Below are 57671 nucleotides of genomic sequence, written 5' to 3' on the forward strand. Positions count from 1 at the left end.
GGTAGGAGACGTTCGGCGCGGACCGGAAGGTGAGGACGGCCGGGCCGGACGACGCGGCCGCGGGGGTGACGACCTGTGCCGCGGCCGGGCTCGGGTACGGAGTGCGGGGACGCGCGGCACCCCCACGGTCCCGGTGCCGCCCGGCGCCGTCGTGTGTGCGGGGCCGCTCGGCTCAGGCGGCCGTGTCCGGTTCCGGGGCCGGTGTCCCGCGCACCCGGATCCGGCGCAGGGTGGCCGCCGCCCCGGCCGCGGCCAGGGCCAGTACGACCGCTCCGGCGATCGCCGCGCCGTGCATGCCCGTGGTGAACGCCTCCCGGGCCGCGGCGAGCAGCTCCCCGGCGCTCCGGCCGGGCAGGCGGGCGGCGGCCGCCAGCGCGGCACCGAGGGTCTCCCGGGCCGCGGCCGGTGCCGTCGGCGGCATCGCGTGGCGGTAGAGGGCCGTGCCGATGGAGCCCAGCAGCGCCATGCCCAGCGCGCCGCCGAACTCGGTGGCCGTCTCCAGCAGGGCCGACGCGGTGCCCGCCCGCTCCGCAGGCGCCGAGCCCATCGCCAGGTCGGTCAGCTGGGACATCACCATGACGGCACCGCTCGCCAGCACGCCCGCCGCGGCGAGCACCAGCCACAGGGAGTGGGTGCCGGTGAGGGCGAGGAGCACGAAGCCGGCCGCGGCGAGGGCGAAGCCGCAGGCGACGACGTACCCGCGGTCGGCCCCCCGGGCGACGAGCTGCCCGGTGACCGGGCCGGCGACGCCGATGAGGACGGAGGGCAGCAGGCTCCACAGCGCGGCGTCCAGCGGGCTCCTGCCGAGGACGGACTGGAGGTACTGCGTGGTGAAGACGGCCGAACCCATGATGGCGAAGGCCGAGACGAGGGTCAGGACCAGCGCAGGGGTGAAGCCGCGGCCCCGGAGCAGGCCGGGCGGGACCAGCGGGGAGTCCGCGGTGCGCTGGCGGCGGACGAAGAGCGCGGCGAGGACCAGGCCGGCGGCCACGGACACGACGTACTGCGGGTGCCAGCCCTCGGAGGGGATCTCCTTCAGCCCGTAGACCACCGGGAGCACGGCGGCCATCGACAGCGGAACGCTCGGCCAGTCGAAGCGGCCGGGGGCAGGGTTCCGCGACTCGGGGAGCAGGACCGGGCCGAGGACCAGCAGCAGGGCCATCGCGGGCAGGTTGACCAGGAAGACCGAGCCCCACCAGAAGTGCTCCACGAGGACGCCGCTCATCACCGAGCCCAGGGCGATGCCGCCGGTCATCACCCCCGACCACAGGCCGATGGCCCGGGTCCGCTGTGCGGGGTCGGCGAACATCGTGCGCAGCAGCCCCATCGTCGAGGGCATCAGGGTCGCGCCGCCGATGCCGAGGACCGCACGGGCGGCGATGAGGGTCCCGGCGCTGCCGGCGTAGGCGGCCAGCAGCGAGGCGGCGCCGAAGGCGGCCGCGCCCACCAGGAGCAGCCGGCGGCGGCCGACGCGGTCGCCCAGGGCGCCCATCGTCATCAGCAGGCCGGCCAGCACGAAGCCGTACACGTCGAAGATCCACAGCTGCTGGGTGCCGCTCGGCCGCAGGTCGGCGCCGATCGCGGGGGCGGCGAAGTACAGGACCGAGACGTCCATGGAGACCAGCAGCAGCGGGAGCATCAGCACGCCGAGGGCGGTCCACTCGCGGCGCCCGGCACGGACGGGGGCGCGCTCGGCGCCGGGCGGGGCGGTCGTGCTCGTCGGGTTCGTCATGCCGGTGACTGTACGGGCGTGTTAAACGGTTGTCTAGAACGCTCGTGTAAGTCATGTGTCTGGGACGTTCGTATGGAACGGCGGTAGGCTTCCGCGCATGGGACACCGCGAGGATCTGCTCGAAGGCGCGAAGCGCTGCCTGCTGGAGAAGGGGTTCGCGCGGACCACCGCGCGCGACGTCGTCAGGGAGTCGGGCACCAACCTGGCGTCGATCGGCTACCACTACGGCTCGAAGGACGCGCTGCTGGCGCAGGCGTACGTGGCGCTGGTGGAAGGGGCGGCCGACGACTGGGGTGCGGCCGTGGGGGCCGGGACGGCGCCGGGCTCGCTCGAGCGGTTCCGGGAGGTGTGGTCGAAGGTCGTCGCCAGTCTGCGGGAACCGGGTTCGTTCTGGCGTCTCAGCGCGGAGATCGTGGTCATGGGCGATCAGCTGCCCGAGGCGCGCGACCACCTCGCGCGGGCCCAGCGGGAGGCGTCGCGCGGCCTCGTCGCCCTCCTGATGGGCGGGCCCGAGGAGGACGTCCCGGAGGCGGTCGTCGACACGCTCGGCGCGTTCTACACGGTCCTCATGACCGGTCTCATCGCCCAGTGGACCTTCGACCCCGCCACCGCGCCCGACGCGGACGCCCTCACCGAGGGCCTGCGCCGCGTGCTGGACGGGGTGCGCGGGGCCGAGTGACCCGGCGGCGCGGGCCGCGGGCTACAGCCGCGCGCGCTTCAGCGCCATGTGCAGCAGCAGCCGGTCCTCGCCGTCGTCCAGGTCCAGGCCCGTCAGGCGCTCCACCCGGGACAGCCGGTAGTAGAGGGTCTGGCGGTGGATGCCGAGCTCGGCCGCGGTGCGTCCGGCCTGCCCGGCGCAGTCGAGGAACACCTCGGCGGTGCGGGCGAGTTCGGCCTGCGCGGGGGAGAGCAGCGCCCGGACCGCGGGATCCTCCGCCGTCCGCGGGGGCAGCGCCGTGAGCAGCCGGAACGGGCCGATCGACGCCCAGTGCGCGACCGGCCCCAGCCGCGGCTCGGCCAGCGCGGCCCGGGCCGCCCCCGTCGCCTCCGCCCAGGCGGCGGCCAGCTCCACCAGCCCCCGCCGCGCCGCGGCGATCCCGGCCGCGGCACCCGTGCCCGGCCCCGGGTCCGTGCGGCCCGGCCGACCGCCCGCCGCCGCGGGCCGCGTCCCGGCCGCCCGGACGGAACCGGCCCGGTCCAGCAGCCGGCCGGCCGCCGCCACCGCGGGTCCCAGGACGTCCGTGGACCGCAGCCGCACCAGCAGCGCCAGGCACTGGCCGGTCGTCCCCCACGGCACCGTGCACAGGGCCGTCGCCCCCGCAACGGTGCGCACCGAGGGGGCGTCGTCGGGGTCCGCCGAGGGCCAGGGGGCCACGCACACCACCGTGTGCGGGCCGTCCGCCCGCACCCCGAGCGCCGTCCTCAGCTCCGCCACCGCCATGTCCCGTGGCCAGCCCGCCTCCGCGGTGAGCACCGCCCGCAGCTCCCGGGTCAGGTCCGCGCCGGCCTGCGCCTCGTCCGCGAGCAGCGCGCCGATCCGGGCGGTCACCGCCATGGCCGCGGCGAGCTGTTCCTCGCCGGGCCCCGGATCGTCGTCGAGGAGCCACACGTACCCGAGGACGACACCCCGATGGCGGACCGGCAGGCAGATCCGGCCGCGGTAGACCCCCGCCTCCGGGGTCGGCGGGATCCGCACCGGGCCCGAGGCGCGCGTGATGCCGAACCCCTCGAACCAGGAGCGCACCGCCGCCGTGGACCGGCGGGTCAGGATCGAGCGGGTGCGCACCGGGTCGAGGGCCGACGGATCGAGGTCGCCCTCGCTGTCGTAGGTGCCGAAGGCGATCAGCTCGAAGTCGCGGTTCTCCAGCGTCGCCGGCGCACCGAGCAGCTCCGAGATCTCGTCGACCAGCTCCTGGTAGTCACCTCTGTGTTCGGGCGTCACCCGGGCATTCTCCCGCATTCTCCCGGCGCTCTCATACATCTGTCTGAGATCACGTACACGGATGCGTGACAGCTGTCGATGGCCGACGATCGGAGGGATCCTTAACTTTCACGGTGGTTCTCCGTGCCGTTCCCGAATGGCCGGGTTTCGGCTTTCTGTTGCTTGTGGAGGTGCCCCGTGCTGGGTCCCGTGATTCTCGCCGCGTCGCGCAGCGACCGGATGCGACGCCTGATCTCGGCGGCTCCGGTGACCAAGCAGGTCGTCGACCGCTTCATCCCGGGCGAGACCGTGGACGACGTCGTCCCGATCATCGAGGACCTGACCGGCAGCGGTCTGGAACTCACGATGGACGTGGTCGGCGAGGACATCACCACGCCCGAGCAGGCCGCCGCCGCCCGGGACGCGTACCTGCGGCTGGTCGACCGGATCAAGGACCTGGAGCTCGGCACCCGGGTCGAGATGTCCGTCAAGCTGTCGATGTTCGGCCAGGCGCTGGAGGGCGGCCACGAGCTGGCCCTCGCCAACGTCCGCCCGGTCGTCGAGGCCGCCGCCGCGATCGGCACCACGGTCACGCTGGACGCGGAGGACCACACCACCCTGGACTCGATGTTCGCGATCCACGACGAGCTGCGGAAGGACTTCCCGCAGACCGGCTGCGTCATCCAGGCCTACCTGTACCGCACCGAGGCCGACGCCCGCCGCCTCGCGGCGAACGGCAGCCGGGTGCGCCTGGTGAAGGGCGCCTACAAGGAGCCCGCCGAGGTCGCCTACCAGAACAAGCAGGAGATCGACAAGGCGTACGTGCGGATCCTGCGCACGCTGATGGAGGGCGAGGGCTACCCGATGATCGGGTCCCACGACCCGCGGCTCATCTCCATCGGGCAGGAGCTCGCGCGGCGCGCCGGGCGCAAGCTGGACGAGTACGAGTTCCAGATGCTCTACGGCATCCGGAGCGAGGAGCACCTGCGGCTGGCCGCCGAGGGCCACCGCATGCGCGTCTACACCGCCTACGGCACCGACTGGTACGGCTACTTCATGCGCCGTCTGGCGGAGAAGCCGGCCAATCTGCGCTTCTTCGTCCGTTCGATGATCAGCAAGGGCTGAGCCCGACCCACACCGCTCAGTAAGGAGTTACGGAACCCATGGACGCTGTGACCCAGGTCCCCACCCCCGTCAACGAGCCGGTGCACGGCTACGCCCCCGGCTCGCCCGAGCGCGCCCGTCTGGAGGCCAAGCTCCAGGAGCTGGCCGACAACCCGGTCGACCTGCCGATGACCATCGGCGGCGAGAAGCGGATGGGCGGCGGCGAGGCCATCCAGGTGGTCCAGCCGCACAACCACAAGGCCGTCATCGGCACCCTGCGCAACGCCACCCGCGAGGACGCCCAGGACGCCGTCGACGCGGCCCTGGCCGCCGCGCCCGCGTGGCGCGCGATGTCCTTCGACGACCGCGCGGCGATCATCCTGCGCGCCGCCGAGCTGCTCGCCGGCCCGTGGCGCGAGACCATCGCCGCCTCCACCATGCTCGGCCAGTCGAAGACCGCCCAGCAGGCCGAGATCGACAGCCCCTGCGAGCTGGTCGACTTCTGGCGGTTCAACGTCCACTACGCCCGCCAGATCCTCGCCGAGCAGCCCCCGGCGAACTCCCCGGGCGTGTGGAACCGCATGGACCACCGCCCGCTGGAGGGCTTCGTCTACGCGATCACGCCGTTCAACTTCTCGGCGATCGCGGCCAACCTGCCCACCGCGCCCGCGCTGATGGGCAACGTCGTGGTCTGGAAGCCGTCCCCGACGCAGACCCACGCGGCCGTGCTGCTCATGCAGCTCCTGGAGGAGGCCGGGCTGCCCAAGGGCGTCATCAACCTCGTCACCGGCGACGGCATCGCCGTGTCCGAGGTGACGCTGGAGCACCGCGACCTCGCCGGCATCCACTTCACCGGCTCGACCAGGACCTTCCAGCACCTGTGGAAGACGGTCGGCAACAACATCGAGAAGTACCGCTCCTACCCGCGTCTGGTCGGCGAGACCGGCGGCAAGGACTTCCTGGTCGCCCACCCGAGCGCCGACCGCGCCATCCTGAAGACCGCGCTGACCCGCGGCGCCTTCGAGTACCAGGGCCAGAAGTGCAGCGCGACCTCCCGCGCCTACGTCCCGGCCTCCATCTGGAACTCGGGCTTCAAGGAGGAGTTCGCCGCCGAGGTCGACCAGCTGACCATGGGCGACGTCACCGACCTGTCGAACTTCGTCGGCGCCGTCATCGACGACCGGTCCTTCGCCAAGAACAAGGCCGCGATCGACCGCGCCGCGGCGGACGCGTCCTGCACGATCGTCGCCGGCGGCACCTACGACGACTCGGTCGGCTACTTCGTCCGCCCGACCGTCATCGAGTGCACCGACCCGGAGAACGAGGTCTTCACGACCGAGTACTTCGGCCCGATCCTGGCCGTCCACGTCTACGAGGACGACCAGTACGACGCGATGCTGACCCAGATGGAGTCGGTGTCCGACTACGCCCTCACCGGCTCGGTCGTCTCGGGCGACCGCGCGGCGGCCGCGTACACGATGGAGAAGCTCCGCTACGCCGCGGGCAACTTCTACATCAACGACAAGTCGACCGGTGCCGTCGTCGGCCAGCAGCCCTTCGGCGGCGGCCGCGCCTCCGGCACCAACGACAAGGCCGGCGCCCCGCAGAACCTGATGCGGTGGACCCTGACCCGCGCCATCAAGGAGACGCTGGTCCCGCCGACCGACTACACCTACCCGCACATGGGCTGACCGCCCCCGCACCGGCCGGGCCACGGCGCGCTCTCCGACCGGTGCGACGGGGAGCCGCTCTGACGGACGCTCAGACGGCCGTGCCCGCCGGACGGGGGACCCGGGCCGTCGCCGGGCAGGACGGGGAAAGGGGAGGTCAGCGCGGTGAGGGCGGTGGCGCCGTCTCAGATAGTAGGAAGTCCGAGTAATCGTGGAGACAGCAGCGCCGTCCTCCCTTAGCTTGGTAGGAGCCGAACGTCGCACTCGATCGAGTGCCTGACGGTCGTGAGCCGGGCCCTGAGCAGGCAACCCCTGCGGCGCCGCCTTCCCCCTTCTCCAGGGGTGTCTTCCACGCCGATTCGGGCGTGGGGGAGTCTCGCAACCCCTTTCCGCACCTTCCGTTCGCCGAAGGAGTCGATGTCCCATGGCCGAGACCACTGTCCGTCGCCGCGTCCGCCACTCCGTCCGTCCGAGCGACTCGGAGCGCAAGAACGCCGCCGCCGCACTCCAGCGCGCCCTCGACCGCCGCGACAACGGCGGCCAGACCGGGCACTGAGCGCCCCGCGGCCCGGGTCTCCGGGCGCCACCTGCCGGGAGCCGCACCCGCAGGGGGTGCGGCGCGGTCCACCGCCGTGCCGCACCCCGCCCCGCCTCACGACCGCCGTCAACACCCGTGCCCGACACGGCCGGACGGCGGTCGCGGCGTGCCGGCGTCCCCCGTTCGGACGTCGGTCACGTCCGCATCATGGACAAGCCGTGTCATCTCCTGGGACGCGGAGTAGGGTGCCCACATGTCTCGCAGCATCGATCTCGCAGTGATCCCCGGTGACGGCATCGGCCAGGAAGTGGTGGCCGAGGGCCTGAAGGTCCTGTCCGCGGCCCTCCCGCAGGACGTGAAGCTGGAGACCAGGGAGTACGACTTCGGGGCCCGGCGCTACCACGCCACCGGTGAGACCCTCACCGACGGCGACCTGGACCAGCTCCGGCAGCACGACGCCATCCTGCTCGGCGCCATCGGCGACCCCTCCGTGCCCTCCGGCGTCCTGGAGCGCGGCTTCCTGCTCAAGCTCCGCTTCGCCTTCGACCACCACGTCAACCTGCGCCCGTCGAAGCTGCTGCCCGGCGTCGCCACCCCGCTCGCGGGCGACCCCCGGATCGACTTCGTCGTCGTCCGCGAGGGCACCGAGGGCCCCTACACGGGCAACGGCGGCACCATCCGCAAGGGCACCGAGCACGAGGTCGCCACCGAGGTCTCCGTCAACACCGCCTTCGGTGTCGAGCGCGTGGTCCGCGACGCCTTCGCCCGCGCCCAGGCCCGCCCGCGCAAGAAGCTCACGCTGGTCCACAAGAACAACGTGCTGACCTTCGCCGGCCACCTGTGGACGGACGTCTTCACCAGGGTGGCCGAGGAGTACCCCGAGGTCACCACTGAGTACATCCACGTCGATGCGGCGACGATCTACCTCGTCACCCAGCCCGAGCGCTTCGACGTGATCGTCACCGACAACCTCTTCGGCGACATCATCACCGACCTCGCCGCGGCCGTCTCCGGCGGCATCGGCGTCGCCGCCTCCGGCAACATCAACCCGAGCGGCGCGTTCCCGTCCATGTTCGAGCCGGTGCACGGCTCGGCCCCGGACATCGCGGGCCAGGGCAAGGCCGACCCCACCGCCACGGTCCTCTCCGTCGCCCTGCTGCTGCGCCACCTCGGCCACGAGGCCGAGGCGGACCGCATCGACGCCGCCGTCTCCGCCGACCTCGCGGAGCGCGGCGCGCTGCCCGCCCGCACCACCGCCGAGATCGGCGACGCACTCGCGGTACGGGTAGCCGGCTGACCCGTCCCCCAGCATTCGGCTTCGCCCGGCCGGGGGAGACCCCGCCGCCGATCGAGGCCGGCCGGACCCGCACGGGTCCGCACATCCTCGGGAAGCCGCCGGGTCGCATCCGCACCCGGCGGCTTTCCGTATGCCGCGCCGGGTGCCACCATCAACCCCTGGGCCGCATTCACCCCGTTTCTTCCGCCCCCGGCGCCGCGCGATAATCGAACGCGGAGCCGCGGTATGAGGGAAAGCTCGGACGTCCCAGCACCGGCCACTGGCCGTGCGGGTGAGAACGCGGCCCGTCACGACAACCGGTGAAGGACAAACCACTGATGACGACGCCCACGATCGAGCTCAAGCCCTCGGCCCACCCGCTCTCCGACGCGGAGCGCGAGGCGGTCCTGGTCAACCCCGGTTTCGGCCGCCACTTCACCGACCACATGGTGACGATCAGGTGGACGGAGGGCCGGGGCTGGCACGACGGCCAGCTCGTGCCGTACGCGCCGATCCCGCTCGACCCGGCCACCCACGTCCTGCACTACGCCCAGGAGATCTTCGAGGGCCTGAAGGCCTACCGCCAGCCCGACGGCACGGTCGCCACCTTCCGCCCGGACAAGAACGCCCAGCGCTTCCAGGCGTCCGCCCGCCGCCTGGCCATGCCCGAACTGCCCGTCGAGACCTTCATCGAGGCCTGTGACGCACTGGCCCAGCAGGACCGGGCGTGGGTCCCGGCGCACGGCGGCGAGGAGTCCCTGTACCTGCGCCCGTTCATGATCGCCACGGAGGTCGGCCTGGGCGTCAAGCCCGCCAACGAGTACCTCTTCCTGGTGATCGCCTCCCCGGCGGGCGCCTACTTCCCGGGCGGCGTGAAGCCGGTCTCCATCTGGGTCTCGGAGGACCACGTCCGCGCCGTCCCCGGCGGCATGGGCGATGCCAAGACCGGCGGCAACTACGCGGCCTCCCTGCTCGCCCAGGCCGAGGCCGCCGAGAGGGGCTGCGCCCAGGTCTGCTACCTCGACGCCGTGGAGCACGCGTGGGTCGAGGAACTCGGCGGCATGAACCTGTACTTCGTGTACGGCAACAGGATCGTCACCCCGTCCCTGACCGGCTCGATCCTGGAGGGCGTCACCCGCGACTCGCTGCTGACCGTCGCCCGTGACCTCGGCTACGAGGCCGAGGAGGGCCGCGTCTCCATCGACCAGTGGCAGCGCGACGCGGAGAACGGCACCCTCACCGAGGTCTTCGCCTGCGGGACCGCCGCCGTCATCACCCCGGTCGGCACCGTCAAGCGGGCGTCGGCCGAGTGGAAGCAGTCGGGCGGTGAGCCGGGCGAGGTCACGATGAGGCTGCGCCGGGCCCTCCTGGACCTCCAGCGCGGCACCACCGAGGACAAGCACGGCTGGATGCACCGCCTCGGCTGAGCCTGCCCTGCCTCCGAAGGCCGGTCCGCCGCCGCTCCCGCCGAGCGGCGGCGGACCGGCCTTCCGCTGTGTCCGCCCGGCCCCCGGCCGGCGTCGTCCCCCGGGCGCACCTTCGAGTGCTGTTCCATGAGCACGGCCGCGGCGTCACCCGGAATCAGGATCTCCCCTTCCCTGTGCGCACCTCACCCTTTAGAGTGACGTTCTAATGCTGCAAGGCAAGGAGGTGCCGTCGCGTGCGACTGACTCCCACGGAACGCGACCGGCTGCTGCTGTTCTCGGCCGCCGAGCTGGCCCGGTCCCGCCGGGCGCGCGGCCTCAGACTCAACGTGCCGGAGGCCACCGCCCTGATCGCCGACACGGTCTGCGAGGCGGCGCGCGACGGCGCCCGGCTCGCCGAGGCGATCGAGCGCGCCCGCACGGTGCTCGGCCCGGACGACGTGCTGCCCGGCGTCGCCGACGTCGTCACCGAGGTCCACGTCGAGGCCGTCTTCGACGACGGCTCGCGCCTCGCGGTGGTCCCCGACCCGGTCGGCGGCGGCCTCGGGGAGGAGGCGCCCGGTGCGCTGCTCCCGGGCCCGGAGCACGCCGAGCCGGAGGCGGCGGTGCGCCTGACCGTCGTCAACACCGCGGCCGTCCCGGTCTCCGTCACCTCGCACTTCCACTTCTTCGAGGCCAACCCGCGGCTCGACTTCGACCGTGCCGCCGCCTACGGGATGCGGCTCGCCGTGCCCGCGGGCTCCTCGGTCCGCTTCGGCCCCGGGGAGCGGGCCGAGGCCGGGCTCGTGCCGATCGGCGGCGACCGGATCGCGATCGGGTTCGCCGGACTGGTCGACGGGCCGCTGGACGCGCCCGGCGCGAGGGAGGAGGCCCTGCGCAGGGCCGCCGCCTGCGGATACCTGGGGGTGCGGCCGTGAACCCGTACGAGTACGCCGCCGCCCACGGACCCCGCGCCGGGGACCGGGTCCGGCTCGGGGACTCGGGCCTCACCGTCCGGGTCGAGTCCGACGCGCAGCGCCCCGGCGACGAGTTCCTCGCCGGCTTCGGCAAGACGGCCCGCGACGGGCTGCACCTGAAGGCGGCCGCCGTCCGCGACACCTGCGACGTGGTGGTCAGCAACGTCGTCGTGATCGACGCCGTGCAGGGGATCCGCAAGGTCTCCATCGGGATCCGGGACGGCCGGATCTGCGCCGTCGGGCGGGCCGGCAACCCCGACACCCTCGACGGCGTCGACGTCGTCGTCGGGACCGGTACCTCCATCGTGTCCGGCGAGGGGCTGATCGCCACCGCCGGCGCCGTCGACACCCATGTGCACCTGCTGTCGCCGCGCGTCATGGAGGCGTCGCTCGCCTCCGGCGTGACCACGATCATCGGCCAGGAGTTCGGGCCGGTGTGGGGCGTCGGCGTCAACGCGCCCTGGGCGCTGCGGCACGCCTTCGGCGCCTTCGACGCGTGGCCGGTCAACATCGGCTTCCTGGGCCGGGGTTCCTCCTCGCACCCGGCGCCGCTGGTCGAGGCGCTGGCCGAGGGCGGCGCGTCCGGCTTCAAGGTGCACGAGGACATGGGCGCCCACACCCGCGCCCTGGACACCGCCCTGCGGGTCGCCGAGGAGCACGATGTCCAGGTCGCCCTGCACAGCGACGGCCTGAACGAGTGCCTGTCCGTCGAGGACACCCTGCGGGTCCTGGAGGGGCGCACCATCCACGCCTTCCACATCGAGGGCTGCGGCGGCGGCCATGTGCCGAACGTGCTGAAGATGGCCGGGGTCCCCCACGTCATCGGCTCCTCCACCAACCCCACCCTGCCCTTCGGCCGGGACGCCGTCGCCGAGCACTACGGCATGATCGTCTCCGTCCACGACCTCAAGACCGACCTGCCCGGCGACGCGGCGATGGCCCGCGACCGCATCCGCGCCGGGACCATGGGGGCCGAGGACGTGCTGCACGACCTGGGCGCCATCGGCATCACCTCCTCGGACGCGCAGGGCATGGGCCGGGCGGGCGAGACCGTGCGCCGGACCTTCGCCATGGCGGGGAAGATGAAGGCCGACTTCGGCCCGCTGGAGGGCGACGGCCCCGGCGACGACAACGCCCGCGTCCTGCGCTACATCGCCAAGCTGACGATCAACCCCGCCCTCGCGCACGGACTCGCCCACGAGGTCGGCTCGATCGAGCCCGGCAAGCTCGCCGACCTCGTGCTGTGGCGCCCGGAGTTCTTCGGCGCCAAGCCGCAGCTCGTGCTCAAGTCGGGCTTCCCGGCGTACGGCGTGACCGGCGACCCGAACGCGGCCACCGACACCTGCGAACCCCTCGTACTGGGGCCGCAGTTCGGCGCGCACGGCGCCACGCCCGCCGAGATCTCCGTCGCGTTCGTCGCCCGGGCGGCCCTGGACCAGGGACACGACCGCCTGCCCACCCGGCGGCGCCGCGTCGCCGTCCGCGGCACCCGCGGCATCGGCCCCGCCGACCTGCGTCTGAACTCCCGTACCGGGTCCGTCGAGGTCGACGACCGCACCGGCCTGGTCACCCTCGACGGCGAACCCGTCCGCTCCGAGCCCGCCGACTCGGTGTCCCTCAACCGCCTGTACTTCCTCTGAGTCCAAGGAGCCACGGACCCATGAGCACCCCCGCAGCCGACGGCTTCCGCATGCCACCCGAGTGGGCGCCGCACGAGCGCACCTGGATGGCCTGGCCGGGCCCCAACCCGACCTTCGCCGACCCCGACGACCTCGCCCTGTCGCGTATCGCCTGGGCCTCGGTGGCCCGTGCCGTCCTCCGCTTCGAGCCGGTCACGGTCGTCTGCGGCCCCGGCCAGGCGGCGCAGGCGGAGGCACTGCTCGGCCCCGGCGTCGACACCGTCGAGCGCGAGCTGGACGACGCGTGGATGCGCGACACCGGCCCCACCTTCCTCACCCATCCGAGCGGTGAACTGGCCGCGGTCGACTGGACGTTCAACGGCTGGGGCGCCCAGAGCTGGGCCCGCTGGGAGCACGACGCGAAGATCGCCGGGCATGTCTCGGACCTCGCGGGTGCCCGGACGTACGCCTCCCGGCTGGTCAACGAGGGCGGTGCGATCCACGTGGACGGCGAGGGCACCGTCCTGCTGACCGAGACCGTGCAGCTCGGCCCCGAGCGCAACCCGGGCTGGACCCGGGAGCAGGTGGAGGCGGAGATCCACGCCCACCTCGGCACCCGGAAGGCGATCTGGCTGCCGCGCGGCCTCACCGGCGACTACCCGGCCGCGCCGTCCGGCCGGCCCGGGGGGAGCCCCGGCGGCTTCGGCACCCTCGGGCACGTCGACATCGTCGCCGCGTTCGCCCGCCCCGGCGTCGTCGTCGCCCACCACCAGCCCGACCCGGCCCACCCCGACCACGAGGTCACCCGCGAGACCGTCGGGATCCTGCGGTCCGCGACGGACGCCCGCGGCCGCCCCCTGGAGGTGGTGGAGGTGGCCGCCCCCACCGTGCTGGAGGCCGACGGCCACTGGGCCGACTACTCCTACATCAACCACTACCTGTGCAACGGTGGGGTCGTGCTCTGCGCCTTCGGCGACCCCCGCGACGAGCTCGCGGCCGGCGTCTTCCGCCGCCTGTTCCCCGAGCGGACGGTCGTCCCGGTGGACGCCCGGGCGATCTTCGCGGGCGGTGGCGGCATCCACTGCATCACCCAGCAGCAGCCGAGGACCCGGTGACCCCCGCCCGGACCCCCGCGCCGCCGCGCGAGGAGGTCCTCGCCGCGGCCATGGAGATGATCGCCGAGCGCGGGCTGGAGAAGCTGACCATGGCCGCGCTCGGGCGCGAGGTCGGCATGAGCAGCGGTCACCTGCTGTACTACTTCCGCTCCAAGGACGAACTGCTGCTGCAGACCCTGGAGTGGAGCGAGCGCGGCCTGGGCGCCGAGCGCGGCCGCCTGCTCACCCGCACCGCCCCCGCCCGCGAGCGCCTGGACGCCTACGTCGGGCTGTACGTCCCCGACGGGCACCGCGACCCGCACTGGACGCTCTGGCTGGAGGTCTGGAACCGCTCGAAGAACGCCGCCGACGACGCCCGCGACCGGCAGGTCGCCATCGAGGGCGCCTGGCACCGCGACCTGGCCGCCCTGGTCGCCGAGGGCGTCTCCCGCGGCGAGTTCCGCGCCGTGGACGCCGACCGCTTCGCCACCCGGCTGCGGGCGCTCCTGGACGGCTTCTCCATCCACGTGGCGATCGGGCTGCGCGGCACCGGCCGGGCGCAGGTCCTCGCCCATGTACGGGAGTTCCTCGACGAGTCGCTGGCCGCCGGCGGCGGCCCGCCGGACTGAATCGGCGCCAAGTACCCGCGGGGCAGGGCCGGTCGGGGTGCGTCGCGGGCGTCCTCGCGGGGCAGACAGGGCTCATGGGACGACAGCACTGGAAGCGGATCTGGATCGGCTCGGCCGGCAACATGGTGGAGTGGTACGACTGGTTCGTCTACGCCAGCTTCGCCACCTACTTCGCCGGGGCCTTCTTCCCGGACGGCAACCCGACCGCCCAACTCATGAACACCGCGGGCATCTTCGCGGTCGGCTTCTTCATGCGCCCGGTCGGCGGCTGGCTCCTCGGCCGGGTCGGCGACCGCCGGGGACGCAAGGCCGCGCTCACCCTGACGGTCTCGCTGATGTCCGCCTCCGCCGTCCTCATCGCCATCGCCCCGACCTACGCCGTCGCCGGATACGGCGGGGCCCTGGTGCTGCTGCTCGCCCGGCTGCTCCAGGGGCTGTCGGTGGGCGGCGAGTACGCGGCCAGCGCCACCTACCTCACCGAGGCCTCCGACCCGCGCCGCCGCGGCTTCGCCTCCAGCTTCCAGTACGTGTCGATGACCGCGGGCCAGATCGTCGGCCTCGGCCTGCAGATCCTGCTCCAGCGCACGCTGTCCGACGCCGCGCTGCACTCCTACGGCTGGCGCATCCCCTTCGTCATCGGCGCGCTCGGCGCCGCCGTCGTCTTCTACCTGCGGCGCAGCATGCTGGAGACCGAGGTGTACGAGGCCGACGCCACCGGGGGCGAGGAGCGCGGCACGCTGCGCGCGCTGTGGCGGCACAAGCGGGAGGCGTTCCTGGTGGTCGCCCTGACCATGGGCGGCACCGTCGCGTACTACACGTACACCACCTACCTGACGAAGTACCTGTCGAACTCCGCGGGCCTGCCCAAGCAGACCGCGACCCTGGTGTCCTTCACCGCCCTGATCGTCTTCGCCTGCCTCCAGCCCCTCGCGGGCCGGCTCTCCGACCGGATCGGGCGCCGTCCGCTGCTGATCACCTTCGCCGTCGGCTCGACCCTGCTCACCGTGCCGGTGATGACCCTGCTGGGACGGGCGGACGGTTTCTGGCCCGCCCTCGGCCTGTCCCTGCTCGCGCTGGTCGTCGTCACCGGCTACACCTCCATCAACGCCTGCGTGAAGGCGGAGCTGTTCCCCACGGGCGTGCGCGCCCTCGGCGTGGCCCTGCCCTACGCGCTGGCCAACGCGCTCTTCGGCGGCACCGCCGAGTACGTGGCCCTGTGGTTCAAGAACGCGGGCGCCGAGTCCGGCTTCTTCTGGTACGTGGCCGCCTGCGCGGCGGTGTCGCTGGTCGTGTACGTCTCCATGCGCGAGACGCGGGACCTGGACCTGACCCGGGTGGAGGAGGCCGAGTCGTCCAGGCTGACGCCCGCATCCTGAGACGGCGGTGAGCGGGGGGCGGGACTGTGCCAAACTGCCCCCATGCTCTCGTTGGCCATGATTATGGACAGCAGGCGCGCCGGTCCGCAGTGACCGCCACGTACGACCCGGTACGGGCGGCCATCGTCGTCCTCGACCCGCGCGCAGACCTCTCGCACCCGCGAGGGGTCTTTCGTTTTCCTGGCCCACCTTCAGCCGGGGGCGCAGCGCGAGGGAGGATGGGGGGACGGTGGAGCCGGTCATTCCGGTAAGACCGAGATCCACAACAGGAGCCCAGGACCATGACCGCAACCAGTCGTCCGGACGATTCGTTCCACGTCTTCGACACCACTCTGCGCGACGGTGCCCAGCGCGAGGGAATCAACCTCACCGTCGCCGACAAGCTGGCCATCGCACGGCACCTGGACGACTTCGGCGTGGGATTCATCGAGGGCGGCTGGCCCGGTGCCAACCCGCGGGACACCGAGTTCTTCGCCCGCGCCCGGGCGGAGATCGAGTTCCGTCACGCGCAGCTCGTCGCCTTCGGCGCCACCCGCCGCCCCGGTGCCAGGGCCGAGGACGACCCGCAGGTCAGGGCGCTGCTGGAGTCCGGCGCCCCGGTGATCACCCTGGTGGCGAAGTCCCACGACCGGCATGTGGAGCTCGCGCTGCGCACCACGCTGGAGGAGAACCTGGAGATGGTCCGCGACACCGTCGCCCACCTCCGCTCCCGGGGCCGCCGGGTCTTCGTCGACTGCGAGCACTTCTTCGACGGCTACCGGGCCAACCCCGAGTACGCCAAGGCCGTCGTCACGGCGGCCGCGCAGGCCGGCGCCGACGTGGTCGTGCTCTGCGACACCAATGGCGGCATGCTCCCCGCCCAGATCCAGGCCGTGGTCTCCACCGTCCTCGCGGACACCGGCGCCCGCCTCGGCATCCACGCCCAGGACGACACCGGCTGCGCGGTCGCCAACACCCTCGCCGCGGTGGACGCCGGCGCCACCCACGTGCAGTGCACCGCCAACGGCTACGGCGAGCGGGTCGGCAACGCCAACCTGTTCCCGGTCGTCGCGGCCCTGGAACTGAAGTACGGCCGGCCGGTCCTGCCCGAGGGACGCCTGAGCGAGATGACCCGCATCTCCCACGCCATCGCCGAGGTCGTCAACCTGACGCCCTCCACCCACCAGCCCTACGTGGGCGTCTCCGCCTTCGCGCACAAGGCCGGACTGCACGCCTCCGCCATCAAGGTCGACCCGGACCTGTACCAGCACATCGCCCCCGAGCAGGTCGGCAACACCATGCGCATGCTCGTCTCCGACATGGCGGGCCGCGCGTCGATCGAGTTGAAGGGCAAGGAGCTCGGCATCGACCTCGGCGGCGACCGCGCGCTGGTCGGCCGGGTCGTGGAGCGCGTCAAGGAGCGCGAGCTGCAGGGCTACACCTACGAGGCCGCGGACGCCAGCTTCGAGCTGCTGCTGCGCGCCGAGGCCGAGGGCCGGCCGCTGAAGTACTTCGAGGTGGAGTCCTGGCGGGCGATCGTCGAGGACCGCCCCGACGGCACCCACGCCAACGAGGCGACGGTCAAGCTGTGGGCCAAGAGCGAGCGCATCGTCGCCACCGCCGAGGGCAACGGACCGGTCAACGCCCTGGACCGGTCCCTGCGGGTGGCCCTGGAGAAGATCTATCCGCAGCTCGCCGCCCTCGAACTGGTCGACTACAAGGTCCGCATCCTGGAGGGCAAGCACGGCACCCAGTCCACGACCCGGGTCCTCATCTCCACCTCGGACGGCAAGGGCGAGTGGTCCACCGTGGGCGTGGCCGAGAACGTCATCGCCGCCTCCTGGCAGGCACTGGAGGACGCCTACACCTACGGCCTGCTGCGGGCGGGCGTCCAGCCGGCGGAGTGACGCGGGCGAGCCGCGCGGGCGGTCCCCGGGGCACAGCGGGCCCACGGACACACGGCACGGTACCGGCCCCGCGCCCGCCCGCGTGGCGACCCGGATGCCCGCACCGGATCCGGACCGGGCCCGGCGCTTCCACGCCGAGAAGCTCGGCCCGCACCCGGCCGACGAGCGGCCCGGCGGGCTGCCGCACCGCTGCGCGGGCGTCGACCTCGTCGTCCTCCGGTCCACGGGGCCTCGCACGGCACGTTCACCCGGACGGCGTTCCGGGCCGACGGCGTCGCGGCGGTCGCCGGCGAGCTGCGGCGGTGCGGGGTCGCCTTCGAGACGGTCGACGCCCCCGGCCTCCGCACCCGGGAGGGCATCGCCGAGATCGAGGGCGACCACCCGGGCACGGGCGCCCGCGGGGAGCGCGGCGCCCGGTTCCGCGACAGTGAGGGCGACCTCCTCGGCGTCGGAGGGCCGACCGCGTAGGGCCCGCCCGCCGCGGGCCGCCGCCCGCGCCCGACGCGCAGTCCCGGGTCCGGGGGAGCGGGGCTCGCGCGCGGTTCCCCCGGGGGACCGGGGGCCTCGCGCGCGGCGGTCGCGGGTGTGCGGCTTCGGGTAGCGTCGAACCATGAAGGCCGTCGCCCTCACCCAGGACCTTCGCCGGCTGCCGGCCGTGCTCGTGGCCGCGCTGTTCGCCGCGCTCGCCGTCCTCGCCGGACCGGCCGCCGCCGCGCCGCGGACCCCCGTGGCCCCCGGTCCCACGGCAGCCGCGGCGGCCTCGTTCACGAGCGTGTCCACGGTCGCCGACGCGCTGCGCAGGAACCCCGTCTACGTCGACCCGGCCGCGTCCGGACAGCTGTCCGCGGCCGACGCCGACGCCCTCACCCGGCAGATCAGGGACGCCGGCAAGCCCCTGTTCGTCGCGGTCCTCCCGGCCGGCTACCCGACCCGGAACCTCTTCGTCGACCTGCGCACCGCCACCGGCGTCACCGGCCTGTACGCCGTCCGCCTCGGCGACCGCTTCGACGCCCGCGCGGACTCCGCGGTGATGCCGCGCACCGCCGTGCAGAACCTCGTCACCAGCGTGCAGGGCGAGGGCGCCAAGGCCCAGCTCACCGACTTCACCCGGCGCGCCCTGCCCACCCTGCGCGGGTCCGCGCCGGCGTCCTGGGGCGGCGCCTCCGGCCAGGGCAGCGGCATGTCGACCACCGCCCTGGTCGTCACCGGGGCCGTCCTGGTCGCGGGCGGCGCCGGCGTCTACGCGCTCGTGCGGCGCAACCGCTCCCGCCGCGAGGCCGGGCAGCGCGCCGCGCTGGAACGGCTGCGGGTGGTCGTCGACGAGGACATCACGGCCTTCGGCGAGGAACTGGACCGCCTGGACTTCCATCCCGCGGAGGCGGGCGCCGACGACGCGATGCGCGCCGACTACGAACGTGCCCTGGACGCCTACGAGCAGGCCAAGCAGTACATGGCCGACGCCCGCCGGCCCGAGGACGTGCGCGCCGTCACCCAGGCCCTGGAGGACGGCCGCTTCTCCCTCGCCCTGCTCGCCGCCCGGCGCGAGGGCAGGCCCCTGCCGGAACGCCGGCCGCCCTGCTTCTTCGACCCCCGGCACGGCCCCTCGGTCGCCGACGCCACCTGGACGCCGCCGGGCGGCGCGCCCCGCGAGGTCCCGGTGTGCGCGGCCGACCGGACCCGGCTGGCCGAGGGCCTGGAACCGGCGGTCCGCGAGGTCGACACGCGGGAGGGCCGCCGCCCCTACTGGGACGCGGGCCCTGCCTACGGCCCCTGGGCGGGCGGCTACTTCGGCGGCGGCATCCTCCCCGGACTGCTGGTCGGCACCTTCCTCGGCAGCGCCATGGCGACCCCGTCCTACGGCGCCGACTTCGGCACCGGCTACGGCGACTTCGGCGGCCACGAGGGCGGCGACGTCTCGGGCGCCGACTTCGACCCGGCCGACTTCGGCGGCGGCTTCGGGGACGGAGGATTCGGCGACGGAGGCGGGGGCGGCGGGGACTTCGGCGGCGGCTTCTGAGCGTTGCGGCCCGCGCCGCCCGCGCCCGCCGTCCCACCACGGCCGGCCGCGTGCCCGGCGCCTGCCGCCCGCCCCGTGGCCGGCGCCCGCCCTGCCGCTCCGGTCTCCCCGTGCCGCGGGCGCCGGGTGTCAGGCGTTCCTGATCGCCGAGACGTCGAAGTTCAGCTTGATCTTGTCGGAGACCAGGACGCCACCCGTCTCCAGGGCCGCGTTCCAGGTCAGGCCCCAGTCGGAGCGGAGGATCTCGGCCTTGCCCTCGAAGCCGACGCGCTCGTTGCCGAAGGGGTCCTTCGCGGCGCCGTTGAACTCGAGGTCGATGGTGAGGGGCCTGGTGACGCCGAGGATGGTCAGGTCTCCGGTGACGCGATAGTCGTCGCCGCCGAGGGACTCCGCCGCGGTGGAGCGGAAGGTCATGGCGGGGAACTCCTCCGTGCGGAAGAAGTCCGCGCTCTTCAGGTGCCCGTCGCGGTCCGCGGAGCCGGTGTCGATGCTGTCCATGGCGATGTCGAGGACCGCGGTGGACCGGGCGGGGTCGGAGCCGTCCAGGTGCAGGCTGCCGGTGAACTCCTGGAACGAGCCCTTCACGTTGGTCACCATCGCGTGCCGTGCCACGAAGCCGAGCGTGGAGTGCGCCGGGTCGATGGTGTAGTCGCCGGTCAGGGCGGCGAGGTCCGGGGTGACGGGGGCGGGGGTGGCGGTGGTCGCGGCGGTGTCGTTCTTGCGGCCGAAGATGCCCATGACGTGCTCCTTGGAATCGGGATCGACGCACGGCCGGAGGCGCGACGCCGAGTAAGTTGAATGTTCAACGAGTTCAACAGGGGCGACGGTAGTCCTATTCCGTTCGACTTTCAACTTCATTCGCCGTGCAGTCCGATCGTGACACGCAGTGATCGTGTCCGCCCCCTTCCGGACGCGCGTAGACCTCGTGCACCATCTCCCTGCACCACCTGCACAGCCGCCCCGCAGCAGCCCCGGCCCACCGCAGGAAAGGCTCCCCATGCAGCAGACCGCCCGGATCACCAAGGCCCGCGCCGCGCTGACCGCTCTCGCCCTCCTCGTCGCTCCCGGAGTCGCCGTCCTCGGCACCGCGACCGACGCATTCGCCGTCACCAAGATCACCCAAGCCACCGCGAGCTCGATGTTCAGCCAGGTCGGCATCACCTGGTCCTCCTCCGGCAACTGCTCCGACCGGAACAACTCCACCTGCACGTCCTTCGACCAGCTCAACCTCGCCACCGCCCAGGGGGCCCAGACGCTCAAGCGCGCCACCGGCTGCGCGCTGAACATCACCGGCGGCACCGAGACGGGGCACGCCAGCGGGACGTACTCGCACTGGAACGGCTACAAGCTCGACTACAGCAAGAACTCCTGCGTCACCGGCTACATCCAGAACACCTTCACCTACATCGGCCTGCGCGGCGACGGCGCTCCGCAGTACCAGTCCGGCTCCGGCAACATCTACGCCGACGAGGGCACCCACTGGGACGTCCTCTACTACAACTGCGGCGGCTGCTGACCCCGGGCCGCACCGCCCGCCGGTCCACCCGCCCGTACCCGCCCGCCGTCCCCGGGCGGGTACGGTGGGGCGCGTCCGCCGGTACGCGCCGGCGATCACCCCCGGGGACTCCCGGCAGGCCGCCGTCCGAGTCCGCCCGTCACTCCGGCGATGGCATCCGCCGCCCTCGAATGTGACGCGACCGACGGCCCCCAGCTTTGTGCGGTCCCTACAGCGGCGAGGCCCTCTGAGCAGTCGGAAAGGCTGCAGGCGCCCATGGTTCTGTTCACTCGTACCAGGAAAACGGTCCGGAGACTGTACGGAGTCGACGGCTCGCTTTCCTTGGAGTCCTTCGTATGGTCGCTACATGACCGTTTTGGAAGAGACGACGGGTGAGCCGACGGACGCGCGTGGGCGGGTCGCCGAGCTGCACGACATCCGTGCGCAGGCCGTGGCGGGCCCCAGCGAGAAGGCGACCGCGGCGCAGCACGCCAAGGGCAAGCTGACCGCGCGGGAGCGGATCGAGCTGCTCCTGGACCCCGGCACCTTCCAGGAGGTCGAGCAGCTGCGCCGGCACCGGGCCTCCGGGTTCGGCCTGGAGGCCAAGAAGCCGTACACCGACGGTGTGGTCACCGGCTGGGGCACGGTCGAGGGCCGCACGGTCTTCGTCTACGCGCACGACTTCCGGATCTTCGGCGGCGCGCTGGGCGAGGCCCACGCCACGAAGATCCACAAGATCATGGACATGGCCATCGCGGCCGGCGCGCCGCTGGTGTCGCTGAACGACGGCGCCGGCGCCCGGATCCAGGAGGGCGTGTCGGCGCTCGCCGGGTACGGCGGCATCTTCCAGCGCAACACCAAGGCCTCGGGCGTCATCCCGCAGATCAGTGTGATGCTCGGTCCGTGCGCGGGCGGTGCGGCCTACAGCCCCGCCCTGACGGACTTCGTGTTCATGGTCCGTGAGACCTCGCAGATGTTCATCACGGGCCCGGACGTGGTCAAGGCGGTCACGGGCGAGGAGATCACGCAGAACGGGCTGGGCGGCGCCGACGTGCACGCCGAGACCTCCGGCGTGTGCCACTTCGCCTACGACGACGAGGAGACGTGCATCGCCGAGGTGCGCTACCTGTTGTCGCTGCTGCCGCAGAACAACCGGGAGAACCCGCCGCGCACGGAGTGCTCCGACCCGGCCGACCGCCGCTCGGACGCCCTGCTCGACCTGGTCCCGGCGGACGGCAACCGGCCGTACGACATGACCAAGGTCATCGAGGAGATCGTCGACGACGGGGAGTACCTCGAGGTCCACGAGCGCTGGGCGCGGAACATCATCTGCGCGCTGGCCCGCCTGGACGGCGAGGCGGTGGGCATCATCGCCAACCAGCCGCAGGTGCTGGCCGGCGTGCTGGACATCGAGGCCAGCGAGAAGGCCGCGCGCTTCGTGCAGATGTGCGACGCCTTCAACATCCCGATCGTGACCCTGCTGGACGTCCCGGGCTTCCTGCCCGGTGTCGACCAGGAGCACGGCGGGATCATCCGGCACGGTGCCAAGCTGCTGTACGCGTACTGCAACGCGACCGTGCCGCGGATCTCCCTCATCCTGCGCAAGGCGTACGGCGGTGCCTACATCGTGATGGACAGCCAGTCCATCGGTGCCGACCTCACCTACGCGTGGCCCACGAACGAGATCGCGGTGATGGGCGCCGAGGGCGCGGCCAACGTCATCTTCCGCCGCCAGATCGCCGAGGCCGGGGACCCCGAGGCCATGCGGCAGAAGATGGTCAAGGAGTACAAGGCCGAGCTGATGCACCCGTACTACGCGGCGGAGCGCGGCCTGGTCGACGACGTGATTGACCCGGCCGAGACCCGTGAGGTCCTGGTGAAGTCCCTGGCGATGCTGCACAGCAAGCACGCCGACCTGCCCTCCCGCAAGCACGGCAACCCGCCGCAGTAACCGGGCGGACGTACCGCGGCAACCCCGCGGACCCCTCATCCACGGAGACTTGAGACTCATGGACAACGTCGACATCCGCGTCGAGAAGGGCCACGCCGGGCCCGAGGAAGTGGCCGCCATCACGGCCGTCCTCCTGGCCCGCGCGGCGGCCCGCCCCGCCGACACCACCCCGGCCCACCGTGGCCGCCCCAAGGCAGGCTGGCGCCGCCTGGAGCGCGAGAACGGCTTCCGCGCCCCGCACAGCTGGCACGGCTGAGCCGGCCGGCCCGGCGGCCGCAGACACGGGTGAAGGGCCCCTCCGACGGAGGGGCCCTTCACCCTTTCGTGCGTCCCGCTGGGTGTCCCTCTGCGCTTCCCCCGTGCGGCCTCCGTATCGACCGGGTCCGGGCCCCCGGCTCCCCGGGCACGGGCCCGCGCACGACGGGCGGCCCCTCCCGATGGGGAGGGGCCGCCCGTGGGTGCAGCGGTCGCGGTGGCCGCCCGGTGCCGGCTAGCGCAGCCGTGCCATCAGGGCGTGCTCGACCAGCGTGATCAGTGCGGACTTGGCGTCCGCGCGGTGCCGCGCGTCGGTCGTGATGATCGGGGTGTCGGGGCCGATCTGCAGCGCCTCGCGGACCTCGTCCGGGTTGTACGGCTGGTTGCCGTCGAAGCCGTTCAGGGCGATGACGAAGGGCAGGCCGCTGTTCTCGAAGTAGTCGACGGCGGGGAAGCAGTCGGCGAGGCGTCTGGTGTCGACCAGGACGATCGCGCCGATGGCGCCGCGTACGAGGTCGTCCCACATGAACCAGAAGCGGTCCTGGCCCGGGGTACCGAAGAGGTACAGGATCAGGTCCTGGTCGAGCGTGATGCGGCCGAAGTCCATGGCGACCGTGGTGGTCGTCTTGTCCCCGGTGTGGGTGAGGTCGTCGATGCCTGCCGAAGCAGACGTCATGACGGCCTCCGTGCGCAGCGGGTTGATCTCCGAGACGGCGCCGACGAACGTGGTCTTGCCCACGCCGAAGCCGCCCGCCACCACGATCTTCGCGGAGGTGGTGGAGCGGGAAGGACCGCCGCTAGAGCTTGCGAAGTCCACTGAGCACCCTTTCGAGCAGTGTCACGTCTGGCTGGCCACCGGCGTTCTCGTCGCCGCCGGGCTGATGGATGGCGACCAGGCCCGCCTCCGCCAAGTCGGCGACGAGGATCCTGGCCACGCCGAGAGGGATCGTCAGCAGGGCCGATACCTCGGCCACCGACTTGATCTCGCGGCAGAGAGTGCAGATCCGCTGATGCTCGGGCAGCTGGCCCTGCATCTGGTGCGGCTGCGCGGTGGTGTGCACCAGCGCCTCGATGGCGAGCTGGTAGCGGGGCCGGGTCCGGCCGCCCGTCATGGCGTACGGGCGCACCAGGGGGTTGTTCGACGCCCCGGCGGGCGCCGGCTCGGGGGCACGTCGTTGCGGCTGCACCGGCTGGATGCGCGGCGCCGGCGGCTGGTCGTACGGCGACGGGCCGGGGCCCTGCGGCGCGTACGGCTGCCGGTGGCTCGGGGCGGAGGGGAAGTTGTACCGGTTCGCCGAACCGTCGCCCTGGCCCTGGGCAGGGCCGTAGGACCAGTTGCCCGAAGACGAACTGCCTGGGGGTGTTGCCACTTTTTCTCCTCCTCCGAATGCGCCGGGCACCCAACCCTGTGGAAGCCGCGTCCCGAAACCTTACGGCCCCGGGACGCCAAAACGCACCGTCCGTCTGTTAGTTGAGAAGGCTGCCCTGGAGCTCCGCACGGAGATCCGGGGTGAGGACCGTGCCGGCACGATCCACCAGAAGGGCCATCTCGTACCCAATGAGGCCGATGTCCGCCTCGGGGTGTGCCAGAACCGCGAGCGACGAACCGTCGGAGATGGACATGAGGAAGAGGAATCCCCGCTCCATCTCCACAACTGTCTGGTTCACACTGCCGCCCTCGAAGATGCGCGAGGCACCGGCGGTCAGTGAGGTCAGACCGGAGGCGACGGCCGCGAGCTGGTCGGCACGGTCGCGGGGAAAGCCTTCGGACATCGCCAGAAGGAGTCCGTCGGCGGAGACCACCACGGTGTGGGACACCCCGGGGGTGTTGTCCACGAAGTTGGTGATCAACCAGTTCAGGTTCTGCGCCGCCTGGCTCATCGGGCTCACACTAACGCTCCTGGTTGTAGGTGCTGTCAGGACCGAAGCCCTGGCCGTTCTTGTCACTTCCTGCACTGCGTCCCCGCTGGACACCGCGGCGCAGGTTGCTCAGCCTGCCCCGGACGTCCTCGGGGGCGCGGGAGACCTGGGGGCCGCCCTGCGGGGTCGTTTCCGCGGCACCCTCGACCAGATTGGCCTTGGGCACCCGCCTCGGCAGGCCGGAGGAGGTCACTCCGCCCGCCTTCGGCTTGCGGAGCTGCGAGGCCTGCTGCCAGCGGTCGTCGTTCGCCGAACGCCAGCCGTCGCCGTTGGACTCCGCCGGCTCGGCCGGGGCCTCCTGGCTCGCGGGCCGGGCACCGTCGGTGCCGCTCGCCGCCGATCCGCGACGGGGCAGCCCGGCGTCGGTCAGGCCGTGGGCGGCGGAGGGAGCCTTACCCGGACGGTCGAAGCCTACGCGCTCCGGCTCGGTCACGTCAGCGGCCTGCGCGGATTCCGCTTCCGGAGCGTACTGGTCCGGGTAGCCGTTGCGGTAGGCGTCCTGCTGCGGCCAGTCGTCCTGGTAGGCCTGCTCCTGGAAGCCGCCGTACGTCTCGGCCGGGGCGGGACGGCCCGCCGCGTGCTCGTCCTGCGCGGGCTCCGCATAGGAGGGTTCGGGGTAGCCGCCGCCCTGCGGGTAGCCGTTCGCCCGGGACGCGCCGCCGCCGGATGCGAAGAACTGGTCGTCGTACGACGTCCGGCCCGGCTCCGCGTAGCCCCGCTGCTCCTGCTCGCCGTACGTCTGCTGCTGCGCGCCGTACGACGTCTGCGGGTCGTACCCGGCGCCCTGCTCGGGGTAGGCCGTCTGCCCGGTGTCGTAGGACGCGCGGCCGGCCGGCTCGTCGGCGTACGCGGGGATCTCGGAGGTCTCCGGGCCCGCCTGCGGGTCGTGGGACTGGGCCTCCAGCGCGGCCCGCCGCCCCTCGCGCATCAGCGACCGGCCGACGGGGTCCAGGTCACGGAGGTCGTCGGGGACCTCGGTGTAGCGGCTGTCGTCGAAGCCGAGCTCCGCGGCCGTGCGCAGCGGCGGCTGCTGGGTGAAGCTCTCGCCCTCGAACCGCTGCTCCGGGATGATCTGCGACACCGTGAACTCGTCGCGGTCCAGCGCCTGCTCGCCGCCACCGCCGTGGGTGATCGCGTCCGGCAGCATGACCAGCGAGGTCGTGCCGGCCTGCTCGCCGGAGGGGCGCAGCTGGACGCGGATGCCGTGCCGGTCGGCGAGGCGGCCGACCACGAACAGGCCCATGCGCTGGGAGATCGCCACGTCCACGGTGGGCGGGTTGGCGAGCTTGTGGTTGATGTCCGCGAAGTCCTCGGCGGTCAGGCCGATGCCCTTGTCGTGGATCTCGATCATGACCCGGCCGTCGGGCAGCCGGGTGGCGGTCACGCGGACCTTGGTCTGCGGGGAGGAGAACGTGGTGGCGTTCTCCAGCAGCTCGGCCAGCAGGTGCACGAGGTCGGTCACGGCGCGGCCGTGGATCTCGGCCTCGGGGACACCGGAGAGCTCGATGCGCTCGTACTGCTCCACCTCGGAGGAGGCGGCGCGCAGCACGTCGACCAGCGGGACCGGCTGGTCCCAGCGGCGGCCGGGCTCCTCGCCCGCGAGGACCAGGAGGTTCTCGCCGTTGCGGCGCATACGGGTGGCCAGGTGGTCCAGGCGGAAGAGGTTCTCCAGCTGGTCCGGGTCGGCCTCGTTGTTCTCCAGGTCGGTGATGAGGGTCAGCTGGCCCTCGATCAGCGACTGGTTGCGGCGCGACAGGTTGGTGAAGATCGCGTTGATGTTGCCCCGCAGCAGGGCCTGCTCGGCGGCGAGCCGGACGGCCTCGCGGTGGACCTGGTCGAAGGCGCGGGCGACTTCGCCGATCTCGTCGGTCGAGGCGATCGGGATCGGTGCCACCCGGGTGTCGACCCGGCCCGGGTCGGTGCGCGAGAGCTGGTCGACCAGCATCGGCAGGCGCTGCTCGGCGATGCCGAAGGCGGCGTTGCGCAGCTGGCGCATGGAGCGGCTCATCTGGCGGGCGACCAGCCCGGCCAGGACGAAGGCGGCGAGCAGGGCGACCAGGACGACCGCACCGGTGACGAACGTCGACTGCTGGGCGTCGTCGGCGATGCCGGCGGCCTCGTTCACCGCACGGTCCGACATGGTCGACTCGATCTTGCGGTACGCGTCGAACCTGAGGGTGTTGGCAGCCCACCAGTTCTGCGGGGTGATGCCCTTCTGGGCCAGCACGGCGCGCTCGGCGCTGCTCGTGCCGTGCAGAGTGGCGAGCGCCGTGACCATCTTCTGCGGGTCGGACGGCGGCGGGATGTAGGTCGGGTCCTTCGCCCTGGCCTGCTGGGCCATCGCCATGCCGTCGGTCTGGACCTTCTTCATGGCCGCGGCGAGGTTGTCGGCGTCGGCCTGGGTGCCGCCGCCGAGGTACTCCTCGGAGGCGATGCCTTCCAGGTAGGCGTACGAGGCGAGGGCGGTGCGCTGGCTGGCCAGGTTCGGGACGTCGGGGCCCGGCTTGACCAGCAGGTGCATGCCGATCGAGCGCTCCAGCGACAGGGCCGCCTTGGTGAGCGAGATGGCGTAGACCGTACGGCCGTAGGAGGTGATGTTGCCGGTGCCCAGGCCGAGCTCGTTGGCGAACTCCATCAGGGGGTGGGCGACCTTGACGTAGCCCTCCTCCGTCTGCACGCCGGTCAGCTTGGAGCTGTAGGCGGCGGCACGCAGCTGCGCCAGCGTCGGTTCGACCTCGCGGAACAGCTTCAGCCGACGCTGCAGGCCGGGCGTCTGCGGCATGCTCTGCGCGGCCTGGTCGAAGTTCTGCGCGGCCTCGTCGGTCAGCTTGCGGACCTGGACCACGGTCGTGTCGTTCGCGCCCTTGCCCTGGAGGAGGGGAGCGGCGCTGACGTCGCGCTCGTTGTAGAGGGCGTTGGCGTAGCTCAGCGAGGCCTGCACCAGGCGTGCCGTGGACTCGGCGTCCTGGGCGGCCTGCCAGGTGTCGATCGAGCTCTTCACCTGGAAGCCGCCCATGATCAGGCCGACCAGCACGGGAATGAGCAGGATCGCGTTCAGTCGCGTCGGCACCCGCCAGTTGCGGGGGGAGAAACGCCCGCCGCTGGGAGCGGGGACGGCTGCCGGCTCCGAACCCGGCACGGATGCGGGCGCCGCACCGCGCGGCGGCGGGGTGAAGTTGCCCCGGGCCGACGGCTCGGGGCCGTTCTTGCTTCGCCTCACTCGACCAACAACCTCTCGGCGGCCGGCACCTACGTTGTGCCGCAGTGTCTCAGAGCCCAGTACGCCTCGACTGATGAGTACGTCTTTGACTATTGGGCAGTTCAGGCATTCCAGCACGTCAGCCAGTGCACTTCCAAACAGTGGAAACCGCTGATTGCGCGCGATGTAAGTACCAGATAAATCGGTCATAAAGAGCGAGCCCCGCCAAAAGGCGGGGCGGTTGTGCGCACAGCGAGACCGGATGTGCGCGACGCGTGGCCATGCCACCGGATTCCTCTGCCGAAACGTTATGAACACCGGGGCCGACCGTGTCAAAGGACACAGCCGGCTCCGGTGTGACTACGGCAACTGCCGTATGGAACTTCCGACTTGGGTGGTACGTGAAACGAGTTCCGGTATTACCTCAGCCGTGCCATCAGGGCGTGCTCGACCAGCGTGATCAGCGCGGACTTGGCGTCCGCGCGGTGCCGCGCGTCGGTCGTGATGATCGGGGTGTCGGGGCCGATCTGCAGCGCCTCGCGGACCTCATCCGGGTTGTACGGCTGGTGTCCCTCGAAGCCGTTCAGCGCCACCACGAACGGCAGACCGCTGTTCTCGAAGTAGTCGACGGCCGGGAAGCAGTCCGCCAGCCGCCGGGTGTCCACCAGCACGATGGCGCCGATGGCGCCGCGTACGAGGTCGTCCCACATGAACCAGAAGCGGTCCTGGCCCGGGGTACCGAAGAGGTACAGGATCAGGTCCTGGTCGAGCGTGATGCGGCCGAAGTCCATGGCGACCGTGGTGGTCGTCTTCCCCCCGGTGTGGGTGAGGTCGTCGATGCCCGCGGACGCGGACGTCATGACGGCCTCCGTGCGCAGCGGGTTGATCTCCGAGACGGCGCCGACGAACGTGGTCTTGCCCACGCCGAAGCCGCCCGCCACCACGATCTTCGCGGAGGTGGTCGCCCGCCCTCCGTCAGAGCTTGCGAAGTCCACTGAGCACCCTTTCGAGCAGCGTCACGTCCGGTGCGCCGCCGTTGTTCTCGTCGCCGCCCGGCTGGTGGATGGCCACCAGGCCGGCCTCGGCCAGGTCCGCGACGAGGATCCTGGCCACGCCGAGGGGCATGGCCAGCAGCGCCGAGACCTCGGCGACCGACTTCACCTCACGGCACAGGTGGCAGATCCGCTGGTGCTCCGGGAGCAGTCCCATCAGCGCTGCCGGGTCGGCCGTGGTGCTGATCAGCGCCTCGATGGCGAGCTGATAGCGCGGCCGGGTCCGGCCGCCGGTCATCGCGTACGGACGTACCAGCGGCTGGTCGCCCTCGTCCCCGTACGGCTCTGCGTACGGATCATGAGAGGCGGTGGGCGGGGTCATGAATCCTCCGGGCGGGACAGCAAGTCGGTCAGTCAAGCCGTCTGAAGGGGCCGGTGGGGGGATTGTGGCGGCCGGACGGTGATTTGGTGAGGCGGGTGGTGCCGGGGCCGGTCAGTGGAGCAGACTGCCCTGTAGTTCGGCGCGCAGGTCCGGCGTGAGTACCGCCCCCGCACGGTCGACGAGCAGTGCCATCTCGTAGCCGACCAGGCCGATGTCGCACTCGGGATGAGCGAGCACCGCCAGGGACGAGCCGTCCGAGACGGACATCAGGAAGAGAAACCCGCGCTCCATCTCGACGACGGTCTGTGCCACGCTGCCGCCCTCGAAGATCCGCGAGGCGCCGGCCGTCAGCGACGTCAGACCCGACGCGACGGCCGCGAGCTGATCCGCGCGGTCGCGCGGGAACCCTTCGGACATCGCCAGAAGGAGTCCGTCCGCGGACACCACGACGGTGTGGGACACCCCCGGGGTGTTGTCCACGAAATTGGTGATCAACCAGTTGAGGTTCTGTGCCGCCTGGCTCATCGGGCTCAACTAACGCTCCTGCTGGTGAGTGGGGAAGCTGCCCGTCTGGCCGGCGTTGGCCTGACGACCCTGAGCGATACCCCGACGGAGATTGGTCAGCCGCCCGCGCACGTCGTCGGGCGCACGCGAGACCTGCGGACCGCTCTGGTTCTGCTGCTGCTGAGCCGTGCCCGGGACGAGGTTCGCCCGGGGCACCCGGCGCGGCAGGCCGGAGGTGGTGATGCCGCCCGCGGCCGGCTGCCGCACGCGCTCCGCCTGCCGCACGAGGTCGTCGTTCGGCGAGGTGCGCCAGGAAGCCGGAGCGGAACGCTGAGCCGGGGGAGCCGGTGCGGCCTGGGGCTGCTGGGGCTGCTGCCGGGCCGGAGCCGGTGCCCCGCCCTGCTGCTGCCGGTCGGCGCCGTGGAACCAGTTCGTCTCCAGCGTGTCGTACAGCGGCGTGCGCCCGTCACCGGGACCCGGGGCCGGCGGAAGGGCCTCGGGCTCCTGGCGCGCGGGACGCTGCTGCGCGGGCTGCTGGGGCTGCGCGGGCTGCGGCGCCGGAGGGCGCGGCGCGCCGAAGTCCCCGCCCGGGGCACCGGACCGGGGCCGCTCGAAACCGCCGGGTGCCTGAGCGTCCTGGCGGCCCGGCAGGGCGTGCCGGCCCGTCGAGCCGTTGTCGTAGCCCTGCGGTGCCGGGAACTGGCCGGTGGAGCCGTTGTCGTAGCCCTGCGGCGCGGGGAACTGGCCGGTGGAGCCGTTGTCGTAGGACTGCGGACGCGCGAACTGGCCCGGAGCCGACGGGGCGTTCTGCGCCGCGCCGGGACCGAAGACGTCCGAGCGGACGAAGTTGCCGGTGCCCTGTCCGGAGTCCGCGCCGGGAGCCGGGTACGCCCCGCCCTGGTCCGGACGCGGGAACTCGGACGCGGAGCCCGGGCCCTGGCGGTCGCCGGAGCGCGGCAGCGCGGGCATCTCCGCTGTCGCCCCCGGGCCCTGCCGGTCGTCCGGCCGCGGCCGGCGCGAGGGCTGCGCCTGGTCCCGCTCGTCGTGGCCGCGCGGGGCGTCCAGCGCGTCCCGGCCGGAGGCGTCCCCGCCCCAGCCCGACGGCGCGTTGCCGCCCGGCAGCTCGGCGCGCGGACCGCCGCGCGGCGGCAGCTGCGGCTGCCGGCCCGGCTCGCCGCCGCCCGCCCGCTGCGGGGGCACCGCGCCGCGGCCGCCGCCGAAGGCGTCCTGGCGCTGCTGCCCCTCGCCGAAGTTCTGGGAACCGCCGGTGCCCGCGGACTGCAGGCCCTGCGGCGCGGCCGGTGCCGGGCCGCCGAAGCCGGCGCCCGCCGGGGCCGGCCGGCCCTGCGGCGACTGCCCGGGGCCCTGCGGACCGCGCGGGCCCTGGCCCTGGCCGCCGGGACCGCCCTGGCCACCCGGGCGGCCGCCCGTGCCGGGCAGTGCGGCCCGCGGACCCTGGCCCGCACCGACCTGCCCGCGCGGACCCGATCCTCCGCGGCCGACGGCGCCCCCGGGGGCACCCGCCCCGGACGGGCCGTTCTGGCGGCGCGCCGCCGCGACGCCGGCCGCCGCCTGCGCGGCCGCCGGACCACCGCCGGACGGGCCGCCGGACTTGCCCGGAGCGGGCTTCTTGCCGCCCTGGGCGACGTCCACGGGCAGCATGACGAGCGCCGTGGTGCCGCCCGAGTCGGACGGACGGAGCTGGATGCGGATGCCGTGGCGCTGCGACAGACGGCCGACCACGAACAGACCCATGCGGCGGGACACCGAGACGTCCACCGTGGGCGGGGAGGCGAGCCGCTCGTTGATCGCGGCGAGGTCCTCGGGGGAGAGGCCGATGCCGGTGTCGTGGATCTCGATCAGCACCCGGCCGTCGGGCAGGGCGTGACCGGTGACCTTGACCTTGGTCTGCGGCGACGAGAAGGAGGTCGCGTTCTCGAGCAGCTCGGCGAGGAGGTGCACGAGGTCGTTGACGACGCGGCCGGCGACCTCGGTGGTCGGCACGGCGGCGAGTTCGATGCGCTCGTACTGCTCCACCTCGGACGCGGCGGCGCGGAGCACGTCGACCAGCGGGACCGGGCGGGTCCAGCGGCGGCCGGGCTCCTCACCGGCGAGGACGAGGAGGTTCTCGCCGTTACGGCGCATGCGGGTCGCGAGGTGGTCGAGCTTGAACAGCGACGACAGCTGGTCCGGGTCCGCCTCGCGGGACTCCAGCTCGGAGATCAGCGACAGCTGGCGCTGGATGAGGCCCTGGGAGCGGCGCGAGAGGTTGGTGAACATCGCGTTGACGTTGCCCCGCAGCAGGGCCTGCTCGGCGGCGAGGCGGACCGCCTCGCGGTGCACGTCGTCGAAGGCCGCGGCCACCTGGCCGATCTCGTCCCGGGAGTGGACACCGACCGACTCCACGGACGTGTCGACGTCCTGCGGGTCGGACTCCGACAGCTGCTTGACCAGCTCGGGCAGACGGTCCTGGGCGACCTTGGTGGCGGTCTCCTGCAGGCGGCGCAGCGAGCGGATCATGGAGCGGGCCACGACGAAGGCGCCGACCAGCGACACACCGAGGACGAGCAGGATCAGCGCACCGGAGATGATCGCGTCGCGCTCGGTGGCGCTGCGCAGCTCGCGGGCCTTCTGCTCCATGTCCTCGAGCAGCGTGTGCTCGATCTTCTTCATCTGCTCGATCTTGGTCGAGCTGTCGTCCACCCAGTCGCGGTACGAGCGCTTCTGCAGGCCGTCGATGCCGTCCGGCGAACCGAGGGCGCGGCGCGCGTAGATGTCCGCGGCCTCGATCGTCGGGTTGCCCTCGTCGATCGGCTTGACGAGCTCCTCGGAGCCGGCGCCGTAGATGTTGCGGAAGCTGCTGAGCTCGGACTTCTGGCTCTCCAGGGCCGACTCGGCGAACAGCCGGTCGTTCTCCGAGAGGGAGCCCGAGGTGGTGTTGGTCGACGGCAGGGCCGACGCGATCACCGCACGCTGGATGGAGGCGTACTCCTTGGCGGAGGAGAAGGCCGACAGGGCGCGGGTGCGCTGGATCATCTCCGGGTTGCTGGTCGCCTCGGCCATGTCCTGGGAGAGGCTGAGCAGTTCGGTGATGAGGCGGTGGTAGGCCTCGACCGTCCGGGTGGAGTTGTCCTTGGACTTGTAGGCGTCCTGGCGGATCGAGCTGAGGCTGTTGAGCTCGCTGGCCAGGCCGACGAGGCTGTCGCGGACACCGAGCAGGTTGCCGTTCTTGCTCGCCGAGTCGATCTCCTCGGAGGCGTTGAGGAAGTTCTCCTTGGCGCGGTCGGTCTTCTCCCGGTATCCCTTGACCGTGTAGTCGCTGGCCGGCAGGCCGTGGGCCAGCGGGCCGGCGGACTGGTCGCGCTCCTCCTGGAGCGCCGCGGCCAGCTCGGTGGCCTGCTTGGTCATCTCGGTCAGCAGCTTCATGTTGTCGAGCTGCTGGATGTCGTCCATGGACGAGCTGATGCGCAGCGCGCCCAGCGAGGTCGCCGCGACCACGGGGAGCGCGAGCAGCGACACGAGGCGGGTGGAGATGCGCCAGTTGCGCAGGGAGACGCGCGAACCCGGGCCCTCGGGGACCTGGTTCCTGGGGGCCACGGCGGCCGGAGCGGGGGTTCCGGACGCGCCGGGGCGCCCTCCGCCGTCGCCGGACGGGGCCGGGCCCGGGCTCTGGGCGCGCTGGGGCGAGGAACCGCGGTCGGTCCCGCCGTGCGGCTCCGGCTCCGCCGAAGCGCTGCCATCCCTCTTGAAACGTCCCTGCACTAGCGTCGCAACCTCTGGACCAGGCGCCCCTCCGGGTGAACGGAGGGACGGTGTCGGCGTTGTGGGGAGGCGCCCTGAATACGCCCCCCTGGGTGGTCGTGAGTGACCCGGCGCTGGTTCCCCCTTCTCGCCGCCACTCGGCGCTGCGTTGCGCCCCCTGCGCGCCGGCTCGATCCCGCGGCGGTCCGTGGCATTCCAGCACAGTGCCGGATCTCCAACAAGGTTCACGGACCGAGCTGTGACCTGTGTGACAGCGCGTGAGGGAAGCGTTACGAGACGTGGAAAGTGATCTCCCCCATAACGGTCGAATCGCGACGATCCGGCGAGCGGTGGAACGTGTCCCAGTCGCCATGATCAGGAGCGGAATGGTGCCTTCAGATGGCTAATGTCCGTTTCGCCGTGATGACGCAGCCGTCGGAATTGACGGGTTTGTCGGCCAAGTCGTGAGCAAACTCACATGCGGGCGACGGGTCCTTCGACGCCCCCGCGGGGAATTGCATGTTTAGCCTGACGCTTTACAGAGATGGCAAATCCGACAAGCCGCGTCCGCGAGGGGGTCGAGCACGACCCTCCCGGCGCCCGCACACGACAGGGTCCTCCACAGCCGTGAAGACGACGATGATGTTCCGCAACATAGCCAACCCGCGACGCACGACGCTGGTGCACCTCGACGGCACCGACGTGCTGCAGACGCCGGAGCAGCCGGAGCACTCCGTCTCCCTCCCCGCCCAGACCGCCAACCCCCGGCGCACCGTCCTCATGGAGGCCCCGCTCGCGGCCGCCGTCGCCGAGTAGTACGCGCCCCGGCGCCCCGGCGCTCAACCCGCGCCCGCCGTGCGGCGGGGCGCGGCCGCCCCGCACCGTCCGTGCGGCGGGGCGCGGCCGCCCCGCACCGTCCGTGCGGCGGGGCGCGGCCGCCCCGCACCGTCCGTGCGGCGGGGCGCGGCCGCCCCGCACCGTCCGTGCGGCGGGGCGCGGCCGCCCCGCACCCTCCGTGCGGCGGGGCGCGGCCGCCCCGCACCCTCCGTGCGGCGGGGCGCGGCCGCCCCGCCGCGTTAGCCTGGATCGTCAGACTCCAGCCAGTTCAGGTAAGGGGCGCAAGGATCCCGTGCGCATCGCCAGGTTCTCCATCGACGGGAACGTCGCCTTCGGCGCGGTCGAGGGCGACAAGCCGGACGAGCTCGTCCTCGACATCATCAAGGGCATCCCGTTCGCGGACTTCGAGCTCTCCGGCACGAAGGTGCCGCTCAGCAAGGTGCGGCTGCTGCCGCCGGTGCTCCCCAACAAGGTCGTCGCCTTCGGCCGCAACTACGCCGAGCACGCGCGCGAACTGGGCCACGAGCTGCCCGACGCGCCGTTCGCCTTCTTCAAGCCGTCCACCTCGGTGATCGGGCCCGGTGACGAGATCCAGTACCCCTCGTTCTCGCAGGAACTGCACCACGAGGCGGAGCTGGCCGTCGTCATCGGCCGCATGTGCCGCGAGGTACCGCGCGACCGCGTCGACGACGTGGTCCTCGGCTACACCTGCGCCAACGACATCACCGCCCGCGACGTCCAGCGGCGCGAGAAGCAGTGGGCGCGGGCCAAGGGCTTCGACACCTCCTGCCCGCTCGGCCCCTGGGTGGAGACGGACCTGGACGCCGCCGCCGCGGGCGACCTGACCATCCAGCTCACGGTCAACGGCGAACAGCGCCAGCTGGGCCGCACCAGCGAGATGATCCACTCCGTCGCGGACCTGATCGTGAACATCTCCGAGGCCATGACGCTGCTCCCCGGCGACGTGATCCTCACGGGCACCCCGGCAGGGGTCGGCCCCCTCGGCGTCGGCGACGAGGTCGCCGTCACCATCGAAGGCATCGGCACTCTCACCAACAAGGTTGTCAAGCGTGGCTAGCGCACCCCTCCCCGGCCCCTCGGCTCCGCTCGAGCAGGGGACGCCCTCTTCCCCCGTCCGCGTCCGTTTCTGCCCCTCGCCCACCGGCAACCCCCACGTGGGCCTGGTCCGCACCGCCCTGTTCAACTGGGCGTTCGCCCGGCACCACCAGGGCACCCTGGTCTTCCGTATCGAGGACACCGACGCGGCCCGCGACTCGGAGGAGTCGTACGAGCAGCTGCTGGACGCGATGCGCTGGCTCGGCTTCGACTGGGACGAGGGCCCCGAGACCGGCGGCCCGCACGCGCCGTACCGCCAGTCGCAGCGCATGGACCTCTACCGGGACGTCGCCCGCAGGCTCCTGGACGCCGGCCACGCCTACCACTGCTACTGCTCCCAGGAGGAGCTGGACGAGCGCCGCGAGGCCGCCCGCGCCGCCGGCCGGCCCTCCGGCTACGACGGCCACTGCCGCGACCTCACCGCCGAGCAGGTCGAGGCGTACACCGCGCAGGGCCGCGCCCCGATCGTCCGCTTCCGGATGCCCGACGAGACCATCACCTTCACGGACCTGGTCCGCGGCGAGCTGACCTTCACCCCGGAGAACGTCCCGGACTACGGCATCGTCCGCGCCAACGGCGCCCCGCTCTACACGCTCGTCAACCCCGTCGACGACGCACTGATGGAGATCACCCACGTCCTGCGCGGCGAGGACCTGCTCTCCTCCACCCCGCGGCAGGTCGCCCTGTACCGGGCGCTGATCGAGCTCGGCGTCGCCAAGGGCGTCCCGGCCTTCGGCCACCTGCCCTACGTGATGGGCGAGGGCAACAAGAAGCTGTCCAAGCGCGACCCGCAGTCGAGCCTGAACCTCTACCGCGAGCGCGGCTTCCTGCCCGAGGGCCTGCTCAACTACCTCTCCCTGCTCGGCTGGTCCCTCTCCGCCGACCAGGACGTCTTCAGCATCGCGGAGATGGTCGCCGCCTTCGAGATCGGCGACGTCAACCCCAACCCGGCGCGCTTCGACCTCAAGAAGTGCGAGGCGATCAACGCCGACCACATCCGCATGCTCGACGTGAAGGACTTCACCGAGCGCTGCCGCCCCTGGCTCCAGGCCCCCGCCGCCCCCTGGGCCCCGGAGGACTTCGACGAGGCGCAGTGGCAGGCGATCGCCCCGCACGCCCAGACCCGGCTCAAGGTCCTCTCCGAGATCACCGACAACGTCGACTTCCTGTTCCTGCCGGAGCCGGTCCTCGACGAGGCGAGCTGGGCCAAGGCGATGAAGGAGGGCTCGGACGCCCTGCTGCGCACGGCCCGCGAGAAGCTCGAGCAGGCCGACTGGAGCTCCGCCGAGTCCCTGAAGGAGGCCGTCCTGGCCGCCGGCGAGGCGCACGGCCTCAAGCTCGGCAAGGCCCAGGCCCCGGTCCGGGTCGCCGTCACCGGCCGCACCGTGGGCCTGCCGCTCTTCGAGTCCCTGCAGATCCTGGGCAAGGAGCGGACGCTGGCGCGGATCGACGCGGCGCTGGCGAGGCTCGCGGTCTGAGACCCGCACCCGCCCGAGGGGCGGCAGCCGGAACCGGCTGCCGCCCCTCGCGCACGCCCGCACCGGGCGGCGCCCGGGCCCGCACCCGTTCGCCCGGGGCCGCCCCGGGGAGCGGTCCGGCCCTCTCCTCAGCGGCCCCCGGGCGGCGGTACCGTCGGAGCCATGACGATCAGAGCCGTCGTCTGGGACATCGACGACACCCTCTTCGACTACACGACCGCCGACCGCACCGGCATGGGGGAGCACCTGGCGGCCGAGGGCCTGCTCGCCCGGTACGCGACCGCCGACCGTGCGCTCGCCCACTGGCGGGACATCACGGACGCCCAGTGGGCGCGCTTCGCGGCGGGAGAGGTGACCTTCGAGGGGCAGCGGCGGGACCGGGTGCGCGTCTTCCTGGACCGGCCGGAGCTGACCGACACCGAGGCCGAGGCGTGGTTCGGGCGGTACCTCGTGCACTACGAGGCCGCCTGGGCCCTGTTCCCGGACGTGCTGCCCGTCCTGGACGCCCTCGCGGCCACCCACCGGCACGCCGTGCTGTCCAACTCCAGCCTCCACGTCCAGGAGCGCAAGCTGCGCGCCCTCGGCGTCCGCGACCGCTTCGAGGCCGTCCTGTGCGCCGCCGAGCTCGGCGTCTCCAAACCGGCGCCGGGCGCCTTCCTGGCCGCGTGCGAGGCACTGGAGCTGCGGCCGCACGAGGTCGCCTACGTCGGCGACCATCCGGAGATCGACGGGCGGGGCGCCGCCGACGCCGGACTGCTGTCCGTCTGGATCGACCGGGCCGGCGGTCCCGCGGACGGTGCGGCGCCGTCCGCATGCCGGCACCGGATCGCGTCCCTCGCCGAACTCCCCGCCATCGTCGCGGCGGATACCCGTTTTGGAGCCCCGTCCACCTTCGGGTAATGTTCTTCCTGCGCCGCCGGGGAGCGGGCCGAAAGGCCGGAACCGGAGTGCATCGCTAGAACAAGAACCCCTCCGGGGGTTGCGTTCCAGTGGCCTATGGTGTAATTGGCAGCACGACTGATTCTGGTTCAGTTAGTCTTGGTTCGAGTCCAGGTAGGCCAGCTCGCAGAGCTCATCTGCACCCGCGGATTCCATCCGCAAGCCCCCGTTGTGTAGCGGCCTAGCACGCTGCCCTCTCAAGGCAGTAGCGCCGGTTCGAATCCGGTCGGGGGTACAGATCCTTCCCGCGAGGACAGCCGGGTCGCTCCCGCTGACCTCGATGCAGGATCGCTAGGGCCCCCGTTGTGTAGCGGCCTAGCACGCCGCCCTCTCAAGGCGGTAGCGCCGGTTCGAATCCGGTCGGGGGTACTGACTGGTCTAAACCATCATTGGTCTATGGTGTAATTGGCAGCACGACTGATTCTGGTTCAGTTAGTCTTGGTTCGAGTCCAGGTAGACCAGCTCGGACCTGCGGAAACGCAGTGTCCAGGCCCCCGTTGTGTAGCGGCCTAGCACGCCGCCCTCTCAAGGCGGTAGCGCCGGTTCGAATCCGGTCGGGGGTACAGATCGGCCGAGGGCCCTCCTGCGGGAGGGCCCTTTGTCGTATGCCCGGACCACTCGGTGCGAGGGATGCTCCCCCCGCGGATCAACGGCTTCGACGTGCGGTGCAGTTGGACGCGGTGTCGACGGGGGCGGCCGGCGCGCCCGTGCCGTCCGGACCGCGGACCGGCCCCGGTGTTCCCGAGGCCCGCCACCGGCCGCCCGGGGCTTTCCGGGGCCCGTCGGCGCCCGGGCGGGCCGTACGGGGCGGTCGTGCGACCGGGGGACGGCCTGCCGCGGCGTTGAGGCGGGCCGTCCCCCGGTGCGTGCGGGGCGGTGGAGGTCAGCCGGTGCGGCGCAGGGCCTCGGAGAGGCGTCCGGCGGCGTCGATGACGGCCTGGGCGTGCATCCGGCCCGGGTGGCGCGTCAGGCGCTCGATGGGGCCGGAGACCGAGACGGCGGCCACCACGCGGTTGGAGGGGCCGCGCACCGGCGCGGAGACGGACGCGACGCCCGGCTCCCGCTCCCCGATGGACTGGGCCCATCCGCGGCGCCGCACACCCGACAGGGCGGTCGCCGTGAAGCGGGCGCCCTGCAGTCCGCGGTGCAGCCGCTCGGGCTCCTCCCATGCCATGAGCACCTGTGCCGACGAGCCCGCCTTCATCGTGAGCGTCGAACCGACCGGGACGGTGTCCCGCAGTCCGGACAGCCGCTCCGCGGCCGCCACGCAGATGCGCATGTCTCCCTGACGGCGGTAGAGCTGCGCGCTCTCGCCCGTGACGTCGCGCAGGTGGGTGAGCACCGGGCCCGCGGTGGCGAGCAGCCGGTCCTCGCCCGCGGCCGCCGCCAGCTCCGCGAGCCGGGGGCCGAGGATGAACCGGCCCTGCATGTCGCGCGCCACCATGCGGTGGTGCTCCAGGGCCACGGCCAGCCGGTGGGCCGTGGGTCGTGCCAGTCCGGTGGCCCCGACCAGACCCGCGAGGGTGGCCGGACCGGACTCCAGGGCGCTCAGGACCAGGGCTGCCTTGTCCAGAACGCCGACGCCGCTACTGTTGTCCATGAAACGATACTCCCGTCTCACTCTGTGAAACGCAAGTTCAATTTTCCGTGGAACACGCCACTCTGGAATCACAACGGCCCGTGGACCGACGGGCCCGGCGGCGGACGCCCGGCGGGGGGCGCGGGTGCCGCCCACCCCAAGATCTCTAGTTGGGCCGCCGCGTTCGCTCGCGTGCGGCCGGAGGGAAAGCGATGGGTAGGACACTCGCGGAGAAGGTCTGGGACGACCACGTCGTCCGGCGCGCCGAGGGCGAGCCCGACCTCCTCTTCATCGATCTGCACCTGCTGCACGAGGTGACCAGCCCCCAGGCCTTCGACGGGCTGCGCAGGAGCGGCCGGCGGGTGCGCCGGCTCGATCTGACCATCGCGACCGAGGACCACAACACCCCGACCCTGGACATCGACAAGCCGATCGCGGACCCGGTCTCGCGGGCGCAGCTGGAGACGCTGCGCAAGAACTGCGCGGACTTCGGGGTCCGGCTGCACCCGCTGGGCGACGTGGAGCAGGGGGTCGTGCACGTGGTGGGCCCCCAGCTGGGGCTGACGCAGCCGGGCACGACGGTGGTGTGCGGCGACTCGCACACCTCCACGCACGGTGCCTTCGGGGCGCTGGCGTTCGGTATCGGCACCTCGCAGGTGGAGCACGTGCTGGCCACCCAGACGCTGCCGATGGCCCGCCCGAGGACGATGGCGGTCACGGTCGAGGGCGAGCTGCCCGACGGGGTGACGGCCAAGGACCTGATCCTGGCGATCATCGCGCGGATCGGTACCGGCGGCGGGCAGGGCTATGTGCTGGAGTACCGGGGGCCGGCCGTCGAGAAGCTGTCGATGGAGGCGCGGATGACCATCTGCAACATGTCCATCGAGGCCGGGGCCCGCGCGGGCATGATCGCCCCGGACGAGACCACGTTCGCCTATCTCAAGGACCGCCCGCACGCCCCGCAGGGCGAGGACTGGGACGCGGCGGTGGCCTACTGGCGGACGCTGCGCAGCGACGAGGACGCGGTCTTCGACGCCGAGGTGGTCATCGACGCCGCCGAGCTGTCCCCGTTCGTGACCTGGGGCACCAACCCCGGGCAGGGCGCGCCGCTTTCGGCCGACGTCCCCGACCCGGCTTCGTACGAAGACGCATCGGAGCGCCACGCCGCCGAAAAGGCCCTGCAGTACATGGGGTTGGAGGCCGGGCAGTCGCTGCGGTCGATCACGGTGGACACCGTCTTCGTAGGCTCGTGCACCAACGGGCGGATCGAGGACCTGCGGGCGGCCGCGGGGGTGCTGAAGGACCGCAAAGTCGCCGACGGCGTAAGGATGCTGGTCGTGCCCGGGTCGGCGCGGGTGGGTCTGCAGGCCGTCTCGGAGGGCCTGGACGTGGTGTTCAAGGAGGCCGGCGCCGAATGGCGGCACGCGGGCTGCTCGATGTGCCTGGGGATGAACCCCGACCAGCTGGCACCCGGTGAGCGTTCCGCGTCCACTTCCAACCGCAACTTCGAGGGCCGGCAGGGCAAGGGCGGCCGTACCCACCTGGTCTCCCCGCAGGTCGCCGCCGCCACCGCCGTCCTGGGCCACCTGGCCTCCCCGGCCGACCTCACCGACACCGCCCGCACGCCCGCTGGAGCCCGATAACCATGGAAGCCTTCACCACCCACACCGGCCGGGCCGTCCCGCTGCGCCGCAGCAACGTCGACACCGACCAGATCATCCCCGCCCACTGGCTCAAGAAGGTCACCCGCGACGGGTTCGAGGACGGGCTGTTCGAGGCCTGGCGCAAGGACCCCGGCTTCGTGCTCAACCGGCCGGAGCGCCAGGGCGCCACCGTCCTGGTCGCCGGACCGGACTTCGGAACCGGTTCCTCCCGCGAGCACGCGGTGTGGGCGCTGCAGAACTACGGCTTCAAGGCCGTGATCTCCTCCCGTTTCGCCGACATCTTCCGGGGCAACTCGTTGAAGAACGGCCTGCTCACGGTGGTCCTGGACCAGCAGACCGTGGACGCGCTGTGGCAGCTGACCGAGGCCGACCCCGGCACCGAGGTCACTGTGGACCTCCAGGCCCGCGAGGTGCGCGCGGGGGAGATCACCGCCCCCTTCGAGCTCGACGAGAACGCCCGCTGGCGGCTGCTCAACGGCCTGGACGACATCTCCCTCACCCTCCGGAACGAGGACGACATCACCGCCTACGAGGCGCAGCGCCCCTCCTTCAAGCCCCGGACCCTGCCGGTCTGACCCGGCTCCGGCGCGGCCGGTGATCCACGTCCTCCCCGGAGGACGCCGACCACCCCCGCACCAGTCGGGTTTCGGCCACCGCAGAGCCCCCGCCGTACCCCCGATCGCCACGATCGGGGGTACGGCCGTTTCCGGATCGGTGCGCCGCGGTAGGCGGCGTCGCCGTCGCCCAACGGCCCTATGTCCGGCCTTGGTTGAGCGCACGCACGACCATCGGGCCCGCCATCGGGGGATGCGCCCGTGGGGCCGTCCGGGGCGGCAGTTGCCCCCTGGGCAGGCGACAACTCGCCCCAGATGGCACAATCTGTGCATGGACGACGACGGCCAACTCGAGCTCTATGCGGCGGTCGCGGCCCAGCTGAAGGAAGCGCACACAAGAGTGCGCGCACTGCAAGTCCCGGAGGGCGTACGGATGGCGCTGACCCGGAAGCTGCTGGTCATTACGGCCGCGGCCAAGCACGATCTCGCCGACGCGGCAAGGCGTCTGGACCGGTTCACGGCGGACCTCGACGGGGGCCGGCTCCCCCACGAGGAAGGCTGAACAAGCCGAGACCGTCGAGTCCGTTGCGGCACAAGGGTGATTAGCCCGTTTCGTGTTTGATTTGCGGTATATATCTGCCTAACGTGCGAAAAAGCTTGAACACATTCGTTCTGGCGAGGTCTCCGAAGGGGAAGACGTGAACAAGGCGCAGCTCGTAGAAGCGATTGCCGACAAGATGGGCGGCCGCCAGCAGGCCGCCGATGCCGTCGACGCGGTCCTGGACGCCATCGTCCGAGCGGTCGTCGGGGGAGACCGGGTCTCGGTCACCGGCTTCGGATCCTTCGAGAAGGTGGACCGCCCCGCCCGCTACGCCCGCAACCCGCAGACGGGTGAGCGGGTGCGGGTCAAGAAGACCTCCGTTCCGCGCTTCCGGGCCGGTCAGGGCTTCAAGGACCTCGTCGGAGGCTCGAAGAAGCTGCCGAAGCACGACATCGCCGTGAAGAAGGCGCCCAAGGGCAGCCTGTCCGGCCCGACCGCCACCATCGCCAAGGCCGCGGGCAAGAAGGCCGCCGCCAAGAAGGCGACGGGCGCGGCGAAGACGGCCGCGGCGAAGAAGGCCGCCGCCAAGAAGGTCACGGCGAAGAAGACGACGGCGAAGAAGACCACGGCGAAGAAGACCACGGCCGCCGCCACCAAGAAGGCCGCGGCGGCGAAGAAGACCACCGCCACGAAGGCCACGGCGAAGAAGGCTCCGGCGAAGAAGGCCACCGCGAAGAAGGCCCCCGCCAAGAAGTCGACCGCCCGCAAGACCACCGCCAAGAAGACCACCGCCCGCGGCAAGTAGGCGGCACAGAGGCACTCACGCAGCCGGGCCGGACTCCCCAGGGAGCCCGGCCCGCGGCGCGTCCGGGACCCGCGGCGGCCGCCCGGGCCCGTTCAGAAGGTCTGCAGCGTCACCAGCGTGATCCGGAGGCCGCTTCCGGCCCCCTCCTCCGGCGTCTCCGTCTCGATCCGCACCCGCTGCCCGGGGCGCAGCAGCCGCAGGCCCCCCGCGTCGAACGCCGGGGCGTCGAAGGGCACCGGCGTCCCGTCGTCCAGGAGCACCTGCCCGCAGCGGGTTTCGGGGTCGTACGTGTATGCGGTCGCCTGCATGGCGGCAGCCTACTGCCCCGGCACCGGGGCCCGCCCGGCGAGCGGCGCGGCGGCCGCCTCCGTCCACGGCCCCACCCCCAGCGCGAGCGCCGCGCGCAGGTCCGCCCCGGTGTCCACGTCCTGGCGCACCGAGTCCACGCCGGCCGGTGTCAGTTCCACCGCCCCGGAGGCCCGGTGCCGCTCCCGCGAACCCGGGCCGAATGCCGGGAGCAATTCCCGCCCCGGGGCGGCCGTGAGCAGCGTGGTGCCGAGCGCCGCCGCGTCCGCGAGGAATGCCCGCGGGAATTCCCCCGCCGAGGCCAGGACCCGCGCCAATTCGTCCGGACGCAGCGCGGGGAGATCGGCGTTCAGGGCGGCGACGGGACGTTCGGGGTGCGAGGCGCGGACGACCGCCGCTCCGTGGGCCAGGGCCGGGTTCAGCCCGGCGCCCGGCAGGTCCGGGACGATCCGGGCACCCAGGGCGGCCAGCTCCCGCCCGGCGACCGCGTCGTCCGTGACGACCGCCACATCCCCGACCGCGGTGCAGGCCAGCGCCGCTGCCACCGTGTCCTGCGCGAAGGCCAGGGCCAGTCCGGGCCGCAGCCCTGCGCCGGCGGTGTCCGCCAGCCTGCTCTTCGCCCGGGTCAGGGGCTTCAGGGGGATGACCATGGTCCACTGCACGGGCGTTCGTCCCTCTCTTGTCCGGCACATTGTCCCCCGGGCCGCACTCCGTCCCCGCGCCCGGGGACGGCGGGCGGCGGAGCGCCCCGGAGGGGCGGTGCCGGCGGACGGGTGGGCGTACGGTGTTCTCGACAGACCGGCGGCCTGGGGCGACACTTGTGCGGCCCCCCAGGCCCGAGAGGAAGGTGTCCGCGTGCCCCGCCGCAGAATCGGCTTCTGGTACCGCTTCGCAGCAATGCTCTGCAAACCGCCCCTGGTGGTTCTGATCAAGCGGGACTGGCGCGGAATGGAGAACATTCCGGCCGACGGCGGATTTATCACCGCGGTCAACCACAATTCACACATCGATCCCTTCGCCTACGGCCACTTTCAGTACAACACCGGGCGGGTGCCGCGATTCCTCGCGAAGAGCGGCCTTTTCGGGAAGGGATTCGTCGGTGCCGCGATGCGCGGCACCGGGCAGATCCCCGTCTACCGCGAGAGCACGGACGCGCTGAGCGCCTTCCGGGCCGCCATCGAGGCCGTGGAGCGCGGCGAGTGCGTCGCCTTCTACCCGGAGGGCACCCTCACCCGCGACCCCGACGGCTGGCCGATGACCGGCAAGACGGGCGCCGCCCGTGTCGCCCTGCAGACCAGGTGCCCGGTGATCCCGGTCGCCCAGTGGGGCGCCAACGAGATCCTGCCGCCGTACTCCGGGAAGCCGCACTTCTTCCCGCGCAAGACCCACCGCGTCCTGGCGGGTCCGCCGGTCGACCTCTCGCGCTTCTACGACCGGGAGATGACTCCGGAGCTGCTGAAGGAGGCGACGGAGGCGATCATGGCGGCCGTCACCGCCCGCCTGGAGGAGATCCGCGGCGAGAAGGCGCCGGCCGTCCCCTACGACCCGCGCAGGGAGCGGCTGGAGCAGCGCCGCAGGACCCAGCAGCAGAGCCACGGCCCGGCGGCGCCGGCCGCCGTCGGAGAGGCCGTGCAGGAAGAGGGGCAGAGCACGTGAGCGAGCCGGTCAAGGCGGCCGTCTTCGGCGCCGGATCGTGGGGGACCGCCTTCGGCATGGTCCTCGCCGACGCCGGCTGCGACGTCACCCTCTGGGCCCGTCGCGCCGACCTCGCCGAGGCGGTCAACTCCACCCGGACCAACCCGGACTACCTGCCCGGCGTCGAACTCCCGCGGAACCTGCGGGCCACCGCCGACGCCGCAGAGGCCGCCCGCGGCGCGGACTTCACCGTCCTCGCGATCCCCTCGCAGACCCTGCGCGGCAACCTCGCGGAGTGGTCCCCGCTGCTGGCCCCCGACACGGTCCTCGTCTCCCTGATGAAGGGCGTGGAACTGGGCTCGGCCATGCGGATGAGCGAGGTGATCGAGGACGTCGCCAAGGTCGGCGCCGAGCGCATCGCCGTCGTCACCGGGCCGAACCTGGCCCGCGAGATCGCCGCCAGGATGCCCGCCGCCGCCGTGGTGGCCTGCACCGACGAGACGGTCGCGCAGCGGCTCCAGGCCGCCTGCCACACCCCGTACTTCCGGCCCTACACCAACACCGACGTGATCGGCTGCGAGCTCGGCGGAGCCGTGAAGAACGTGATCGGCCTGGCCGTCGGCATCGCGGACGGCATGGGGCTCGGCGACAACGCCAAGGGCTCCCTCATCACCCGCGGCCTCGCCGAGACCACCCGGCTCGGAGCCGCCCTCGGCGCCGACCCGCTGACCTTCTCCGGTCTGGCCGGCCTCGGCGACCTGGTGGCCACCTGCTCCTCGCCGCTGTCGCGCAACCACACCTTCGGCACCAACCTCGGCAAGGGCATGACCCTCCAGGAGACCATCGCGGTCACCCGGCAGACCGCCGAGGGCGTCAAGTCCTGCGAGTCGGTGCTGGATCTGGCCCGCCGGCACGGCGTCGACATGCCCCTCACCGAGACGGTCGTCGGCATCGTCCACGAGGGCACGCCGCCGGTGGTCGCGCTCAAGGAGCTGATGTCGCGCAGCGCCAAGCCCGAACGGCGCTGAACCGGCCCGCCGCCGCCACGCTGAGCGACCGCCGGTACGACACTGAGCGACCGTCCGTGCGACGCTCGGCGACGGCGGCCCGGCGGGCACTGACGCGGGGGATACCAGCGGGTACTCTCATCGCGATATGAGCACCGAGAACCTCCCCCAGAGCCCTGAGCAGCCGTCCCGCAAGCCGCGCGTGGCCGTCGTGTGCGGCGGGCGCAGCTCCGAACACGGGATCTCCGTGGTCACCGCCGGAGCGGTGCTGCGCGCCATCGACCGGACCAAGTACGAGGTGCTGCCGATCGGCATCACGCAGGACGGCCGGTGGGCCCTGACCGCGGACGATCCCGACCGCATGGCGATCACCGACCGCCGCACCCCCAGCATCGACGAGATCGCCGAGTCGGGCGAGGGCGGCGTGGTGCTCCCCGTCGACCCGCACAACCGCGAAGTCGTCTACAGCGAGCCCGGTTCGGTGCCCAAGGCGCTCGGCGAGGTCGACGTGGTCTTCCCGGTGCTGCACGGCCCCTACGGCGAGGACGGCACCCTCCAGGGCCTCCTGGAGCTGTCCGGCGTCCCGTACGTGGGGTCGGGCGTGCTCGCCTCGGCCGTGGGCCAGGACAAGGAGTACATGAAGCGGGTGTTCGCCTCGTTCGGGCTCAAGGTGGGCCCGTACCTGGTGATCCGGCCGCGCGAGTGGGAGCAGGACCGGTCCGGGGCCCGCGCGCGGATCGTCGACTTCGCCGGCGAGCACGGCTGGCCGCTGTTCGTGAAGCCGGCCCGCGCGGGCTCGTCGATCGGCATCACCAAGGTCGAGGACCTCGCCGGCCTCGACGAGGCGATCGAGGAGGCGCAGCGGCACGACCCGAAGGTGCTCGTGGAGGCCACCCTGCGCGGCCGCGAGATCGAGTGCGGGGTGCTGGAGTTCGAGGACGGCCCGCGGGCGTCCGTCCCGGCCGAGATCCCGCCGCCCGAGGCGCACACGTACTACGACTTCGAGGCGAAGTACATCGACTCCACGCCCGGTCTGGTGCCCGCCCCGCTGACGCCCGAGGAGACCGCCGAGGTGCAGCGGCTCGCGGTGGAGGCCTTCGAGGCGGCGTCCTGCGAGGGGCTGGTCCGCGCGGACTTCTTCCTCACCGAGGACGGCGAGTTCGTGATCAACGAGATCAACACCATGCCCGGCTTCACGCCGATCTCGATGTACCCGCAGATGTGGCAGGCCAGCGGCGTCGGCTACGAGGAACTGGTGGACCGGCTGATCCAGGCGGCACTGCGGCGCCCGACCGGCCTGCGCTGACCGCGCCCGGCCACCCTCAGGAGGCGATCCCCTTCGGGATCGCCTTCTTGACGGCCGGGGCCAGGTCGACGAGCACCGTCGACGCCCGCCCGGCCCGCGCCCGGTCCACGGTGACCTCGACGTACGCCTGGCGCAGCGCCGTGGTGAAACGGTACGAGCCGTCGCCCTGCTTCTCCATCAGCCAGTCCACGCCGTTGACCTCGCCGCTGAGCGCGTCCGGGTCGTTCCCCTCGGCGACCCTGGGGTCGACCATCCTGGGCGGCCGCTGGACACCGCAGCGCAGTATGATCGCCGGGCCTCCCCAGCCCGCCGTCAGCGCGGAGGCGGGCCGGGGATCCCGGCGGCGCAGTCCGTCCACCGTCCCGGGCAGCACACGGTCCAGGTTCCGGCACAGCTTCGCCGCCGTCGCCCCCGGACGGGGAACCGGCAGGGTGGCGCCGCCGTCACTCGTCGAGGGGGAGGCGCAGCCCGCGGCGGAGATCAGCACGGCGAGGGCGGGCAGACCGATGAGCCGGTGACGCGAAGAGTTCACCGGCCAAGGGTAGACGGGGGCTACAGATGCACGACCGGGCAGGTCAGGGTGCGGGTGATCCCGTCCACTTGCTGGACCTTCGCGACCACCATGCGACCCAGGTCGTCGACGGTGTCGGCCTGGGCGCGGACGATGACGTCGTACGGCCCGGTGACGTCCTCGGCCTGGATCACCCCCGGCAGCCCGCCGACCGTCTCGGCGACGCTCGAGGCCTTCCCGACCTCGGTCTGGATCAGGATGTACGCCTGTACCACGGAACCTCCAGGGCGGCCACGAGGATCATGTGGGGAGAAGGAACGCCACGGTACCGCGTCGGCGCGTGCCGCGGGGAGACCCGCGCGGGCCGCAGCCCGCGCTCCGGGGTGCAGGTAGGACAGTGGATGGCGGTCCCCTCGACGGTAGCGAGGGCCGGGATGACGCGCGACCGGGAACGGACCGGTACAGAAGGGGCGAAAGGGCAATGAAGGGCACTGTGGGCGAGCTGGGTGAGTTCGGGCTCATCAGGGAGCTCACCTCCCGTCTCACCACCACCCCGGCGGTCCGGGTCGGCCCCGGCGACGACGCCGCGGTGGTCGCCGCACCCGACCGCAGGGTCGTGGCCAGCACCGACATCCTCCTGGAGGGGCGGCACTTCCGCCGTGACTGGTCCACGGCCTACGACGTGGGCCGCAAGGCCGCCGCGCAGAACCTCGCGGACATCGCCGCCATGGGCGCCGTCCCGACGGCGCTGCTGCTGGGCCTGGTCGTCCCGGCCGAGCTGCCGGCCGCCTGGCCCACCGAGCTGATGGACGGGCTGCGCGACGAGTGCCAGGTCGCCGGCGCCGCCGTGGTCGGCGGCGACGTGGTCCGCGGCGACACGATCACGGTGTCGATCACCGCCCTCGGCGACCTGCGCAACCACGAGCCGGTGACCCGCGCCGGCGCCCAGCCCGGCGACCTCGTCGCCGTGACCGGCTGGCTGGGCTGGTCCGCGGCCGGATACGCCGTGCTCTCCCGCGGCTTCCGGTCCCCGCGCGCCTTCGTCGAGGCGCACCGCCGCCCCGAGCCCCCCTACCACGCGGGCCCCGCGGCCGCCGGACTCGGCGCGACCGCCATGTGCGACGTCAGCGACGGCCTGATCGCCGACCTCGGGCACATCGCCGAGGCCAGCAAGGTCCGCATCGACGTCCGCTCCGGCGCCGTCGACATCCCCTCGCAGATGAACGACATCGGGCAGGCCGTCGGCGTCGACCCGCTGCAGTGGGTGCTGACCGGGGGAGAGGACCACGCGATCGTGGCCACCTTCCCGCCGGACGTGAAGCTGCCCGCCCGGTGGAAGGTGATCGGCGAGGTCCTCAACCCCTCCGCCCTGCCGCAGGTCACGGTCGACGGCGCACCGTGGACCCGGCAGGGCGGCTGGGACCACTTCGGCGAGGAGGAGTCGTGACCCCGCCCCGCGTGCTCACCGTGGCCGGCTCGGACTCGGGGGGCGGCGCCGGGATCCAGGCCGACCTGAAGACCATGCTCGCCCTCGGCGTCCACGGCATGAGCGTGATCACCGCCGTGACCGCGCAGAACTCCCTCGGCGTGCAGGGCGCTTGGGAGCTGCCGGCCGACGCGGTCCGCGCCCAGTACCGCAGCGTCGTCGACGACATCGGCGTTCAGGCCGTGAAGACCGGGATGCTCGCCTCGGCGGAACTGGTCCGGACCGTCGCCGACTTGCTCGCCGGGACCGCCGCCCCGGTGGTCGTCGACCCGGTCGGCGTCTCCAAGCACGGGGACTCGCTGCTGGCGGCCTCCGCCCTGGAGTCGGTACGGACCCGGCTGCTGCCGCTGGCCACCGTCGCCACCCCGAACCTCGACGAGGTGGCCCAACTGACCGGCGTCCGTGTGGAGTCGGAGGAGCAGCTGCGCGAGGCGGCCGAGGCCGTGCTCGCCCACGGCCCGGCCTGGGTGCTCGTGAAGGGCGGCCACCTCTGCGGGGACGCCGTCGACCTCCTCACCGACGGTTCCGCGGAGCACTGGCTGCGCGCGCCCCGCTTCGACAACCGCCACACCCACGGCACCGGCTGCACCCTCGCCTCCGCGATCGCAGCCCGGCTGGCCAAGGGCGACACGGTCCCCGAGGCGGTCGCGACGGCCAAGGACTACGTGACCGGCGCGATCTCCGCCGGCTTCGCCCTCGGCTCGGGCATCGGCCCCGTGGACCACGGCTGGGCGCTCACCCGGGGCGTGCCCCGGGCGTGACACCGGACACCGCTCCGCCCGGCCGCCACCGGGCGGGCCCGGGACGCGCGGCTGCGTCCGCACGGGGACGGCAAAAAGCCGGCCCACCCGAGGTGGACCGGCTTACTGCAGCGAACCGGCTATGGCCGCGCGCGATGGGGTACCCCCGGCCCGGTACGAGCGCGGGAGGACGAACGTCAGCGCGAGACCTTGCCGGCCTTGATGCACGAGGTGCAAGCGTTCACGCGCTTCGGCGTCCCGCCGACCACGGTACGCACGCGCTGGATGTTCGGGTTCCAGCGACGGGGCGTACGGCGGTGCGAGTGCGAGATGTTGTTGCCGAAGCCCGGCCCCTTGCCGCAGACGTCGCAGTTGGCAGCCACGGGTCACTCCAAAGACTTCAGATGCACTTACGGTTGATCCCGGCATGCCGGGATCCAACTCCGAGGCTCTGGGAGCACTCCGAGATCTGATTGGCGGTGCCAGGGGGAGCGCCCGATCGGGATCGGGCAACCGGAGCAGCATACAACGACTGCGCCCGGACAACGAAACTACCATGGCGGCTCCGGGGTCCGCCCCGGCCCTTCCGGCGGCCGGCTCCGCCCCGGGGTCTACGCTGCGTCCAGTCCAGCAGCTCAGGGAGGCGCAGGTGGCGCAGGTGCCGCAGACGTTCGATGCTCTCGCGGTGCGGACCTGGTGCGGTCTGGCGCTGCGCGCGCTCGGCCGCGCGCGCGAGGAGATCGACGCGATCAACGTCTACCCCGTCGCCGACGGGGACACCGGCACCAACCTGTACCTCACCGTCGAGTCCGCCGTGGCGGCCGTGGAGGCCGTCTTCGCCGCCCACGAGCTGGATCCCGCGGACGCCGCAGGCGGGGCCCCGCCGCTCGCCGACGCGGTACGGGCCATGGCCCACGGTGCGCTCATCGGCGCCCGCGGCAACTCCGGAACCATCCTCGCCCAGCTGCTGCGCGGCATGGCCCAGGTCCTCGCCGCCGACGGTGAGACCCCCCACACCGACGGGCCGGGCCTCCGGCTCGCCCTGTGCCACGCCGCGGAATCCGCGCGCGAGGCCGTCGCCCACCCGGTCGAGGGCACCGTCCTGACGGTCGCCTCGGCCGCCGCCGACGCGGCCGGCGAAGCCGCGGACGACTGCGGGGCGGTCGCCCGGGCCGCCTACGCCGGAGCCCGCGCCGCGCTCGCCGCGACCCCGCGCCAGCTGGCGGTCCTGGAGCGCGCCGGCGTGGTCGACGCCGGTGGGCGGGGCCTGGTGGCCGTCCTGGCGGCCCTGGTGGAGACCTTCACGGGGGAGACGCCGGCCGCCCTCGCCGCGGCACCGGCGGCGCAGGGAGCGGCGGGAACCGCGGGAACGGCGGGAACGGCGGGAACGGCGGGAACAGGGGGAGCGGCGGAACCGGCGGGAGGGGACGGGACGTCCGTGGCGGCCGGGGTGCCGCACGCGCGGGCGGGTGCCGGAACCGGCGGCCTCGGCGACCTCGGCGGCAGTTCCGGGGCGGACGCGGCGCCGGGTGCATCGGGCGCCTCGGAGCGGGCCGGGGCGTGCGGGCCGGACGACGGCGGACCGGCCTTCGAGGTCATCTACCTGCTGGAGGCCGAGGACGCCGCCGTCGCCCGGCTGCGCGCCCGGCTGGACACGCTCGGGGACTCCCTGGTCGTGGTCGGCGGCGACGGGCTGTGGAACATCCACGTCCACGTCGACGACGCGGGCGCCGCGGTGGAGGCGGGCGTCGAGGCCGGCCGGCCGTACCGGATCCGCATCACCCACTTCGCGGCCGGCGACGTGCACACCACCGGCGCCGAGCGTCCGCCCCGGGAGCGCGTGCAGCGCGCCGTGGTCGCCGTCGTCCCGGGCGAGGGGCTGGCCGGGCTCTGCACCGAGGCCGGCGCGGTCGCCGTCCCGGCCCGGCCCGGTGAGCTGCCGGGCAGCGGCGAACTCGTCGAGGCGCTGCGCCGGGCCCACGCGCGCGAGGTCGTGCTGCTGCCCAACGACGCCGAGCTGCGCCACACCGCGGCCGCCGCGGCCGAGCAGGCCCGCGGGGAGGGCATCAGGGTCGCGCTCATCCCGACCCGCTCCGCGGTCCAGGGGCTCGCCGCGCTCGCCGTGCACGAGCCCGGGCGGCGCTTCGACGAGGACGTCGTCGCCATGACCTCGGCGGCCGGCGCGACGCGGTACGCCGAGGTCACCGTCGCCGAGGCCCGGTCCTGGACCACGGCCGGGATCTGCCAGGCGGGCGACGTCCTCGGGCTCATCGACGGGGACGTCGCCGTGATCGGGCACGACGTGACGGCCACCGCCGGGACCGTGCTGGACCGCATGCTCGCGGCGGGCGGCGAGATGGTCACCCTGGTGCTCGGCGACGACGCCCCCGAGCCGATCGCGGCCGACCTGGAGGCCCGGGTCCGGGTGTCCTACCTGGCCGTCGACACGGTGGTGTACCGGGGCGGGCGGCTCGGGTCCCTGCTCCTCATCGGCGTCGAGTAGACCGAGCGGGCCGAGTAGTCCGGGCAGGCCGGACCGGCGGGCGTGCACCGTCCCCGGCCGGGCACGCCCGCGTTCACCGCCCGGTGCCGTTCTCCACCAGCGCCAGCAGGCGCTCCGCGTCGGCCGTGCGGGCGCGGGCCGCGGCGTCCCCGGCGTCGGCCCCGGCGTACGCGGCGAGCACCGCGCGGGCGCGTGCCGCGGCGGCCGCGCCCCGGCCGAGGTCGGCCTCCAGCCGTCCGGCAGCCAGCTCGGCGTCGGTGCGGTCGTGCAGTGCGGCCCCGCCCAGCGCGGCGAACACCCCGGCGGCCCGTTCGGTCTCGGCCAGCGCCTCCTCCAGAACAGCCCGGATCGCGTCGTCCGCCGCGCCCCGGGCGACGGAGCGGACGAGGAGGTCGCCGAACTGGCGGTGGGAGTCGCCGAGTTCGGCCAGGATCCGCTGCCGGTCCCGGGCCTGCCCGGCCGTGGCCCCGGTGCCCCCCGGCTCCCGGCCGGGTCCGGACCCGGCGCCCGCCTGCCCCGCGGTCCCGTCCTCGCGGTCGGGGTCGCCGTCATGGCCGCGCTCGCCGTCTTCACGACGGCCGCCGCCCTCGCCGTGGCCGCGCTCGCCGTCTTCACGACGGCCGCCGCCCTCGCCGTGGCCTTGCTCGTCGTCGTGGCGCTCACGGCCCTCGCCGTCGCCGCGCTTGCCGTGACGGTCGCCGCCCTCGCCGTGGCCTTGCTCGTCGTCGTGGCGCTCACGGCCCTCGCCGTCGCCGTGGTCGTCGTGGTCGTCGTGGTCGTCCAGTGCCGCCCGGCACGTCCGCACGGCCTCGGCCATCAGGGCCCGGGCCCGGCCCGCCCGTCCGCCGTCGCCGTCCGGGGCCGCCGGCTCCCCACGGGCGCCCGCCTCGTCCACGGACCCGCCGTGCCCCGCACCGTCCGCCGCCTCCGGACCGCCCGTGACGTCGCCGGCGCCCCCGCTCCCGGGGTGCCCGTCGCTCGCCCGGCGCCCGCGGTCGCCATGGTCCTCGCGCAGGGCCAGCCAGGCGCGGGCGCGCAGGGAGCGGACCAGGCCGTGGACGTCGCCGAGGGACCGCCACAGGTCGCCCGCACGGGCGTAGGCCCGGTCCGCCTCGGCGAGCAGCCCCGCACGGCCCAGGGACTCGGCGGCCAGGTGGGCGAGCGTGGCGTGGTCCTGCTGCTCGGGCCAGTGCCGCGCGATCCCGGCCGCCTCCAGCCGGTGCTCGGCGGCCGCGCGGTGCTCGCCCAGCTCGCTCAGGCAGTCCGCGAGCCACCACTGCGTCTGGACGACGGCCCCCTCGCCGTGCGTCCCGGCGTCCAGGTCGGGCAGCGCGGACTCCAGCACCTCCGCCGCCTCGGCCCACCGGCCCAGCCGCAGCAGCAGCCCGCCGAGCTGCTGCCGGGCCCAGGCGCCGAGCGCCGGCCCCTGCCCGGCCTCGTCCGCCCAGTGCGCCGCCTCCAGGGCGTGGTCCGCGGCCTCCTCCACCCGCTCCAGCCCGCCGAGCACCTCGCCGAGCTGGAGGTGCAGCCGGGCCCGCCCCCCCCGGCTCCAGGTACGGCCCGCCGTGCTCCAGGGCCGCCCGCAGCGCCCGCTCCGCCCCCGCGGCGTCGCCCAGATGGTGCGCGACCACCGCCAGACGGGCCCCGTACTCCACCGCCAGCCACGGCAGCCCCGCCCCGGCGTACTCCGCGACGGCCCGCGCGTACAGCTCCGCCGCCGTCCCCGCGTCGCCGCCGCGCAGGGCGACCTCCGCGAGCATCGCCCGCGCCTCGGCCGCCCGGGACACCAGCCGGACGTCGTCGCCGGCGCGCCCGTCGACGAGCGTCAGCACCTCCCGTACGGCGGTGTCCGCGGCGGCCAGGTCGCCCGGGCCCACCGGGCCCTCGGCCGCGTACACCCGCCGCATCAGGATCCGCGCCCGCCCGATCAGCACCGACGCCGTCTGCCGCAGCCCCGTGCCGCCCTCGGCGTACAGTGCGAGGACGCGGTCGCAGGGCCCGGCGACCGCCGCGAGCGCCTCGGGGACCGCGCCGTCCAGCGCCCGGACGTACGCCGCGCGCGTGCGGGCCGCCAGCGCCTCCCCGGGATCACCCGCCTCCGCGTACAGCACGGCGGCCCGCTCGAACAGCTCGGCGCCCCCGGGCCCGAGGTCCATCGCCTCGTGGTCGGCGATCTCGGCCCGGGTGCGGGCGTCCAGATCCGTGCCGCGCGCCGCCCGGGCCACGGCCGCCCACGCCTCCACGGCGTGCGGGCGCAGCGTGTCCGACATCCGGCGTGCCGCGGCGAGGAGCTCCGGCAGGTCCTCCGGCGCCGGTTCCGCGGCGGCCGGCTCCTCGGGCCCGGGCACCGGCACGGGGGAGGGACGCACCGCTCGGACGCCCAGCGGCAGCCGGTCCGCCAGCGGGCGCTGCGCCATGCGCGCGCGGGCCCGCTCACCGACGTGGGGTGTGCCGTTGCGCCGGTCGAAGCGGGCCGCGAGGGCCTCGGCCTGTGGGCGTGCGTGGGCCGCGAGCGCGGCGGCCGTCCAGGCGCGCCCGGCCGGACCCGGCACCGGCCGCTCTCCGAGGCCCTGCTCCACCAGCCGGTCCATGAGCAGCGTCACCACGGCCAGGAACTCCAGCAGGCTGCGCGGGTGCCCGGAGTCGGTGAAATAGGCGGGCCGCTCGGCCAGCAGCTCCAGTCCGCGGGCCTCGTTGCCGGTCAGCGCGCAGAACTCCACGTGGTCCGCGTAGGCGCCGCGCATGCTCTCCATCCCGCGCACCAGCCGCAGACCCCGCAGGTGGTGGGCGCGCGCCCGGTCGGGGCGGCCCAGGCGCAGCAGCGGCACCAGGGACGAGGCGAGCACGGTGTGCGGCTCGTGGGCGCAGGCGAACTCGCCCTCCAGGACCGGCCGCCACAGCTCCAGGGCCTCCTCGTCCCGGCCGAGTTCCGCCTGCCACCAGCCCTGCGCGTGCCGCTCGCAGGCGTGGCAGTCGGCCATCGCGTCCCGGTCGGCCGCCAGCCACGCCGCGTACGCCCGCTCCGCCCGCGGCCTGTCGCCGACGTGCGCGGCGACGCTGAACTCGGCGCTGCGCACGGCCCGTTCCGAGTAGCCGGCGATCCGGTGGCGGTGCTCCATCTCGCCGAGCCACTTCTCCACCGACGCCAGCGGGACGTGCGACTGGTCGAGCATGCCGGCCGTCATCCACTTGAACACCCAGTGCAGCGTGTGGATCTCGTACTCGTCGAAATCCCCGGGGCGTTCGTCCCACAGCCGCAGCAGCCGCGCGAACGGGACGAACATCCTGTCCTTCTCGGAGCTGTAGTTGTAGACCTTCAGCTGGTGCCCGAGCGCCTCGATCACCGCGAGCGGGACGTTCAGCCGCTCCGCCTCGGCGAGCAGCCGCTCCGCGCGGGCGTTGCGTGCGGGGCCCTCCGGCTGCCCGGAGTTGTCGGCGATGGCGCGGCGCAGCGCCTCGATGCCGGTGATGCCGCTCATCGGGGGCCGCCCTCGGTGGTGTCGGTGCCGCTGTGCGTGGCCCACTCCAGCAGGCCGAGGAACGCGCGGTTGAGCAGGGCCGAGTCGGCCGGCCGCAGCGGCCGCTGCGCCCTCAGCAGGGCCTGCCCGTACAGGGACTGGACGGCCGTGCCGACCAGGTCCGCGTCGGGCAGCGAACCGATGCGCCGGACCAGCGGATTGAGGTGGTTGAGGACCAGTCGCGCCCGGGGCGCGCCGCCGCGCAGCGAGCCGAGGATGCCCGCCCACAGGTCGTCGGCCTGCGCCTCGGCCTCGGCGCGGGCCTGCTCGTGCCGGGCCGCCCGGTCGTCCAGGTGCAGCGCGGGTACCGACAGGGGGTGGAAGGCACGCAGCGCGACGTCGCAGCCCAGCGGGTCGAGGACGGCCCGCGCGACGGCGAGGAAGTCCGCCAGGGCCAGCTCCTCGGCCGGGTCGGCGGCGTCCAGGTGCGCGGTCACGGTGTCCGCGTCCAGCTCGGCGACCGCTGTCCGCGGCCGCACCGACGGCAGCGCCTCGACCAGCTCGCCGTCGTAGGTGTAGCCGCCGTTGACGACGCCGATGCCCTGCGCGGAGGCGATCGGCGCGACCTGCCGGAACTCCTCCACGGTGCGGGTGAAGTGCACGACGGGGTGACGCTCGGCGAACTCCTCCAGGGACAGCCGCCCGTCGGTCGTCTCGAAGGGCAGCCACGGCAGCATCGTGCGCAGCATCTCCGTGTCGTGCCGGGCCAGGGACTTCACGCCCAGGACGTGGACGGCGAGGAACGCCTCCAGCCGCTCCGGGTCGCCGGCCGCCAGCCCGGTGAGCCAGGACCGGATCCGCTCGCCGAGCGCCTCCCTGACCGCGGCCAGCGTCTCGTCCTCGTACAGCGCCTCGCGGGATGCCGTGGGCCGCAGGCTGTCGGTGTCGAGCACACAGCGCACGAAGAACGCCCAGTCGGGCAGCAGCTGTTCCGCCCGGTCCGTCAGCAGCATGCCCTTCAGGTGCACCCGGTGCCCCGCGCGCTGCGCCGGGCTGACCGCGGACGGCAGCACGTACGCCACGCCCCGGATCCCGGCCACCGGCACGTCCAGGGCGATCGCGTCCAGCGGGGTGAAACCGAACAGCTCGTGGCAGTGCCGGGCCAGGGCGACCCGGCGTGCGGCGGGGGAGGGGTGCGCCCGGTCCCAGGGCGCCGGCCGCTCGGTGACCTGCGTGTCGCCGACCCGTACGTCGTAGGGCAGCAGCGACCCGAAGTCCCGGGCCAGCGCCAGCACCCGCTGCTCGCCGAGCCACTCGCCCGCTCCGGGCCGCGCCCTCAGGTGCACGGTGGTGCCGGGCTCGGTCCGGGCGTCGTCCGGCAGCGTCCGCACGCTGTAGGACCCGTCGTCGCACGCCGTCCACTCCACCGGCGGCGCCCCGGGCGTCCGCGCGCTGCGGCTGACCACCCGGATGCGCTCGGCGACCACGAAGCAGGCCAGCAGGCCGATGCCGAACTGGCCGAGGA

48 protein-coding genes, 5 tRNA genes and 2 pseudogenes (1 of these 55 running past the window's edge) are annotated in these 57671 nt (G+C 73.2%); 36 read left to right on the forward strand and 19 right to left on the reverse strand.

The window, feature by feature from the left end:
• Nucleotides 1–172: 172 nt before the first annotated feature.
• On the reverse strand, nt 173–1732 hold the full coding sequence (locus P3H78_RS28745; RefSeq protein ID WP_276112097.1) for an MFS transporter: 1560 nt from the start codon (nt 1730–1732) through the stop codon (nt 173–175).
• Nucleotides 1733–1829: 97 nt separating this feature from the next.
• Here P3H78_RS28745 and P3H78_RS28750 point away from each other — a divergent pair, with 97 nt between their 5' ends.
• On the forward strand, nt 1830–2411 hold the full coding sequence (locus P3H78_RS28750; protein WP_276112098.1) for a TetR/AcrR family transcriptional regulator: 582 nt from the start codon (nt 1830–1832) through the stop codon (nt 2409–2411).
• 21 nt (nt 2412–2432) lie between these two features.
• On the opposite strand, the gene P3H78_RS28755 is transcribed toward P3H78_RS28750, so the two are convergent.
• On the reverse strand, nt 2433–3692 hold the full coding sequence (locus tag P3H78_RS28755) for a PucR family transcriptional regulator (protein ID WP_276112099.1): 1260 nt from the start codon (nt 3690–3692) through the stop codon (nt 2433–2435).
• A gap of 159 nt (nt 3693–3851) precedes the next feature.
• On the opposite strand from P3H78_RS28755, the gene P3H78_RS28760 reads away from it, so the two are divergent.
• The 13 genes and pseudogenes from P3H78_RS28760 (at nt 3852) to P3H78_RS28820 (ending at nt 19242) form a co-directional block, all read left to right on the forward strand.
• Complete coding sequence (locus tag P3H78_RS28760; RefSeq protein WP_276112100.1) at nt 3852–4778, forward strand: proline dehydrogenase family protein; 927 nt, start codon at nt 3852–3854, stop codon at nt 4776–4778.
• 38 nt (nt 4779–4816) lie between these two features.
• Nucleotides 4817–6448, forward strand: a complete 1632-nt coding sequence (pruA, locus tag P3H78_RS28765; RefSeq protein WP_276112101.1) for an L-glutamate gamma-semialdehyde dehydrogenase — start codon at nt 4817–4819, stop codon at nt 6446–6448.
• Nucleotides 6449–6851: 403 nt separating this feature from the next.
• Nucleotides 6852–6983 carry a hypothetical protein gene (locus P3H78_RS28770; protein ID WP_276112102.1) on the forward strand — a complete coding sequence of 44 codons (132 nt, stop codon included), beginning with the start codon at nt 6852–6854 and terminating at the stop codon, nt 6981–6983.
• A 235-nt stretch (nt 6984–7218) separates the two neighbouring features.
• Nucleotides 7219–8262 carry a 3-isopropylmalate dehydrogenase gene (locus P3H78_RS28775; RefSeq protein ID WP_276112103.1) on the forward strand — a complete coding sequence of 348 codons (1044 nt, stop codon included), beginning with the start codon at nt 7219–7221 and terminating at the stop codon, nt 8260–8262.
• 317 nt (nt 8263–8579) lie between these two features.
• The gene (locus P3H78_RS28780) at nt 8580–9668 is read left to right on the forward strand and encodes a branched-chain amino acid aminotransferase (protein WP_276112104.1); all 1089 of its coding nucleotides are present in this window, start codon (nt 8580–8582) and stop codon (nt 9666–9668) included.
• Between the two features lie 233 nt (nt 9669–9901).
• Nucleotides 9902–10582, forward strand: coding sequence for an urease subunit gamma (ureA, locus tag P3H78_RS28785; RefSeq protein ID WP_276112105.1), 681 nt, complete (start codon nt 9902–9904; stop codon nt 10580–10582).
• Nucleotides 10579–12261: an urease subunit alpha gene (locus P3H78_RS28790; protein ID WP_276112106.1), complete on the forward strand. Its 1683-nt coding sequence runs from the start codon at nt 10579–10581 to the stop codon at nt 12259–12261. Before ureA ends, P3H78_RS28790 begins: the two co-directional genes overlap by 4 nt.
• 20 nt (nt 12262–12281) lie before the next feature.
• The gene (locus tag P3H78_RS28795; RefSeq protein ID WP_276112107.1) at nt 12282–13355 is read left to right on the forward strand and encodes an agmatine deiminase family protein; all 1074 of its coding nucleotides are present in this window, start codon (nt 12282–12284) and stop codon (nt 13353–13355) included.
• 50 nt (nt 13356–13405) lie between these two features.
• Entirely contained in the window at nt 13406–13963 is a 558-nt protein-coding gene (locus tag P3H78_RS28800) for a TetR/AcrR family transcriptional regulator (protein WP_276112150.1), read from the forward strand.
• Nucleotides 13964–14037: 74 nt separating this feature from the next.
• Nucleotides 14038–15339 carry an MFS transporter gene (locus P3H78_RS28805; protein ID WP_276112108.1) on the forward strand — a complete coding sequence of 434 codons (1302 nt, stop codon included), beginning with the start codon at nt 14038–14040 and terminating at the stop codon, nt 15337–15339.
• A gap of 281 nt (nt 15340–15620) precedes the next feature.
• On the forward strand, nt 15621–17225 hold the full coding sequence (gene cimA / locus P3H78_RS28810) for a citramalate synthase (RefSeq protein WP_276112109.1): 1605 nt from the start codon (nt 15621–15623) through the stop codon (nt 17223–17225).
• 94 nt (nt 17226–17319) lie between these two features.
• Nucleotides 17320–17693: pseudogene (locus P3H78_RS28815) on the forward strand (VOC family protein).
• Between the two features lie 142 nt (nt 17694–17835).
• On the forward strand, nt 17836–19242 hold the full coding sequence (locus tag P3H78_RS28820; RefSeq protein ID WP_276112110.1) for a hypothetical protein: 1407 nt from the start codon (nt 17836–17838) through the stop codon (nt 19240–19242).
• Between the two features lie 129 nt (nt 19243–19371).
• On the opposite strand, the gene P3H78_RS28825 is transcribed toward P3H78_RS28820, so the two are convergent.
• Complete coding sequence (locus tag P3H78_RS28825) at nt 19372–19980, reverse strand: YceI family protein (protein WP_276112111.1); 609 nt, start codon at nt 19978–19980, stop codon at nt 19372–19374.
• 259 nt (nt 19981–20239) lie between these two features.
• On the opposite strand from P3H78_RS28825, the gene P3H78_RS28830 reads away from it, so the two are divergent.
• The 3 genes from P3H78_RS28830 (at nt 20240) to P3H78_RS28840 (ending at nt 22944) form a co-directional block, all read left to right on the forward strand.
• Nucleotides 20240–20758: a hypothetical protein gene (locus P3H78_RS28830; RefSeq protein ID WP_276112112.1), complete on the forward strand. Its 519-nt coding sequence runs from the start codon at nt 20240–20242 to the stop codon at nt 20756–20758.
• Between the two features lie 346 nt (nt 20759–21104).
• Complete coding sequence (locus tag P3H78_RS28835) at nt 21105–22688, forward strand: acyl-CoA carboxylase subunit beta (RefSeq protein ID WP_276112113.1); 1584 nt, start codon at nt 21105–21107, stop codon at nt 22686–22688.
• Nucleotides 22689–22746: 58 nt separating this feature from the next.
• Nucleotides 22747–22944, forward strand: coding sequence for an acyl-CoA carboxylase subunit epsilon (locus tag P3H78_RS28840; protein WP_276112114.1), 198 nt, complete (start codon nt 22747–22749; stop codon nt 22942–22944).
• A 234-nt stretch (nt 22945–23178) separates the two neighbouring features.
• Here the strand turns inward: P3H78_RS28840 and P3H78_RS28845 are convergent, their stop codons facing one another.
• The 8 genes from P3H78_RS28845 to P3H78_RS28880 form a co-directional block, all read right to left on the reverse strand.
• The gene (locus tag P3H78_RS28845; protein WP_026248371.1) at nt 23179–23760 is read right to left on the reverse strand and encodes a GTP-binding protein; all 582 of its coding nucleotides are present in this window, start codon (nt 23758–23760) and stop codon (nt 23179–23181) included.
• Nucleotides 23741–24313 carry a DUF742 domain-containing protein gene (locus P3H78_RS28850; RefSeq protein WP_276112115.1) on the reverse strand — a complete coding sequence of 191 codons (573 nt, stop codon included), beginning with the start codon at nt 24311–24313 and terminating at the stop codon, nt 23741–23743. Before P3H78_RS28850 ends, P3H78_RS28845 begins: the two co-directional genes overlap by 20 nt.
• Before the next feature lie 97 nt (nt 24314–24410).
• Nucleotides 24411–24824: a roadblock/LC7 domain-containing protein gene (locus P3H78_RS28855; protein ID WP_030948713.1), complete on the reverse strand. Its 414-nt coding sequence runs from the start codon at nt 24822–24824 to the stop codon at nt 24411–24413.
• Between the two features lie 10 nt (nt 24825–24834).
• Nucleotides 24835–28083: a sensor histidine kinase gene (locus tag P3H78_RS28860; RefSeq protein WP_276112116.1), complete on the reverse strand. Its 3249-nt coding sequence runs from the start codon at nt 28081–28083 to the stop codon at nt 24835–24837.
• A 398-nt stretch (nt 28084–28481) separates the two neighbouring features.
• Complete coding sequence (locus tag P3H78_RS28865) at nt 28482–29057, reverse strand: GTP-binding protein (protein WP_276112117.1); 576 nt, start codon at nt 29055–29057, stop codon at nt 28482–28484.
• A complete protein-coding gene (locus P3H78_RS28870; protein WP_019058642.1) occupies nt 29038–29436 on the reverse strand; it encodes a DUF742 domain-containing protein in 399 nt (132 codons plus the stop codon). Before P3H78_RS28870 ends, P3H78_RS28865 begins: the two co-directional genes overlap by 20 nt.
• Before the next feature lie 111 nt (nt 29437–29547).
• Complete coding sequence (locus P3H78_RS28875) at nt 29548–29961, reverse strand: roadblock/LC7 domain-containing protein (RefSeq protein ID WP_003993189.1); 414 nt, start codon at nt 29959–29961, stop codon at nt 29548–29550.
• 9 nt (nt 29962–29970) lie between these two features.
• Nucleotides 29971–33702, reverse strand: coding sequence for a sensor histidine kinase (locus tag P3H78_RS28880; RefSeq protein ID WP_276112118.1), 3732 nt, complete (start codon nt 33700–33702; stop codon nt 29971–29973).
• A 606-nt stretch (nt 33703–34308) separates the two neighbouring features.
• Here P3H78_RS28880 and P3H78_RS28885 point away from each other — a divergent pair.
• The 9 genes from P3H78_RS28885 to P3H78_RS28925 all read left to right on the forward strand — a co-directional run bounded on the left by P3H78_RS28885 (nt 34309) and on the right by P3H78_RS28925 (nt 38614).
• Nucleotides 34309–34497 (forward strand): hypothetical protein, encoded by a 189-nt coding sequence (locus P3H78_RS28885; protein WP_276112119.1) that lies wholly within the window; start codon nt 34309–34311, stop codon nt 34495–34497.
• A gap of 313 nt (nt 34498–34810) precedes the next feature.
• Entirely contained in the window at nt 34811–35596 is a 786-nt protein-coding gene (locus P3H78_RS28890) for a fumarylacetoacetate hydrolase family protein (protein ID WP_276112120.1), read from the forward strand.
• Nucleotides 35589–37112 carry a glutamate--tRNA ligase gene (gene gltX, locus P3H78_RS28895; protein WP_276112121.1) on the forward strand — a complete coding sequence of 508 codons (1524 nt, stop codon included), beginning with the start codon at nt 35589–35591 and terminating at the stop codon, nt 37110–37112. Before P3H78_RS28890 ends, gltX begins: the two co-directional genes overlap by 8 nt.
• A gap of 162 nt (nt 37113–37274) precedes the next feature.
• Nucleotides 37275–38012: an HAD family hydrolase gene (locus P3H78_RS28900; protein ID WP_276112122.1), complete on the forward strand. Its 738-nt coding sequence runs from the start codon at nt 37275–37277 to the stop codon at nt 38010–38012.
• A 90-nt stretch (nt 38013–38102) separates the two neighbouring features.
• Nucleotides 38103–38174: transfer RNA gene (locus P3H78_RS28905), tRNA-Gln, on the forward strand.
• A gap of 39 nt (nt 38175–38213) precedes the next feature.
• Nucleotides 38214–38286: transfer RNA gene (locus P3H78_RS28910), tRNA-Glu, on the forward strand.
• A 61-nt stretch (nt 38287–38347) separates the two neighbouring features.
• Nucleotides 38348–38420, forward strand: a tRNA-Glu gene (locus P3H78_RS28915).
• Between the two features lie 21 nt (nt 38421–38441).
• Nucleotides 38442–38513: transfer RNA gene (locus P3H78_RS28920), tRNA-Gln, on the forward strand.
• A 28-nt stretch (nt 38514–38541) separates the two neighbouring features.
• A tRNA-Glu gene (locus P3H78_RS28925) sits at nt 38542–38614 on the forward strand.
• A gap of 320 nt (nt 38615–38934) precedes the next feature.
• Here the strand turns inward: P3H78_RS28925 and ndgR are convergent.
• Nucleotides 38935–39651, reverse strand: a complete 717-nt coding sequence (gene ndgR, locus P3H78_RS28930) for an IclR family transcriptional regulator NdgR (RefSeq protein WP_276112123.1) — start codon at nt 39649–39651, stop codon at nt 38935–38937.
• Nucleotides 39652–39842: 191 nt separating this feature from the next.
• Here ndgR and leuC point away from each other — a divergent pair, with 191 nt between their 5' ends.
• The 4 genes from leuC to P3H78_RS28950 all read left to right on the forward strand — a co-directional run bounded on the left by leuC (nt 39843) and on the right by P3H78_RS28950 (nt 43194).
• Nucleotides 39843–41273 carry a 3-isopropylmalate dehydratase large subunit gene (leuC, locus tag P3H78_RS28935; RefSeq protein WP_276112124.1) on the forward strand — a complete coding sequence of 477 codons (1431 nt, stop codon included), beginning with the start codon at nt 39843–39845 and terminating at the stop codon, nt 41271–41273.
• Nucleotides 41274–41275: 2 nt separating this feature from the next.
• On the forward strand, nt 41276–41869 hold the full coding sequence (gene leuD, locus P3H78_RS28940) for a 3-isopropylmalate dehydratase small subunit (RefSeq protein ID WP_276112125.1): 594 nt from the start codon (nt 41276–41278) through the stop codon (nt 41867–41869).
• Between the two features lie 310 nt (nt 41870–42179).
• Entirely contained in the window at nt 42180–42410 is a 231-nt protein-coding gene (locus P3H78_RS28945; RefSeq protein ID WP_276112126.1) for an SCO5555 family protein, read from the forward strand.
• A 136-nt stretch (nt 42411–42546) separates the two neighbouring features.
• Nucleotides 42547–43194 carry an HU family DNA-binding protein gene (locus tag P3H78_RS28950; protein ID WP_276112127.1) on the forward strand — a complete coding sequence of 216 codons (648 nt, stop codon included), beginning with the start codon at nt 42547–42549 and terminating at the stop codon, nt 43192–43194.
• Nucleotides 43195–43286: 92 nt separating this feature from the next.
• Here the strand turns inward: P3H78_RS28950 and P3H78_RS28955 are convergent, their stop codons facing one another.
• Together P3H78_RS28955 and cofC are read right to left on the reverse strand one after the other, a co-directional pair.
• Complete coding sequence (locus P3H78_RS28955) at nt 43287–43502, reverse strand: hypothetical protein (protein WP_276112128.1); 216 nt, start codon at nt 43500–43502, stop codon at nt 43287–43289.
• Between the two features lie 9 nt (nt 43503–43511).
• Nucleotides 43512–44162 (reverse strand): 2-phospho-L-lactate guanylyltransferase, encoded by a 651-nt coding sequence (gene cofC, locus P3H78_RS28960; protein ID WP_276112129.1) that lies wholly within the window; start codon nt 44160–44162, stop codon nt 43512–43514.
• Between the two features lie 193 nt (nt 44163–44355).
• Between cofC and P3H78_RS28965 the strand changes: the two genes are divergently transcribed.
• From P3H78_RS28965 to P3H78_RS28975, 3 genes are all read left to right on the forward strand, one after another.
• Complete coding sequence (locus P3H78_RS28965; protein WP_276112130.1) at nt 44356–45156, forward strand: lysophospholipid acyltransferase family protein; 801 nt, start codon at nt 44356–44358, stop codon at nt 45154–45156.
• The gene (locus tag P3H78_RS28970) at nt 45153–46163 is read left to right on the forward strand and encodes an NAD(P)H-dependent glycerol-3-phosphate dehydrogenase (RefSeq protein WP_276112131.1); all 1011 of its coding nucleotides are present in this window, start codon (nt 45153–45155) and stop codon (nt 46161–46163) included. The genes P3H78_RS28965 and P3H78_RS28970 overlap by 4 nt, the downstream gene beginning before the upstream one ends.
• Before the next feature lie 127 nt (nt 46164–46290).
• Complete coding sequence (locus tag P3H78_RS28975) at nt 46291–47448, forward strand: D-alanine--D-alanine ligase family protein (RefSeq protein WP_276112132.1); 1158 nt, start codon at nt 46291–46293, stop codon at nt 47446–47448.
• A 16-nt stretch (nt 47449–47464) separates the two neighbouring features.
• On the opposite strand, the gene P3H78_RS28980 is transcribed toward P3H78_RS28975, so the two are convergent.
• Together P3H78_RS28980 and P3H78_RS28985 are read right to left on the reverse strand one after the other, a co-directional pair.
• Complete coding sequence (locus P3H78_RS28980; RefSeq protein ID WP_276112133.1) at nt 47465–47980, reverse strand: DUF3515 domain-containing protein; 516 nt, start codon at nt 47978–47980, stop codon at nt 47465–47467.
• A gap of 20 nt (nt 47981–48000) precedes the next feature.
• On the reverse strand, nt 48001–48234 hold the full coding sequence (locus tag P3H78_RS28985) for an Lrp/AsnC family transcriptional regulator (protein WP_276112134.1): 234 nt from the start codon (nt 48232–48234) through the stop codon (nt 48001–48003).
• A 206-nt stretch (nt 48235–48440) separates the two neighbouring features.
• On the opposite strand from P3H78_RS28985, the gene P3H78_RS28990 reads away from it, so the two are divergent.
• Nucleotides 48441–49406: a thiamine-phosphate kinase gene (locus P3H78_RS28990; protein ID WP_276112135.1), complete on the forward strand. Its 966-nt coding sequence runs from the start codon at nt 48441–48443 to the stop codon at nt 49404–49406.
• Complete coding sequence (thiD, locus tag P3H78_RS28995; protein ID WP_276112136.1) at nt 49403–50206, forward strand: bifunctional hydroxymethylpyrimidine kinase/phosphomethylpyrimidine kinase; 804 nt, start codon at nt 49403–49405, stop codon at nt 50204–50206. The genes P3H78_RS28990 and thiD overlap by 4 nt, the downstream gene beginning before the upstream one ends.
• Before the next feature lie 176 nt (nt 50207–50382).
• Here the strand turns inward: thiD and rpmB are convergent, their stop codons facing one another.
• Nucleotides 50383–50568, reverse strand: coding sequence for a 50S ribosomal protein L28 (gene rpmB / locus P3H78_RS29000; protein WP_004924906.1), 186 nt, complete (start codon nt 50566–50568; stop codon nt 50383–50385).
• A gap of 266 nt (nt 50569–50834) precedes the next feature.
• On the opposite strand from rpmB, the gene P3H78_RS29005 reads away from it, so the two are divergent.
• Nucleotides 50835–52688 carry a DAK2 domain-containing protein gene (locus tag P3H78_RS29005; protein WP_276112137.1) on the forward strand — a complete coding sequence of 618 codons (1854 nt, stop codon included), beginning with the start codon at nt 50835–50837 and terminating at the stop codon, nt 52686–52688.
• Nucleotides 52689–53466: 778 nt separating this feature from the next.
• On the opposite strand, the pseudogene P3H78_RS29010 reads toward P3H78_RS29005, so the two are convergent.
• Nucleotides 53467–56167, reverse strand: a pseudogene (locus P3H78_RS29010) (tetratricopeptide repeat protein); the annotation flags it as partial.
• Nucleotides 56164–57671: the 3' portion of an HSP90 family protein gene (locus P3H78_RS29015; RefSeq protein ID WP_276112138.1), read on the reverse strand. The gene runs 337 nt beyond the window's last position; the window shows 1508 of its 1845 coding nt (coding positions 338–1845); its start codon lies off the right edge, out of view — the gene reads right to left on this strand; its stop codon occupies nt 56164–56166. The gene P3H78_RS29015 and the pseudogene P3H78_RS29010, both read right to left, overlap by 4 nt.

This window comes from Streptomyces tropicalis, assembly GCF_029269835.1.
Lineage (GTDB): Bacteria > Actinomycetota > Actinomycetes > Streptomycetales > Streptomycetaceae > Streptomyces > Streptomyces tropicalis.

Bases quoted from the DNA above. Each gene is read 5' to 3' on its own strand.
- P3H78_RS28825 (WP_276112111.1), bottom strand. From the start codon at position 19,980: ATGGGCATCTTCGGCCGCAAGAACGACACCGCCGCGACCACCGCCACC.
- P3H78_RS28855 (WP_030948713.1), bottom strand. From the start codon at position 24,824: ATGAGCCAGGCGGCGCAGAACCTGAACTGGTTGATCACCAACTTCGTG.
- P3H78_RS28805 (WP_276112108.1), top strand. From the start codon at position 14,038: ATGGGACGACAGCACTGGAAGCGGATCTGGATCGGCTCGGCCGGCAAC.
- leuD (WP_276112125.1), top strand. From the start codon at position 41,276: ATGGAAGCCTTCACCACCCACACCGGCCGGGCCGTCCCGCTGCGCCGC.
- P3H78_RS28870 (WP_019058642.1), bottom strand. From the start codon at position 29,436: ATGACCCCGCCCACCGCCTCTCATGATCCGTACGCAGAGCCGTACGGG.
- P3H78_RS28795 (WP_276112107.1), top strand. From the start codon at position 12,282: ATGAGCACCCCCGCAGCCGACGGCTTCCGCATGCCACCCGAGTGGGCG.
- P3H78_RS28780 (WP_276112104.1), top strand. From the start codon at position 8,580: ATGACGACGCCCACGATCGAGCTCAAGCCCTCGGCCCACCCGCTCTCC.
- P3H78_RS28775 (WP_276112103.1), top strand. From the start codon at position 7,219: ATGTCTCGCAGCATCGATCTCGCAGTGATCCCCGGTGACGGCATCGGC.
- P3H78_RS28900 (WP_276112122.1), top strand. From the start codon at position 37,275: ATGACGATCAGAGCCGTCGTCTGGGACATCGACGACACCCTCTTCGAC.
- pruA (WP_276112101.1), top strand. From the start codon at position 4,817: ATGGACGCTGTGACCCAGGTCCCCACCCCCGTCAACGAGCCGGTGCAC.
- P3H78_RS28945 (WP_276112126.1), top strand. From the start codon at position 42,180: ATGGACGACGACGGCCAACTCGAGCTCTATGCGGCGGTCGCGGCCCAG.
- P3H78_RS28750 (WP_276112098.1), top strand. From the start codon at position 1,830: ATGGGACACCGCGAGGATCTGCTCGAAGGCGCGAAGCGCTGCCTGCTG.
- leuC (WP_276112124.1), top strand. From the start codon at position 39,843: ATGGGTAGGACACTCGCGGAGAAGGTCTGGGACGACCACGTCGTCCGG.
- P3H78_RS28875 (WP_003993189.1), bottom strand. From the start codon at position 29,961: ATGAGCCAGGCGGCACAGAACCTCAACTGGTTGATCACCAATTTCGTG.
- P3H78_RS28755 (WP_276112099.1), bottom strand. From the start codon at position 3,692: ATGCGGGAGAATGCCCGGGTGACGCCCGAACACAGAGGTGACTACCAG.
- P3H78_RS28990 (WP_276112135.1), top strand. From the start codon at position 48,441: ATGAAGGGCACTGTGGGCGAGCTGGGTGAGTTCGGGCTCATCAGGGAG.
- P3H78_RS28800 (WP_276112150.1), top strand. From the start codon at position 13,406: ATGGAGATGATCGCCGAGCGCGGGCTGGAGAAGCTGACCATGGCCGCG.
- cimA (WP_276112109.1), top strand. From the start codon at position 15,621: ATGACCGCAACCAGTCGTCCGGACGATTCGTTCCACGTCTTCGACACC.
- P3H78_RS28975 (WP_276112132.1), top strand. From the start codon at position 46,291: ATGAGCACCGAGAACCTCCCCCAGAGCCCTGAGCAGCCGTCCCGCAAG.
- P3H78_RS28745 (WP_276112097.1), bottom strand. From the start codon at position 1,732: ATGACGAACCCGACGAGCACGACCGCCCCGCCCGGCGCCGAGCGCGCC.
- P3H78_RS28770 (WP_276112102.1), top strand. From the start codon at position 6,852: ATGGCCGAGACCACTGTCCGTCGCCGCGTCCGCCACTCCGTCCGTCCG.
- ndgR (WP_276112123.1), bottom strand. From the start codon at position 39,651: ATGGACAACAGTAGCGGCGTCGGCGTTCTGGACAAGGCAGCCCTGGTC.
- P3H78_RS28830 (WP_276112112.1), top strand. From the start codon at position 20,240: ATGCAGCAGACCGCCCGGATCACCAAGGCCCGCGCCGCGCTGACCGCT.
- P3H78_RS28820 (WP_276112110.1), top strand. From the start codon at position 17,836: ATGAAGGCCGTCGCCCTCACCCAGGACCTTCGCCGGCTGCCGGCCGTG.
- P3H78_RS28835 (WP_276112113.1), top strand. From the start codon at position 21,105: ATGACCGTTTTGGAAGAGACGACGGGTGAGCCGACGGACGCGCGTGGG.
- P3H78_RS28840 (WP_276112114.1), top strand. From the start codon at position 22,747: ATGGACAACGTCGACATCCGCGTCGAGAAGGGCCACGCCGGGCCCGAG.
- P3H78_RS28955 (WP_276112128.1), bottom strand. From the start codon at position 43,502: ATGCAGGCGACCGCATACACGTACGACCCCGAAACCCGCTGCGGGCAG.